This is a genomic window from Bacillus nitratireducens (assembly GCF_036320425.1).
In the GTDB taxonomy this organism is placed as follows: domain Bacteria; phylum Bacillota; class Bacilli; order Bacillales; family Bacillaceae_G; genus Bacillus_A; species Bacillus_A nitratireducens.
On the sequence record NZ_JAUMJO010000003.1, the window covers coordinates 1 to 57,671 of the forward strand.

47 protein-coding genes and 15 tRNA genes (1 of these 62 running past the window's edge) are annotated in these 57,671 nt (G+C 37.0%); 47 read left to right on the forward strand and 15 right to left on the reverse strand.

The genetic code is table 11. The features are described 5' to 3' along the window. The first annotated feature begins 41 nt into the window (after window positions 1-41). The 16 genes from Q3V31_RS11785 (at window position 42) to Q3V31_RS11860 (ending at window position 2,791) form a co-directional block, all read left to right on the forward strand. A tRNA-Pro gene (locus Q3V31_RS11785) sits at window positions 42-115 on the forward strand. Between the two features lie 15 nt (window positions 116-130). After that, window positions 131-203: transfer RNA gene (locus Q3V31_RS11790), tRNA-Ala, on the forward strand. A 20-nt stretch (window positions 204-223) separates the two neighbouring features. Beyond that, window positions 224-300: transfer RNA gene (locus tag Q3V31_RS11795), tRNA-Met, on the forward strand. Between the two features lie 4 nt (window positions 301-304). Next, window positions 305-381: transfer RNA gene (locus tag Q3V31_RS11800), tRNA-Ile, on the forward strand. A gap of 17 nt (window positions 382-398) precedes the next feature. Further along, window positions 399-491, forward strand: a tRNA-Ser gene (locus tag Q3V31_RS11805). Window positions 492-518: 27 nt separating this feature from the next. Next, window positions 519-595: transfer RNA gene (locus Q3V31_RS11810), tRNA-Met, on the forward strand. Window positions 596-598: 3 nt separating this feature from the next. After that, a tRNA-Asp gene (locus tag Q3V31_RS11815) sits at window positions 599-674 on the forward strand. Window positions 675-689: 15 nt separating this feature from the next. Further along, window positions 690-765 (forward strand) — tRNA-Phe (locus tag Q3V31_RS11820). Between the two features lie 14 nt (window positions 766-779). Next, window positions 780-855, forward strand: a tRNA-Thr gene (locus Q3V31_RS11825). A gap of 10 nt (window positions 856-865) precedes the next feature. After that, window positions 866-941 (forward strand) — tRNA-Lys (locus Q3V31_RS11830). Between the two features lie 13 nt (window positions 942-954). Further along, window positions 955-1,025, forward strand: a tRNA-Gly gene (locus Q3V31_RS11835). 10 nt (window positions 1,026-1,035) lie between these two features. Next, window positions 1,036-1,112, forward strand: a tRNA-Ile gene (locus Q3V31_RS11840). Window positions 1,113-1,119: 7 nt separating this feature from the next. Next, window positions 1,120-1,194, forward strand: a tRNA-Asn gene (locus Q3V31_RS11845). Between the two features lie 6 nt (window positions 1,195-1,200). Next, window positions 1,201-1,291: transfer RNA gene (locus tag Q3V31_RS11850), tRNA-Ser, on the forward strand. 5 nt (window positions 1,292-1,296) lie between these two features. Further along, window positions 1,297-1,368 (forward strand) — tRNA-Glu (locus Q3V31_RS11855). Window positions 1,369-1,846: 478 nt separating this feature from the next. Further along, on the forward strand, window positions 1,847-2,791 hold the full coding sequence (locus tag Q3V31_RS11860; protein WP_044737443.1) for an L-lactate dehydrogenase: 945 nt from the start codon (window positions 1,847-1,849) through the stop codon (window positions 2,789-2,791). A 328-nt stretch (window positions 2,792-3,119) separates the two neighbouring features. Here the strand turns inward: Q3V31_RS11860 and Q3V31_RS11865 are convergent, their stop codons facing one another. Then, a complete protein-coding gene (locus tag Q3V31_RS11865) occupies window positions 3,120-7,343 on the reverse strand; it encodes a S8 family serine peptidase (protein ID WP_329765204.1) in 4,224 nt (1,407 codons plus the stop codon). Between the two features lie 47 nt (window positions 7,344-7,390). Next, entirely contained in the window at window positions 7,391-7,996 is a 606-nt protein-coding gene (locus tag Q3V31_RS11870; protein ID WP_329765205.1) for a CalY family protein, read from the reverse strand. Between the two features lie 471 nt (window positions 7,997-8,467). Here Q3V31_RS11870 and glgB point away from each other — a divergent pair, with 471 nt between their 5' ends. The 5 genes from glgB (at window position 8,468) to glgP (ending at window position 16,531) form a co-directional block, all read left to right on the forward strand. After that, window positions 8,468-10,405, forward strand: coding sequence for a 1,4-alpha-glucan branching protein GlgB (gene glgB / locus Q3V31_RS11875; RefSeq protein ID WP_000382599.1), 1,938 nt, complete (start codon window positions 8,468-8,470; stop codon window positions 10,403-10,405). Then, complete coding sequence (gene glgC / locus Q3V31_RS11880; RefSeq protein WP_000057600.1) at window positions 10,353-11,483, forward strand: glucose-1-phosphate adenylyltransferase; 1,131 nt, start codon at window positions 10,353-10,355, stop codon at window positions 11,481-11,483. Before glgB ends, glgC begins: the two co-directional genes overlap by 53 nt. Window positions 11,484-11,501: 18 nt before the next feature. Beyond that, on the forward strand, window positions 11,502-12,536 hold the full coding sequence (gene glgD, locus Q3V31_RS11885) for a glucose-1-phosphate adenylyltransferase subunit GlgD (protein ID WP_000504135.1): 1,035 nt from the start codon (window positions 11,502-11,504) through the stop codon (window positions 12,534-12,536). A gap of 137 nt (window positions 12,537-12,673) precedes the next feature. Beyond that, complete coding sequence (glgA, locus tag Q3V31_RS11890) at window positions 12,674-14,104, forward strand: glycogen synthase GlgA (RefSeq protein ID WP_033656798.1); 1,431 nt, start codon at window positions 12,674-12,676, stop codon at window positions 14,102-14,104. A gap of 18 nt (window positions 14,105-14,122) precedes the next feature. Continuing rightward, window positions 14,123-16,531: a glycogen phosphorylase gene (gene glgP, locus Q3V31_RS11895; protein WP_000494065.1), complete on the forward strand. Its 2,409-nt coding sequence runs from the start codon at window positions 14,123-14,125 to the stop codon at window positions 16,529-16,531. Between the two features lie 324 nt (window positions 16,532-16,855). On the opposite strand, the gene Q3V31_RS11900 is transcribed toward glgP, so the two are convergent. Next, a complete protein-coding gene (locus tag Q3V31_RS11900; protein WP_001260108.1) occupies window positions 16,856-17,578 on the reverse strand; it encodes a lipase family protein in 723 nt (240 codons plus the stop codon). A 141-nt stretch (window positions 17,579-17,719) separates the two neighbouring features. Here Q3V31_RS11900 and Q3V31_RS11905 point away from each other — a divergent pair, with 141 nt between their 5' ends. After that, window positions 17,720-18,490, forward strand: a complete 771-nt coding sequence (locus Q3V31_RS11905; RefSeq protein ID WP_090814113.1) for a MerR family transcriptional regulator — start codon at window positions 17,720-17,722, stop codon at window positions 18,488-18,490. Between the two features lie 182 nt (window positions 18,491-18,672). Here Q3V31_RS11905 and Q3V31_RS11910 read toward each other — a convergent pair whose 3' ends face one another. After that, entirely contained in the window at window positions 18,673-18,822 is a 150-nt protein-coding gene (locus tag Q3V31_RS11910) for a hypothetical protein (protein ID WP_000521653.1), read from the reverse strand. A gap of 415 nt (window positions 18,823-19,237) precedes the next feature. Beyond that, entirely contained in the window at window positions 19,238-20,020 is a 783-nt protein-coding gene (locus Q3V31_RS11915) for a TIGR00266 family protein (RefSeq protein ID WP_000643602.1), read from the reverse strand. 327 nt (window positions 20,021-20,347) lie between these two features. Here Q3V31_RS11915 and cspD point away from each other — a divergent pair, with 327 nt between their 5' ends. Continuing rightward, window positions 20,348-20,548 (forward strand): cold-shock protein CspD, encoded by a 201-nt coding sequence (gene cspD / locus Q3V31_RS11920; RefSeq protein ID WP_001193052.1) that lies wholly within the window; start codon window positions 20,348-20,350, stop codon window positions 20,546-20,548. A gap of 43 nt (window positions 20,549-20,591) precedes the next feature. Here cspD and Q3V31_RS11925 read toward each other — a convergent pair whose 3' ends face one another. Together Q3V31_RS11925 and Q3V31_RS11930 are read right to left on the reverse strand one after the other, a co-directional pair. Further along, window positions 20,592-21,323, reverse strand: coding sequence for a yteA family sporulation protein (locus Q3V31_RS11925; RefSeq protein WP_000957359.1), 732 nt, complete (start codon window positions 21,321-21,323; stop codon window positions 20,592-20,594). A gap of 279 nt (window positions 21,324-21,602) precedes the next feature. Then, window positions 21,603-22,556: a 1,4-dihydroxy-2-naphthoate polyprenyltransferase gene (locus Q3V31_RS11930; protein WP_000425742.1), complete on the reverse strand. Its 954-nt coding sequence runs from the start codon at window positions 22,554-22,556 to the stop codon at window positions 21,603-21,605. Window positions 22,557-22,750: 194 nt separating this feature from the next. Here Q3V31_RS11930 and Q3V31_RS11935 point away from each other — a divergent pair, with 194 nt between their 5' ends. The 16 genes from Q3V31_RS11935 to Q3V31_RS12010 all read left to right on the forward strand — a co-directional run bounded on the left by Q3V31_RS11935 (window position 22,751) and on the right by Q3V31_RS12010 (window position 39,794). Beyond that, entirely contained in the window at window positions 22,751-24,145 is a 1,395-nt protein-coding gene (locus Q3V31_RS11935; protein WP_090814114.1) for an isochorismate synthase, read from the forward strand. Further along, window positions 24,142-25,896, forward strand: a complete 1,755-nt coding sequence (menD, locus tag Q3V31_RS11940) for a 2-succinyl-5-enolpyruvyl-6-hydroxy-3-cyclohexene-1-carboxylic-acid synthase (RefSeq protein WP_090814115.1) — start codon at window positions 24,142-24,144, stop codon at window positions 25,894-25,896. The genes Q3V31_RS11935 and menD overlap by 4 nt, the downstream gene beginning before the upstream one ends. Beyond that, window positions 25,893-26,705: a 2-succinyl-6-hydroxy-2,4-cyclohexadiene-1-carboxylate synthase gene (gene menH, locus Q3V31_RS11945; protein WP_090814116.1), complete on the forward strand. Its 813-nt coding sequence runs from the start codon at window positions 25,893-25,895 to the stop codon at window positions 26,703-26,705. The genes menD and menH overlap by 4 nt, the downstream gene beginning before the upstream one ends. A 68-nt stretch (window positions 26,706-26,773) precedes the next feature. Beyond that, window positions 26,774-27,592, forward strand: a complete 819-nt coding sequence (gene menB, locus Q3V31_RS11950) for a 1,4-dihydroxy-2-naphthoyl-CoA synthase (protein ID WP_000963888.1) — start codon at window positions 26,774-26,776, stop codon at window positions 27,590-27,592. Window positions 27,593-27,762: 170 nt separating this feature from the next. Further along, the gene (locus Q3V31_RS11955) at window positions 27,763-29,208 is read left to right on the forward strand and encodes an o-succinylbenzoate--CoA ligase (RefSeq protein WP_000449595.1); all 1,446 of its coding nucleotides are present in this window, start codon (window positions 27,763-27,765) and stop codon (window positions 29,206-29,208) included. Further along, window positions 29,209-30,315, forward strand: a complete 1,107-nt coding sequence (gene menC, locus Q3V31_RS11960) for an o-succinylbenzoate synthase (RefSeq protein ID WP_090814117.1) — start codon at window positions 29,209-29,211, stop codon at window positions 30,313-30,315. A gap of 53 nt (window positions 30,316-30,368) precedes the next feature. Then, window positions 30,369-31,067, forward strand: coding sequence for a response regulator transcription factor (locus Q3V31_RS11965; protein ID WP_016130418.1), 699 nt, complete (start codon window positions 30,369-30,371; stop codon window positions 31,065-31,067). Further along, window positions 31,060-32,166 carry a HAMP domain-containing sensor histidine kinase gene (locus Q3V31_RS11970; protein ID WP_016079136.1) on the forward strand — a complete coding sequence of 369 codons (1,107 nt, stop codon included), beginning with the start codon at window positions 31,060-31,062 and terminating at the stop codon, window positions 32,164-32,166. Before Q3V31_RS11965 ends, Q3V31_RS11970 begins: the two co-directional genes overlap by 8 nt. An 82-nt stretch (window positions 32,167-32,248) precedes the next feature. Further along, complete coding sequence (locus Q3V31_RS11975; RefSeq protein WP_329765208.1) at window positions 32,249-33,109, forward strand: M15 family metallopeptidase; 861 nt, start codon at window positions 32,249-32,251, stop codon at window positions 33,107-33,109. A gap of 200 nt (window positions 33,110-33,309) precedes the next feature. Further along, a complete protein-coding gene (locus tag Q3V31_RS11980; protein WP_000139968.1) occupies window positions 33,310-34,410 on the forward strand; it encodes an amidohydrolase/deacetylase family metallohydrolase in 1,101 nt (366 codons plus the stop codon). Next, window positions 34,388-35,491 carry a DgaE family pyridoxal phosphate-dependent ammonia lyase gene (locus tag Q3V31_RS11985; protein ID WP_016130416.1) on the forward strand — a complete coding sequence of 368 codons (1,104 nt, stop codon included), beginning with the start codon at window positions 34,388-34,390 and terminating at the stop codon, window positions 35,489-35,491. Before Q3V31_RS11980 ends, Q3V31_RS11985 begins: the two co-directional genes overlap by 23 nt. A gap of 1 nt (window position 35,492) precedes the next feature. Continuing rightward, entirely contained in the window at window positions 35,493-36,248 is a 756-nt protein-coding gene (gene dagF, locus Q3V31_RS11990) for a 2-dehydro-3-deoxy-phosphogluconate aldolase (protein WP_090814119.1), read from the forward strand. Continuing rightward, on the forward strand, window positions 36,241-37,257 hold the full coding sequence (locus tag Q3V31_RS11995) for a sugar kinase (protein WP_001227491.1): 1,017 nt from the start codon (window positions 36,241-36,243) through the stop codon (window positions 37,255-37,257). The genes dagF and Q3V31_RS11995 overlap by 8 nt, the downstream gene beginning before the upstream one ends. Further along, a complete protein-coding gene (locus Q3V31_RS12000) occupies window positions 37,257-37,982 on the forward strand; it encodes a GntR family transcriptional regulator (RefSeq protein WP_090814120.1) in 726 nt (241 codons plus the stop codon). The genes Q3V31_RS11995 and Q3V31_RS12000 overlap by 1 nt, the downstream gene beginning before the upstream one ends. Window positions 37,983-38,094: 112 nt before the next feature. Beyond that, complete coding sequence (gene gntP / locus Q3V31_RS12005; RefSeq protein ID WP_090814121.1) at window positions 38,095-39,420, forward strand: gluconate permease GntP; 1,326 nt, start codon at window positions 38,095-38,097, stop codon at window positions 39,418-39,420. A 179-nt stretch (window positions 39,421-39,599) separates the two neighbouring features. Next, window positions 39,600-39,794, forward strand: a complete 195-nt coding sequence (locus Q3V31_RS12010; RefSeq protein ID WP_001290403.1) for a YjcZ family sporulation protein — start codon at window positions 39,600-39,602, stop codon at window positions 39,792-39,794. Between the two features lie 54 nt (window positions 39,795-39,848). Here Q3V31_RS12010 and Q3V31_RS12015 read toward each other — a convergent pair whose 3' ends face one another. The 6 genes from Q3V31_RS12015 to Q3V31_RS12040 all read right to left on the reverse strand — a co-directional run bounded on the left by Q3V31_RS12015 (window position 39,849) and on the right by Q3V31_RS12040 (window position 48,429). Then, on the reverse strand, window positions 39,849-41,828 hold the full coding sequence (locus tag Q3V31_RS12015) for an FtsX-like permease family protein (RefSeq protein ID WP_090814122.1): 1,980 nt from the start codon (window positions 41,826-41,828) through the stop codon (window positions 39,849-39,851). Beyond that, window positions 41,825-42,577, reverse strand: a complete 753-nt coding sequence (locus Q3V31_RS12020) for an ABC transporter ATP-binding protein (RefSeq protein ID WP_000393253.1) — start codon at window positions 42,575-42,577, stop codon at window positions 41,825-41,827. The genes Q3V31_RS12015 and Q3V31_RS12020 overlap by 4 nt, the downstream gene beginning before the upstream one ends. Window positions 42,578-42,596: 19 nt before the next feature. Beyond that, the gene (locus tag Q3V31_RS12025; protein ID WP_000145018.1) at window positions 42,597-44,555 is read right to left on the reverse strand and encodes an FtsX-like permease family protein; all 1,959 of its coding nucleotides are present in this window, start codon (window positions 44,553-44,555) and stop codon (window positions 42,597-42,599) included. Between the two features lie 88 nt (window positions 44,556-44,643). Next, window positions 44,644-46,614: an FtsX-like permease family protein gene (locus Q3V31_RS12030; protein WP_016130414.1), complete on the reverse strand. Its 1,971-nt coding sequence runs from the start codon at window positions 46,612-46,614 to the stop codon at window positions 44,644-44,646. A 94-nt stretch (window positions 46,615-46,708) separates the two neighbouring features. Next, window positions 46,709-47,731 (reverse strand): sensor histidine kinase, encoded by a 1,023-nt coding sequence (locus Q3V31_RS12035; RefSeq protein WP_000765335.1) that lies wholly within the window; start codon window positions 47,729-47,731, stop codon window positions 46,709-46,711. A gap of 2 nt (window positions 47,732-47,733) precedes the next feature. After that, a complete protein-coding gene (locus tag Q3V31_RS12040; RefSeq protein WP_000276736.1) occupies window positions 47,734-48,429 on the reverse strand; it encodes a response regulator transcription factor in 696 nt (231 codons plus the stop codon). Window positions 48,430-48,637: 208 nt separating this feature from the next. On the opposite strand from Q3V31_RS12040, the gene Q3V31_RS12045 reads away from it, so the two are divergent. The 4 genes from Q3V31_RS12045 (at window position 48,638) to Q3V31_RS12060 (ending at window position 51,983) form a co-directional block, all read left to right on the forward strand. Beyond that, entirely contained in the window at window positions 48,638-48,910 is a 273-nt protein-coding gene (locus tag Q3V31_RS12045) for an autorepressor SdpR family transcription factor (protein WP_001070536.1), read from the forward strand. Further along, complete coding sequence (locus tag Q3V31_RS12050) at window positions 48,907-49,542, forward strand: SdpI family protein (protein WP_090814124.1); 636 nt, start codon at window positions 48,907-48,909, stop codon at window positions 49,540-49,542. Before Q3V31_RS12045 ends, Q3V31_RS12050 begins: the two co-directional genes overlap by 4 nt. A gap of 160 nt (window positions 49,543-49,702) precedes the next feature. Beyond that, a complete protein-coding gene (locus Q3V31_RS12055) occupies window positions 49,703-50,419 on the forward strand; it encodes an ABC transporter ATP-binding protein (protein WP_002089208.1) in 717 nt (238 codons plus the stop codon). Next, window positions 50,409-51,983: a permease gene (locus tag Q3V31_RS12060; RefSeq protein WP_329765209.1), complete on the forward strand. Its 1,575-nt coding sequence runs from the start codon at window positions 50,409-50,411 to the stop codon at window positions 51,981-51,983. Before Q3V31_RS12055 ends, Q3V31_RS12060 begins: the two co-directional genes overlap by 11 nt. Window positions 51,984-52,048: 65 nt before the next feature. Here Q3V31_RS12060 and Q3V31_RS12065 read toward each other — a convergent pair whose 3' ends face one another. Continuing rightward, a complete protein-coding gene (locus Q3V31_RS12065; protein ID WP_016130412.1) occupies window positions 52,049-52,921 on the reverse strand; it encodes an AraC family transcriptional regulator in 873 nt (290 codons plus the stop codon). A 306-nt stretch (window positions 52,922-53,227) separates the two neighbouring features. Between Q3V31_RS12065 and Q3V31_RS12070 the strand changes: the two genes are divergently transcribed. The 4 genes from Q3V31_RS12070 to Q3V31_RS12085 all read left to right on the forward strand — a co-directional run bounded on the left by Q3V31_RS12070 (window position 53,228) and on the right by Q3V31_RS12085 (window position 57,255). Beyond that, the gene (locus Q3V31_RS12070; protein WP_000859658.1) at window positions 53,228-53,998 is read left to right on the forward strand and encodes an ABC transporter ATP-binding protein; all 771 of its coding nucleotides are present in this window, start codon (window positions 53,228-53,230) and stop codon (window positions 53,996-53,998) included. Further along, a complete protein-coding gene (locus Q3V31_RS12075; protein WP_000176176.1) occupies window positions 53,985-55,934 on the forward strand; it encodes an ABC transporter permease in 1,950 nt (649 codons plus the stop codon). The genes Q3V31_RS12070 and Q3V31_RS12075 overlap by 14 nt, the downstream gene beginning before the upstream one ends. 143 nt (window positions 55,935-56,077) lie before the next feature. Next, window positions 56,078-56,656: a class I SAM-dependent methyltransferase gene (locus Q3V31_RS12080; RefSeq protein ID WP_001176085.1), complete on the forward strand. Its 579-nt coding sequence runs from the start codon at window positions 56,078-56,080 to the stop codon at window positions 56,654-56,656. Beyond that, window positions 56,656-57,255 (forward strand): DedA family protein, encoded by a 600-nt coding sequence (locus tag Q3V31_RS12085; RefSeq protein ID WP_000418897.1) that lies wholly within the window; start codon window positions 56,656-56,658, stop codon window positions 57,253-57,255. Before Q3V31_RS12080 ends, Q3V31_RS12085 begins: the two co-directional genes overlap by 1 nt. Before the next feature lie 71 nt (window positions 57,256-57,326). On the opposite strand, the gene Q3V31_RS12090 is transcribed toward Q3V31_RS12085, so the two are convergent. Then, a protein-coding gene (locus tag Q3V31_RS12090; protein ID WP_088009709.1) for a hypothetical protein crosses the window boundary here: on the reverse strand, window positions 57,327-57,671 show its 3' portion. Its footprint extends 39 nt past the window's final position; the window shows 345 of its 384 coding nt (coding positions 40-384); its start codon lies off the right edge, out of view; it ends in the stop codon at window positions 57,327-57,329.

Sequence of the window (57,671 nt, forward strand, 5' to 3'; positions counted from 1 at the left end):
GAGGTTAGGGGTTCGACTCCTCTCGGGCGCGCTTTTATTAACGGGAAGTGGCTCAGCTTGGTAGAGCACCTGGTTTGGGACCAGGGGGTCGCAGGTTCAAATCCTGTCTTCCCGATTTTCCCAAAAACACGGGGCCTTAGCTCAGCTGGGAGAGCGCCTGCCTTGCACGCAGGAGGTCAGCGGTTCGATCCCGCTAGGCTCCACTTATTTGAATATTATTTATGGCGGTGTAGCTCAGCTGGCTAGAGCGTACGGTTCATACCCGTGAGGTCGGGGGTTCGATCCCCTCCGCCGCTACCATAAAGGACCTTTAGCTCAGCTGGTTAGAGCAGACGGCTCATAACCGTCCGGTCGTAGGTTCGAGTCCTACAAGGTCCACCATTGGAAGTTTATATCTCGGAGGTATACCCAAGTTCGGCTGAAGGGATCGGTCTTGAAAACCGACAGGCGGCGAGAGTCGCGCGGGGGTTCGAATCCCTCTACCTCCTCCATTTTTTCTAAATTAAATATTATATCATCGCGGGGTGGAGCAGTACGGTAGCTCGTCGGGCTCATAACCCGAAGGTCGCAGGTTCAAATCCTGTCCCCGCAACCAAATGGTCCCGTGGTGTAGTGGTTAACATGCCTGCCTGTCACGCAGGAGATCGCCGGTTCGACCCCGGTCGGGACCGCCATTTTTTTTACATAAAGGCTCGGTAGCTCAGTCGGTAGAGCAGAGGACTGAAAATCCTCGTGTCGGCGGTTCGATTCCGTCCCGAGCCACCATTTTGAAGTCGCAAGCCGGCTTAGCTCAATTGGTAGAGCAACTGACTTGTAATCAGTAGGTTGGGGGTTCAAGTCCTCTAGCCGGCACCACTTTCAAAATGAGCCATTAGCTCAGTTGGTAGAGCATCTGACTTTTAATCAGAGGGTCGAAGGTTCGAATCCTTCATGGCTCACCATTTTCAATTTAATGCGGGTGTAGTTTAGTGGTAAAACAAGAGCCTTCCAAGCTCTGGTCGAGAGTTCGATTCTCTTCACCCGCTTTTCAATTATGGGCCTATAGCTCAGCTGGTTAGAGCGCACGCCTGATAAGCGTGAGGTCGATGGTTCGAGTCCATTTAGGCCCACCATAATTATTCCGCAGTAGCTCAGTGGTAGAGCTATCGGCTGTTAACCGATCGGTCGTAGGTTCGAGTCCTACCTGCGGAGCCATATTATAGAGAAGTACCCAAGTGGCTCAAGGGGCTCCCCTGCTAAGGGAGTAGATCGCGAACGCGGTGCGAGGGTTCGAATCCCTTCTTCTCTGCCAGAACTGGCCCGTTGGTCAAGTGGTTAAGACACCGCCCTTTCACGGCGGTAACACGGGTTCGAATCCCGTACGGGTCATACTAAAAGAGATAGCATAATCTGCTATCTCTTTTTTGTTGTGTAAAAGTGGACTTTGGATAGTCTGCTTTTTTTTTATGGATTTCTTGTATACTTTTTTCTATTTGAATCGTCTAACTAATAGAAAGGAGAGAGCGATGGAGTGTGAAAAGGTCATCGAATCGTTGATATATTTTGAGTTACGGTGGATATATTCCAAAAATCGTCTATATAATTTCATTTACCGATAAAAACGGAACTATCCACGTTCACAATCTAAACAAAACCCCTAAATTGGTATGGATTCCACACCTAATCCAATAACTTTACACTCTATGTGAAAAAGTTCACAATTAGGTCATAATTTGTGAAGTAATTCACAATAATCCATGCTACAATATGAATGTAAAGAAGTTAAACAACATTAAATTAGTATTTTAATTAATTACTTAAACAATAATAAAAAAATAGATGTAAACAATTGAAAGGGGAAATTAACATGAAAAAAGGTATCAATCGCGTAGTATTAGTAGGAACAGGAGCTGTAGGTTGTAGTTATGCTTACTCAATGATTAACCAAGGTGTAGCTGAAGAATTCGTATTAGTAGATGTTAATGAAGCAAAAGCAGAAGGAGAAGCAATGGACTTAAGCCATGCGGTACCATTCTCTCCAGCAGCAACAAAAGTTTGGAGCGGTAGCTATGCAGATTGTAAAGATGCAGATCTAGTTGTTATCACTGCTGGATTACCACAAAAGCCAGGCGAAACTCGTTTAGACTTAGTTGAGAAAAATACAAAGATCTTTAAACAAATCGTTCGCGGTATTATGGATAGCGGATTCGATGGAATCTTCTTAATCGCAACTAACCCAGTTGATATTTTAACTTACGTAACTTGGAAAGAATCTGGTTTACCGAAAGAGCGCGTAATCGGTTCTGGTACTACTTTAGACTCTGCTCGTTTCCGTTACATGTTAGGTGACTACTTAGATGTAGATCCACGTAACGTTCATGCTTACATCGTTGGTGAGCACGGTGACACTGAACTTCCAGTATGGAGCCACGCTACTGTAGGTGTACAAAAACTAGAAACAATCTTAGCGAACAACGAACAATACAACCAAGAAGATTTAGATAAAATCTTTGAAAATGTACGTGATGCAGCTTACCATATCATTGAGCGTAAAGGTGCAACTTACTACGGAATCGGTATGTCACTACTTCGTGTAACTAAAGCAATCTTAAGCAACGAGAACAGCGTGTTAACTGTATCTGCATACCTTGAAGGCCAATATGGTGAGAAAGATGCTTACGTAGGTGTTCCAGCTGTTATTAACCGCCAAGGTGTACGTGAAATCGTAGAACTTGAATTAAACGAAGAAGAAAAAGTGAAGTTCGCTCATTCTGTAAAAGTATTAAAAGAAACAATGGCACCAGTACTATAATAATTGCTAAATAATTCAGAGGCGGGAAACTGCTTCCTACCTCTGAGTTTTTATATAATTTAATATAAATTCCTTTTCCGGTTTCCCTTGTATATCCCCAATATACCCCTTTTGCTGGATCAGGGTCGTTTATAGAAAAGAGCACTCTATTTTATATAGAGTGCTCTTTATTATCCCGCTATTTGCCGGGCAGTAAGACCCCCACCTCAAAATGCAGCGAAAGCAAAGAAGTTAGGTGGGGGATCAACTGCCCGTAAAAGCCCGATTGGTGAAGGCTAATAATCAGTGGGGGATGAACAAAACCCCCACTGATTAAAGTTTCACTTTATCATTTTTTAGGCGCTAATCCTAATTTCTTTAAAATGTCTGCAAGTGTACCGCTTTTTGATTTTTCAACAGGTGTTTGTGATTTAGATGCATCTGGACCTTTTTTCAAGAAGTTCTTTTCAACGAAACGAATATCTTTTTCGTCGACAATACCATCTTTGTTAAGGTCACCGTCTTTTACAGATACTCCCTTTTTACCATAGTTGCTAGCGATAATTTCAGCATCTTTAATATCAATGACTTTATCTCCATTTACATCACCTGCAAGGTTTTCATCAGGTCGTGCATAATAATATTGGCCAAGCAGCTTACCATCTTTTTCAGTGCCTAATTTCGTTGTTAGGCGGCTTGTTAAATGCCCTGGGACTTCTACGAATAAGTTATAGTCACGTTTATTAACAGGAAGTCCATTTAATTTGAAGTATCCGTATTTATCTAGTGAGCCTTCAAATTTATGACGGTAAGAATCAGTTGCATATACTTTTACGCCAAGTTTCGTATAATCGAACTTTTCATCTAAATATCCACGTTCATTTACGAATGCACCAGGTTTAATATTTCCTTCTACTAGTGAGTTTAAAGACATAACTGAGAATGTTTGATCTTGCAGTACACGCATTCTGTTTGGCTCTGATTCACCTTGTTTCCAGTAAACGAATACTGGTAAATCTAATTGAGCATTTGCTTCATAAAATTCATCATTTTCTACTTTGAAAGTTACATCAATGAATGGGAAATCACCGTCTAATCCAGCGAAGTTTTTATCATCAATAGCTCCGCCTACTGTAACAGAACCTTCTTCTAGTTTTGGTTCATTTACTTTTGCCGTTACCCCTTTTTCAGAAAGGAGTTTTTCAAAAGCAGGATTCAATTTCGCATTTGCAAATTTGAAGTTCTTCTCTAGGAATTTTACGTTAAATTCTCCAGCAACAAATTGTTTTACGTGTTTAGCATCTAGTGTCACAGTGAATTCATCATTTTTATATAATTCTTTTTTATTATAATTAGCTTTTGCATATTGAGTACCTTGCGGGATAAACCAATAGTTATTTACACCGCTTGGATAGTCAGGGCCTGCAGTTGCATAATCGAAAATATACACGCCTGTGTTCATTGTGCCTTCCGTTCTGAAGGAGTCAGGTGTAATACCAACTTTAAAGTCACCATTTTCAGTAATCGGTAAAAACTTATGCAAGTATGGAGAATAGTCATAGTACATAACTCCGTTAGCCTCTTGCGTAATGTTTAATCCTTTTCCTTTTAAGTAGTCAACGTTTGAATCATATACATTTCCTTTAATCCATAGTGCTTTTTTACCGTCTTCTACTGTATAGTTTTCTTCATTTAGTTCATAAATACCAGGCTGTAATCCAGTTAATTTCACTTCTGGCGGTGTATTATCAATTACGACATAATCACCTTTCACACGTGCTTTCCCGGCTTTATCATAGCCAACAAATTCAATTGTGTAATCTCCTTCTGGTAAGTCGATTTTCTCATCACCAATTGGTTTTGCAGGATCATTTGTAAAAGGATACACTCTGCCGTTAAAGAATGAATCTAAGTAGTAATACACATCCGTTTTTAGTTCACTCGTGTTTAATGTTCCAATGAAGCCGAGCGCTTTATTTGTTTTTGAGTCTTTCACAATAAGATCTAACGTTTCAAGTTCGCTGTTTAATTGGAATGCCCCGTGAACATATGATTCACGGTATGGATTGAATGTAGATGTATCAGTTGAGATTGTTTTTCTTGATAATAGTGCATTTTCAATACCAGGCTCTGATACACGAATAGAGAACGGAATTTGATACGTTTCTTCTTTATTTTTCGTGTTTGTAATATGAATATATCCTTCATATCGGCCTTGTTTTGCACCAGCTGGAATATTAATTTTTGCCTCAATTTCATCTGATTTACCAGCATCAATCGTAAGTATTTCAGAAGTAGAAACTTTTACACCGTTTGCGGTAGCATCGTTAATAGCAGAAGATGCTGGTGTATAAGAAATTTCTGTTTTAAATTCTTTCTTCTCTTGTTTATTGCGATTTTCAATTTTAATTTTTCGTTTTTGTTCAATAGATTCCCCGTCTTTTTGATAGTACTTCCCGAATGCAATGGATCCAGTTTCTTCTGGTACTTCAATCACTTCATCATTTACAACTGTTTTTGTCGTATCTAACACTTTAAAACTTGTTTCAGTGTGAACAGAGTTATAAGCATCTACTCGTCCAGCTCCAACTTCATATACGGAATACTTTTCTTTTAAATCATCAGCTGTGTTCATAAGAGATGCCTTTACATCGAATGGAGAGTATTCTGGGTGTTCTTGCAAAATAAGAGCAGCAACGCCAGCGATATGTGGAGACGCCATGGATGTTCCTTGCATACGCTCATAGGAAACATCATAGTTTTCACCCTCTTGTGGGTCGTTAATATATTCAGGTACTGTTGAAAGTACCGCAACACCAGGCGCTGTAATATCAGGTTTAATATCATCATTCGATGTAACAGGGCCACGTGAGCTAAAGTCTGCAAGGTGATCACCTTCTGTTTGAATGTAATTGATTTCATCGAAAGTTAAGGATGTGCTGCCTTGTTCAATTTGAGCTTTTAGTTTTTCGCCATCTTCTTTCGTTAGGCGGAAGGCTGGAATGTATTTTGTGCTTTCACCAATGTAGAAAGGAATTTCTCCGTCCACATTGTTATAAATAATAACGGCTTTTGCACCAGCTTGTTTCGCATTAACGATTTTTTCATCAAATGAGAGTGTGCCACGTGCAACGAGTGCGATTTTTCCTTTTACATCCTTTTTACTAAACTCGTCAGGAGTACCGATTCCTACAGATTCAATAGGGAGAGATTGTCCTTTGAAATCTTCTATTTTATCAGTGAAGTTTTTGCCGAATAAAATTAGGTTAGGGAATTGTAATTGTCCAGCATGACCTGATAGTTTCGGTAAGGAAATAGAGCTATCGCTTGCCCCAACTGTAATAGCAAATGGAGAAGCACCTGGTGATCCGAGTGTCGCTGGATTTGGACCAGAGTTACCAGCAGCAACGACTGTAACAACACCGGAAAGCATTGCGTTATTAACAGCGATAGATGTTGGATCAAGCGGATTGTTACTATCGTCACCTAACGATAAGTTAATGACATTCATACCGTCAGAAATAGATTTATCGATTGCAGCAATAATACCAGAACTATCTCCGCTTCCATAAGGACCCAGTACACGATAGTTATACAGTTCAATGTCAGGTGCAACACCTTTTACTGCTGAATCTGATTTATTTTTCTTTTGAGCAGAAACGATACCTGCTACGTGAGTACCGTGTGCTGTGTAGAAGGAAGAACCACGATTATCAAATTCAGGAGCGCCAGATTGTTGCCACTCTGTATAAGTTGTTTCCATCGGATCTGCATCGTTATTAATAAAGTCCCAACCTTTTACAGAGTTTGGGTCTACCTTACTAGAATCTTCACCCGGTTTTGCGCGATAGCCTTTATACACATCTTTTAAGTCAGGGTGATTGTAATCAATACCTGTATCTAATACTCCGACTTTAATTCCTTTTCCGGTAATGCCCTCGCTATGTAACTTATCTACCCCAATTTGCGGAATGCTATCAGTTAGTTTTTGAGGTGCTTTTTGCTCAGCTTGTTTCGGTAAATTTAATTTTACTTCGTAATCTTTCCAAATACGTTTTACGACGCCAATTCGCAACAGTTCTTCAACTGTATTAGCTGGTAATGTCATCGCCACGCCGTTCATCGCATGTTTATAAGAGCGTTTAATTTGTACAGACTGGAAATTTCCTGATTTCACTGATGGGCTGAATTGGTGAAGGTGTTTTAATCCTTCTTGGAATTCTTCATGCTCTTGATCAATACGTGCCTTTATATTTTCAGGAGCAGCCTGCAATCCTTTTGCTTTTTGTTTCAATTCATTAATTTTTACTGGTGCAGTTTGAAACTCTACAATGATATTTACTGGTTCAGAACTACTTGTATTAATATCTGGTGAAATAGTAAAGCCAGGATTGGCATCCAATGTTTGTAATGCCAGGCGCTCTCCTTTGGAAAGTTTTGATAGTAAAGAATGAGCATTTGATAAGTCAATTTGGTTAATAGGGCTTTTAGCAAGAACATTGAAAGGAAGAGCTGTTGAAAATAGAACGCCAGCCGTTACAATTCCCGTAACAAAACGATTTTTCTTTTTCATGTATAAGCCTCCGATAATTTGTGTTTTTTAATAGAGAAAAAATAAGATTATTTCTCTTCACCTTTTGTTTGTTCTGCATTGAATGTCCAGTTTAGTTGTAAAGAATCACCTTGAAACTTATTTTGATCTTGGTCATTATCTTCAAATGAGAATAGAACGTGTAAGTAATCCGTTTTATCAGATTTAATACCATCTATTAAGTTATGACGTTCTAGAGAAGTAGCTACATCCTCAGGCTTCATAGTTTTTAGTTCTGATAGTTTTGTTTCCCATAAAACCTCGTGATCATCATTTGGATTAGATGGCTTACCATCGTTAACTAGAAACTTTACGACGATATGTTCACCTAAATCTTCACCAGCATTGTTTTGCTTTGCATCTGTAACTTCATAGGATGTTTCGAGTGATACTTTTGCAATATCCAATGTTCCTTTGTTTTCAAGCTTGAAATTTCTTTCAATAAAATCACCAGGCTTTAAATCTTTCACATCAACGATTACACTTGGATTAAGAGAAAGGTCTAGTGTTCCAGCTTGAAATGAATTATTCGATGTTTCAGAATCACTGAAATAGGCGAATACACCACCGAATGTAAGGGATAAGCCAAGTGTGGCTGTGACAAATCCCATTCCTACTTTTTGTTTTAATGACATAAGAAAGCCCCCTAGTTTAAATTTTCATCAAACGTTCGCATGGAATATGAATAGAGTAAACATAGCATTTCAGTATGAATTATATTGGCGAAGGATTGATGTTCTTTATTGAGAACAAGTATATGCTTATGAATTTTCCATTTCAAGAAAATTGTGACAAATAATGTTGAGAAACATTTTTTTATGACAGATTATTTTGTTACGATTTTAAGTGATAAATAGCGAGTAAAATAGGATAAATCTAATGAAATAAAGGTTGAGAAATAAATAATAGGATGAAAGACTAGTAGGGAATGAAGCGTTTGCAATGAATATTCGTCAAAATTCGATATTTTACACAGTAAATTTGAATATTTTAAGCGAAATTAAAGAAAAAAACGAATATTTTTTAAAAAATAACAAGGATATTTCAGTTTTTCGCAGAAATGATAAAGAGTAAAAAATTTCTGTCATCTTAGTGAGGTGAACATATTGGATGTAATAAATTGTGAAGAAGTGAAACGAGATGAGTTTCATACAGAAAAGTACTATGACAGTTATAACATCTTTGGGGCACATATTGTGACGGAAGATGGGATGCGAGGTGTACGATTTACAGTATGGGCTCCTCATGCGAAAGCAATGAGTGTTGTTGGAGATTTTAATGAATGGGATTATGAGCAACATAAGATGCTACAAGTGACAGAAGAGGGGATTTGGTCCTTGTTTGTACCGCATATTGCAGAGAATGAGATATACAAGTATGCGATTGAAACGATGGACGGTTCCGTTATTTTAAAAGCAGATCCTTACGCAGTATATGCAGAAGTAAGACCAAATACGGCATCTGTAGTTTTTGATATAGAGGGATATGAATGGAATGATAAAAACTGGATTCGTAAGAGAAAGAAAAAATCGATTTATAAAGAAGCGATGACAGTTTATGAATTACATTTCGGTTCTTGGAAAAAGAAAGAAGATGGCGCTCTGTATTCTTACAGAGAAATGGCCGAGGAGCTCATTCCGTATGTGGTGGAACATCAATTTACACATATTGAAATTATGCCGCTTGTTGAGCATCCATATGATCGTTCTTGGGGATATCAAGGAACAGGGTATTATGCAGCAACAAGTAGATTCGGCACGCCACATGATTTGATGTATTTTGTCGATGAATGTCATAAATATGGAATCGGTGTCATTTTAGATTGGGTGCCGGGGCATTTTTGTAAAGATGCTCACGGTTTATATTTGTTTGATGGGACACCGACTTATGAATATAAAGATATAGATGTACAAGAAAACCTGATATGGGGAACTGTTAATTTTGATTTAGGGAAGAGAGAAGTACGTAATTTCTTAATTTCAAATGCATTATTTTGGATGAGGTATTTCCATATTGATGGTTTCAGGGTAGATGCAGTTGCGAATATGCTGTACTGGAATAAAGAAGGAAAAGAGCAAAGTAATGAACACGCTGTTTCTTTCTTAAGAGAGTTAAATGAAGCTGTGTTTGCAGAAGATGAAGAGTTTCTTATGACAGCAGAAGATTCAACAGCTTGGCCGCTTGTAACAGCTCCAACGTATGAGGGTGGACTTGGATTCAATTATAAATGGAATATGGGTTGGATGAATGACGTGCTGAAATATATGGAATGTGCACCAGAGTACCGGAAATACATTCATGAGAAAATGACATTCTCTTTACTATATGCTCACTCTGAAAACTTCATATTGCCACTTTCTCATGATGAAGTCGTTCATGGGAAAAAGTCGTTATTAAATAAAATGCCAGGAGAGTACTGGGATAAGTTCGCCCAACTTCGTTTATTATATGGATATTTCTTTACTCATCCAGGTAAGAAATTACTCTTTATGGGTGGAGAATTTGGCCAATTTGATGAGTGGAAAGATCTTGAAGATTTAGATTGGAATTTACATGATTTTGAAATGCATCGTAATATGCATGATTACTTTAAAGAGCTCATAGCATTGTATAAGCGTTCAAAACCACTTTGGCAGTTAGATCACTCGCCTGAAGGGTTTCAGTGGATTGATGCTAATAATAATGAGCAAAGTATTTTCTCGTTTATTCGCCAAGGGGATAAGCAAGAAGATGCGTTAGTTGTCGTATGTAATTTTACGAAAGCTACATATGAAAACTATAAAGTAGGTGTACCAGATTTCGAGTATTATAACGAAATTTTAAACAGTGATGCTGAGCAATATGGCGGATCGGGGCAAGTGAATAAGAAACGTCTCAAGGCAGTTCTAGAACCGTATCATAATCAAGCGGCACATGTAGAAATTACAATTCCACCATTTGGCGTATCCATATTACGACCAGTGAAGACGAGAAAGGGGAGCAAAAAACAAGATGGCTCAAAAACAAAAGTGCGTAGCAATGTTACTAGCAGGGGGAAAAGGTAGTCGTTTAAGTGCATTAACAAAAAATTTAGCTAAGCCAGCTGTTCCATTTGGTGGTAAATATCGCATTATTGATTTTACGTTAAGTAACTGCGCAAACTCCGGTATTGAAACGGTGGGGATTTTAACACAATATCAACCGCTAGAACTTCATAATTATATTGGAATCGGAAATGCTTGGGATCTTGATCGTGTAAACGGTGGAGTCACTGTGTTACCTCCCTATGCGGAGTCTTCAGGGGTGAAGTGGTATACAGGTACGGCAAGTGCTATTTATCAAAACTTAAACTATTTAAGTCAGTACGAACCAGAATATGTCCTTATTTTATCAGGCGATCATATTTATAAAATGGATTACAGTAAAATGCTAGATTACCATATTGAGAAAGAAGCAGATGTTTCAATTTCTGTTATTGAAGTGCCTTGGGATGAAGCAAGTCGCTTTGGCATCATGAATACAAATGAAGAGATGGAAGTTGTTGAATTTGAGGAGAAACCGCAATTTCCAAGAAGTAACCTTGCATCAATGGGAATTTATATTTTTAACTGGGCTATTTTAAAAGAATATTTAGAGATGGATGCAAGAAATCCTGAATCTAGTAATGACTTCGGAAAAGATGTACTTCCACTTCTATTAGATGAAGGGAAGAAGTTGATGGCGTATCCGTTTGAAGGATATTGGAAAGATGTTGGAACGGTGAAAAGCTTATGGGAAGCGAATATGGATTTACTTCGTGATGAAACATCGTTGAACTTGAACGATCGTAATTGGCGCATTTATTCTGTGAATCCAAACGAGCCGCCTCAATATATTGCAGAACAGGCAAAAGTAGAAGAATCACTTATTAATGAAGGATGCGTCATTGAAGGGGACGTGAAGCATTCTGTTTTATTCCAAGGAGTAACGGTAGAAGAAGGTAGTATGGTAATCGATTCTGTCGTTATGCCTGGGGCAAAGATTGGTAAAAACGTTGTGATTGAAAGAGCGATTGTTGGATCAGAAATGGTTATTGAAGATGGGACAATAATTCGCCCAGAAAAAAATGTTGACGATGTAGTACTAATTGCTGAAGGAAAATAGAAAAGGGGGATGAAATGAATGGGAGAAAAAATGTTAGGAATTATTAATGCAACGGGAAGTTTTCCTTCCTTAAAGAAAGTAACAGGGCATCGTTCATTAGCGGCGTTACCGTTTGGAGGCCGTTACCGACTCATTGATTTCATGCTTTCAAATATGGTGAATTCTAATATTCATAGCGTGGCGGTTTTTACAAGTCATAAAAATCGTTCTTTAATGGATCATGTCGGTTCAGGAAAACAGTGGGATTTAGATAGAAAGCGTGATGGCCTGTTTTTATTCCCACCGAATTGCCAATGTGATCATGACGAATTTGGATCTTTTGCACATTTTAGAAGACATATTGATTATTTTCTAAGAAGCAGAGAAGAGTATGTTGTTATTACGAATAGCCATCTTGTAACAGCGTTAAATTTTCAAGCGGTGCTAAAGCGACATATACATACGTCTGCAGATATTACTGAAGTTTGTCATGAAGGGGTTTCGCTTCAAACATATGTGTTAAAGAAACAATTATTGCTAGATTTATTTGAGACATATAAAGATGTGGAGCAATATAGTTTATTTGATGTAGTGAGAGAAAAGCGCGGAAAATCACTGCATATTGCTACGTATGAGCATACAGGATATGTAGCAATTATTGATTCGATTGAAAGTTACTATAAACATAGCTTAGAAATTTTGCAGCCTTCTATTTGGAAGCAATTATTTAAGAAAGAAGCACCGATCTTTACGAAAGTAAAAGATGAACCACCAACTCGTTACCTGAAGGGTGCAGCCGTGAAAAATACAATGATTGCAAACGGCAGTATTATTGAAGGAGAAGTAGAAAATAGTGTTATCTCCCGTTCTGTTAAAATTGGAAAAGGTTCAATTGTTCGTAATAGCATTATTATGCAAAAGAGTAAAATTGGAGATAATTGTATAATAGACGGTGTTATTATTGATAAAGACGTGAAACTTGGCGACGGCGTAGTGTTAAAAGGAAGTGCTGATGAGCCATATGTTGTAGAAAAAGGTAGTGTACAAAATAGTACAATCAATAGTTATTCGTAAATAGCAGGTACATAATTAGTGGGGGATTTAGAAAACCCCCACTAATTATGGTTTTACTCTACATGAAAACTCGAAGGGAGGAAGCTGTAAGAAGAGCGATTTGTGATGTATACGCTTTTCGTGCAGTGGAACAACAGGTGAATATTTTATTTGCAGTATCAGAATGTGTACCGTTTATTAAATCCGGAGGTCTAGCTGATGTAGCAGGAGCGCTCCCAAAAGAATTAAAAAAATTAGGAGTGAATGTTCGCATTATACTTCCGAACTACAGTCTTATCCCGAAAGAGCTAAGAGAAGGATGTACGCTTCATAAAGTAATTAACGTTCCTCTTGGATGGAGAAACCAATATTGCGGGATTTTAAAAGGTGAGCAGGATGGGATTACGTATTACTTAATAGATAATGAATATTATTTTAAGAGAGATTCTCTATATGGTCATTATGATGATGGGGAGCGTTTTTCTTATTTTTCAAAAGCAGTTTTAGAGTGTATTCCGCATCTTGATTTCGAAGTAGATGTTCTTCATAGCCATGATTGGCACACAGCTATGGTTAATTTCTTGCTTCGTGAAAAGTATCAAGATAACCCGTTATATGAGCATATTAAAACAGTATATACGATTCATAACTTGCAGTTCCAAGGTGTATTTCCTCCTGAAGTGATGTACGACTTACTGGAGCTTGGTCATGAATATTTTCATAGTGAACAGCTTGAGTTTTATGGAAACGTGAACTTTATGAAAGGCGGTATTATCGCATCTGACCAAATTACAGCGGTTAGCCCGACATATAAAGAAGAGATTCAATATGAGTTTTTCGGTGAGAAGCTAGATGGATTGTTACGAAAGAATAACAATAAGCTTAGTGGCATTGTAAATGGAATTGATACGAGCGTATATAATCCAGAAACAGATTCGTATATTACTGCTCAGTATAGTGCAGAGTCATTAGATGGAAAGAATGAAAATAAACGTGCATTGCAGCGTTATTTTGGTTTGCCAGAAAAAGAAGATACGCCAGTTATTTCGATGGTAACACGATTAACGAAGCAAAAGGGGCTTGATCTAGTACGTACTGTATTCCGTGAAATAATGGAAGAAGATGTACAATGTATTATTTTGGGATCAGGCGATTCTGAATACGAGCAGTTCTTTGAATGGATGGCATACGAGTATCCAGAAAAGGTAAAAGTATATATCGGATTTAATGAAGAGTTAGCGCACCAAGTATATGCGGGAAGCGATTTGTTTTTAATGCCATCGCTGTTTGAACCGTGTGGCCTTGGACAACTTATTGCACTAGCATATGGTACGATTCCAATTGTAAGAGAAACAGGCGGATTAAATGATACTGTACATTCTTACGATGAAGAAACTGGAATTGGAAATGGCTTTAGCTTTACGAACTTTAATGCACATGACATGTTACATACAGTTCTTCGTGCAATTGAGTTTTATCAAGATAAACCGGTATGGGATAGGCTTGTAAAGCAAGCGATGACTGAAGATTATAGCTGGGGGAAATCGGCTCTTGCGTACAAGAAATTGTATAAAAGTCTCATGGAATAACATTGAGGTGGTGAATAAATGTTTACTCATGTTGAAAGTTTCAAATCCGCTTTTCTAGAAAAATTAGAAACGATGTATGGGAAAAGTTTCAAAGATTCTACAACTCGTGATCAGTATAATACGCTTGGTCATATGGTACGTGAGTATATGAATAGTCAATGGATTGCAACGAATGAAAGTTATCGGTCTGGAGACCAAAAGCAAATGTATTACTTATCCATTGAATTTTTACTCGGGCGTTTGCTTGGAAGCAACATATTAAACTTAGGTATCAGGGATGTATGTGAAAAGGGGCTTTCTGAACTTGGAATTTCTTTGCACGAGTTAGAAGAAGTTGAAGCAGATGCAGGACTTGGAAATGGTGGGCTTGGACGATTAGCAGCCTGTTTTCTCGACTCGCTTGCTTCTTTAAACTTACCAGGACATGGCTGTGGTATTCGTTATAAGCATGGCCTGTTTGATCAAAAAATTGTTGATGGCTATCAAGTAGAATTTCCAGAACAGTGGCTTCTTCATGAAAATGTTTGGGAAGTAAGAAGGTATGATCAAGCTGTAGAAGTAAGTTATTTCGGAAACGTTGAACCGCTAGAAATTGATGGGCGTTTAGAGTTCAGGCATACAAATGCAGAAGTTATTATGGCAGTACCATATGATGTACCAGTTATAGGGTATGAAACAAGTACTGTAAACACGCTCAGACTTTGGAATGCGGAGCCAGTTCCATTCCCGCAAAATTGTAAAGATATTTTGAAATATAAGCGTGAAACAGAGGCTGTATCGGAGTTTTTATATCCAGATGATACGCATGATGAGGGGAAAATACTTCGTTTGAAACAACAATATTTCCTCGTATCAGCAAGTTTGCAAAATATCGTTCGTATGCACAGGGAGAGACACGGTAGTCTTCGTCAGTTACATGAAAAAATCGCGATTCATATAAACGATACACATCCGGTTCTAGCAATTCCAGAACTTATGCGTATTTTATTAGACGAAGAAAAATTGACATGGGAAGAAGCTTGGCACATAACAACGCAGACGATTTCCTATACGAATCATACGACGTTATCAGAAGCGCTTGAGAAATGGCCAATTCACATTTTTAAACCGTTATTACCGAGAATTTATATGATTATTGAAGAAATTAATGAACGTTTCTGTCATGAGCTTTGGGACCGTTATACGTACGATTGGAAGCGTATTGAGGACATGGCCATTATTGCGCATGACCTTGTGAAAATGGCTCATTTAGCGATTGTCGGTAGCCATAGCGTTAATGGTGTAGCGAAAATCCACACAGAAATTTTAAAGCAGCGTGAAATGAGATTGTTCTATGAATTTTATCCAGATAAGTTTAATAATAAAACGAATGGAATTGCTCATAGGCGCTGGCTAATGAAGGCGAATCCGCAGCTGACGAATCTTATTTCGGAAGCGATTGGAACAGAGTGGAAGAAAGAACCGATTAAGCTTCAAGCTCTGCAAACATTTCAACACGATGTTAGTTTCCAAGAAATGCTTGCAGGGGTAAAACAAGAGCGTAAGATTATTTTAGCGGAGCGCATTCATAATAAAATGGGGATCACGATTGATCCAAATTCTATTTTTGATGTGCAAGTGAAAAGACTACATGCCTATAAACGACAATTATTAAATGTTCTTCATATTTTATACTTGTATAACCGTTTAAAAGAGGATACTAGTTTTTCATTTTACCCGCGTACTTTTATTTTTGGAGCGAAAGCATCACCTGGCTATTATTATGCGAAGAAAATTATTAAATTAATAAATGAGCTTGCAAGAAAAGTAAATAATGATCCGTACGTAAGTCAGTTTATGAAAGTTATCTTTCTAGAAAACTACCGAGTTTCTTTAGCTGAAGATATATTCCCGGCGGCAGATGTAAGTGAACAAATTTCAACTGCGAGTAAAGAAGCATCGGGAACAGGTAACATGAAATTCATGATGAATGGTGCAATCACACTCGGAACGTTAGATGGGGCTAATATTGAAATAAAAGACAGGGTCGGTGATGATGCCTGCTTCATTTTTGGCTTAACGGCAGATGAGGTTCTTCATTACTATCAAAATGGTGGATATCGTGCAAGTGATTATTATCACCATAATATGCATATTAAAAAAGTAGTAGATCAGTTAACGAATGGTTTCTTTGCACAGTCGGGAGCTGAATTTGAAGCGATTTATGATTCTCTCGTTATTCAAAACGATGAATACTTCGTTCTTCGGGATTTTAGCCCATATGCTGAAAGACAAGAAGCTGTCGGAAGGGCCTATGAAAATAGGCAGAAATGGCTGGAAATGTCGATTTTGAACATTGCACAATCTGGGCATTTTGCGAGTGATCGAACAATTTTGCAGTACAGTAATGAAATTTGGGGAATTGGTAATACTGTTAAACTGTTTTAGATAAAAGCCCCTTTTGAAGGGGCTTTTATTTATTCACCTTTAAATCAAGAATACGATTGCTTAGAAAAATAAAACGAGCTTAATGAGATTAAGCTCGTTTTACTTATTTTGCTTAAGAAAGAAATGGGATAGTGGTATATATTATACCTGTTCCACCATATTCCCCTGTCGCAAAGTATGAAAATGTAAAGAAACCTGTAAACGAAAAAATTATTATAAGAAAAAGTGCAAAGAAAAATTTTAGCATGTAAGGTCCCCTCATCCGAAAGTCATTTCATAGATTTATTATAGTATATAAATATTCAATTTCCAATTGTTTACTGGTTAAAAATGAGAAGTCAGACATGTTTTGTATGTTGTAATGGAATGATTATTTATAATGGATTTTGTATTTTTCGTAAATGTCATGTTGTGATGAACGTGTGCATATTCCCAATCACGATCATTAAAATTTATGTTTCGGGGAGGGAGAAGTGGAACGACATCGAATAAGTTGACGAAACGAAAGCTACTAGCTACTTGCAGTTTATAATAATTTCGAAAGGCGATATCTCCAACTTTTGGAGAGGCAAATGTATAAAGACCGTACTGTGAGAAGGCAGTATTTATACGTGCATCTAGTATGTGTAATGTAGCGAGTGCCCCTCCTAAGCTATGACCTGTTGCAAGAAGTTTCTTATGGGCTGGCAATGATACGAGCATATCCATAATAGAATCTCGGCAAGATTCATAAATAGAAAGGAAGCCGTTATGGACATTTCCACTATTTAAAGCATATGGGTATGGTCTTTGGTTGACGAGTGAATCGATAATCCAGTCTGTATCTGTTTGTGTACCCCTAAAAGCTACAATAATCGTATCTTCAGATTCTAATATGAACCCAAACCATTCCATCGTTTGAATCGCTTTCCCTTGAAAGCCTTGTACATATTGGAATCCATCAGGTATTTCAAAAATCCCATTTTGTTTATATTGTTCATACGTTAGATCGCAGCAAGATGCTAATAATATGGCAGTATCTTTATCAAAGGATAAAGGAGTACGCATCAAGAAAGCCCTCCTTAAGAAAAGGTATAGTTCAATATATGCAGTGAGGAACTTGATTCATTCTTTTTGAAAAAAGGCTTGAACCTACAGTTACGTGAGGGAGTATGATTTTTGTAAACATATTGTTAGGAGGAGTGTAGGATGAGCAAAAAGGAAGGCTATTCAATTGGTGAGTTTTCAAAGAGAACAGGCACATCAATACGGACACTACAATATTACGATGAAATTGGATTGCTTAAACCTGAAAAAAATATAAGTTCAGGACACCGTGTATATAAAGATAAAGATATATTAGCGCTCCAAAAAATAGTGAGTCTTAAAGTATTAGGATATAGTTTAGAAGAAATTCGTGGCATGCTCAATGTGAAAAGTTTGAATATAAGCTTAAAAGAAACATTACAAAATCAAAGGGTAGCTTTTGAAGAGAAGAAAAAACAACTTGAAGTTTCGATAAAGGCGATTGAACGAACAATGGTATGCCTTAAGGAAGATGAAGAGGTAGATAGTAACATATTAATGAGCTTAATTAATAGTATCCAAAAAGAAAACGAACAACGTGTATGGCTTGAAGAATATGTATCAAAAGAAGTGGCTGATGGATTATATAATAAGCCGGAAGAAGAGGGCATAGCACTTGATAAAGAGTTTGTTCGTTTAGCAAAAGAAGTGAAAAGGTTATTTGGAAGACAAATTGAGGATTCAGAAGTGCAAAAATTGGTTGATGAACATATGAAAGCGACTCTTAAGTATGTCGGCGAAGAGACAATGTATTCTCTAGGTAAATTAGAGAATGTAGAAGAACAATATAATAATGTGATGCCCTCTCCTTATACAGAGGAAGAAGAGTTATGGCTTAATGAAGCGATGGAATGTTATATGGTTAAAAATGGTTTGTATAGTCCACCTAAATAAAAAATCGATTTCAATCTCAAGGAATCGACTTTTTTATTTATATTTAATGAACTAACGCATGCGTTAGTTCATTAAATAAGAGGTTTGAAAAATAGCCTGTATATATTTGAACGATGAATAACTTACCTATTTTCTTGTATTTGTTTGCACCATATACAGAAAATTAGGGAAAACGTAACATGTTATTTATCAGTTTGTTTTTGCTTCTTTTTCAAATATTCCGCACGCAATTTTTCAAGTTGCTGCTTTTTATCAAATTTGGCAGGCGTCTGTTTTTCATGAAACTTTGCCACAGCTACCTGACTTTTGTAATCCAATTGATATTTTCCCACTTTGTTCACCTACTTTTCTTGTCTTTAAAGAGAATCTATTCAACCAATATAATATACCTTATTTTACTGAAGTAAACCTTATTAATTTTTTACTTATATCTATTGTAATCCAAATATTACCTTATTAAACTAACCTGCCCCGTAGGCTTAAGGCAGATTTTATCTAAATAATGCGGGGTGAACCAAAATGGAGAAAAAACGAGGACAGCATTATGTCTGGAGATATTATCTAACATCATGGACTGATGATTCGGAAAATTCATTTCGGAATTCTTCACCTAGTATGTGTAACTTCTCAACCAACTTGTTGTTGTTTGTAGGCGAAAATTAAAACACCCTTTCATGTAGTATGAAAGAGTGTTTTAATTTTATTCATTCTCTTAAGTTGATGGCTATGGCCCCAGAAGGACACTATTTATTCTTTCCCATCTAAAAGGCGACCAAGTCCGCCTAAAACGCTGCCTTCACCGCTGCTTTGAGCTGCTGGACTTGTAAGGCGCGCTGCTAAGCGACTAAGTGTTAAAGACTGAATCCAAACAGTTCCAGGACCTTCTAACGTTGCAAAGAATAAACCTTCGCCGCCAAATAGGGCTGTTTTTACTTTTCCAACGAATTCAACATCATAGTTAACGTCTTTTGTCATTGCAACGAGACAACCTGTATCAATGCGAAGTTTTTCACCAGGTTTCAATTCACGTTTATATACAGTTCCACCTGCGTGCATGAAAGCAAGTCCGTCACCTTCAAGTTTCTGCATGATGAAACCTTCACCACCGAAGAAACCAGTTCCAATTTTCTTTGTAAACTCGATTCCGATAGAAACACCTTTTGCGGCACAAAGAAATGCGTCTTTTTGACAAACGACTTTTCCTTGATACTCTGTTAAATCAACAGGAATAATTTTTCCTGGATACGGAGCGGCGAATGATACGTGGCGTTTGCCATGACCTGTATTTGTAAATACAGTCATAAACATGCTTTCACCTGTAACGAGACGTTTACCAGCGCCCATTAATTTTCCAAATAAGCCGCCAGATGGTCCTGAAGCATCGCCGAAGATTGTTTCCATTTCAATATGATCTTCCATCATCATCATTGCGCCAGCTTCAGCGATAACGCTTTCTTCTGGGTCCAATTCAATTTCAACGAACTGCATATCATCGCCATATAATTTATATTCGATTTCATGTGCCTTCATTTTCTTCACCTCAATGTAATAGATAATCATATTGTACAGAATTTAAAGAGATTAGAAAACTACAGTTTTGTTAATTTTCAAATAAAAGTAAAATAGAATAGGAATTTATGGTTATACTAGGATTATAAAAAACGCTGGAGTGAAAGTGTTCTCATTTGACGTTTTGGATTGAGCGTGATATAGTGAAGTCACTATTGAGCTACATAATGTGGTACGGAAATAAAGCACGTTGAATTAAAGGCTGTAAGCTTGTTATACATTCATGTCCTTTATATCCACCTTTTCATGTGGATTCATAGTTTCATTTTTATTTAGGAGGTACATGACATGCAAACAGGTAAAGTTAAATGGTTTAACGGCGAAAAAGGTTTCGGTTTCATCGAAGTTGAAGGCGGAGAAGACGTATTCGTACATTTCTCAGCTATTCAAGGCGACGGATTCAAAACTTTAGAAGAAGGTCAAGAAGTTTCTTTCGAAATCGTTGAAGGCAACCGCGGACCACAAGCAGCTAACGTTACAAAAAACTAATTAGCTAACGATAAAAAGCATTCCGAATTTCGGAATGCTTTTTTTATTCTTTGGAGCTAGATTCATTTGAAGATAATTCACCTTTAAAAGTACGTTCTTCAAAGTCATCAAGCATTTGCTCATATTCTTCATGTTCCTCTGTAGCGAAAACTTGTGGGTTTTTGCCATACATATCCGTACCAATAAAGTTTTCAAAATCCTCAACGAAGCCTACATTCTCTTCACTATTTACGTACATGCCATTATAGTTTTTTGAATCTTGTCTTTCTAAATCAGATGGAGTTTCAGACGTTCCGTAATTTGCGACGTCTTGCCATGCATCTTCAGCATCGTACTCTACAGAATGATCTTCGTCGTGCTTATGAAACGAAGGAGCCAACACCTCTTCTTCAACTGGTCGGGTGTTCATATCCAATTTATTTGTAGTGTGCTGTATACACGTTGTAGCAGTCGGCATTGCTTCTAATCTTTCGAACGGAATTTCCTCACCAGACACTTCGCAAATACCGTACGTACCAGCCTCAATTTTTTGTAGGGCATGTTTCGTATCTTCTAGTTGTTTATGCCAAAATTCGATGAGACCGAAATCTTTCTCACGTTCGTACAATTCTGTAGCCATATCACCTGGATGGTTGTCATAGCTAGACAATTCTCCTACTGAATCACGTTCAGAAGCACGATCTGTATTCTCATGAGTTTGTATTGTTTGTTCAACTTCTTGCTGTTGTTTTTCTAAAATAGATTTAAATTGATTTATTTGTTGTGGAGTTAACATAGTCGTCCACCTTCCTACAATTCAGTTTCTTTACATAGTATGAGCGTTGGAGGTGGGAATTATGAGATGAATTTCAGCTTAGAAGTTGGTATATAAAAAAAGGAGCTGCGTAAGCAGCTCCTTTCTATCCAGCTATTTGCTGGGCAGTAAAACTCCCACCTTAAAATTTGGCTGGAGCAAAGAAGTTAGGTGGGAGCCCTGCTGCCCGTAAACGCCCGATTGGTGAAGGGCTAATAATCAGTGGGGATGAACAAAACCCCCACTGATTAAAGTTTCACTTTATAGGAAGTATCCAAGCAATAATCCGATTCCCATTAGGAAACCGAAAATTGTATTTGTTTTTGCTGTTGAAATCATCGCAGGTACCATTTCCATTGGAATGCTTTTGCCGATAAAGCCTTTCGTCGCTTTAAATGCTTTCGGTGCACTTAAGAATACGATAAGCATCCATGGTGATACGATGTTAACGATGATTAATGCGATTGTCCAAATGTAGGATACGATGAACATAGAGGCAAGTACACCAACTGCTCTTTCGCGTCCAACGAGAATTGCTAACGTTTTACGCCCGTTTTCTTTATCGCCATCCAAGTCACGAATGTTATTAGCTAGTAAGATCGCACCAATTAAAATGGAGCTTGGAATAGATAGTAAAATGACTTCTGATGTTACAGTTCCAGTTTGAATAAAGAATGAAATCCCAATAATAATGACACCCATAAATAATCCGGCTGTTAACTCTCCAAATGGTGTATATGCAATTGGAAGTGGGCCACCTGTATAAAGATAAGCAACGGCCATACAAACAAGACCGATTGCAGCAAGCCACCAGCTAGAATTCATACAAATATAAACACCTAATAGTATTGCGATGCCGAAAAATCCAAATGCTAAGTTAAGCACTGTTTTTGGCTGAATGCCATCGCGAACGATAGCGCCGCCGATGCCAACTGAACCTTCGTGATCGAGCCCTCTTTTATAATCAAAGTATTCATTAAACATGTTCGTTGCTGCTTGAATGAGAAGACAAGCAAGAAGCATTATAAGGAAAAGAGGGAGATGTATTTGATTTATACCTCCGACCTGCATCGCATACGCTGTTCCGATGAAAACAGGAACGAAAGCTGCTGTTAATGTATGGGGACGTAATAAACTCCACCAAATGCGCCAGCCTGTTTGTTTACTTGGCTTTGGCGCCGTAGGAGAGGAATTCGTTTCGACGTTCATTTCCATGTTGAATCCTCCTTAGGTCACATATTGTACACAATTAAGTGTAGAAAAAGCATCATTTAGTGTCAACGTTTATTTTCTAGGAAGAGAAGGTGAATTTCTCAGAAATGCTAAACGTTGACAGGCCTTTCGTTTGAGGTGTATCTTAAAATCAAGCGTAATTATGACTATTTTTCGCCCATAGGGGGGAGACAATTGTGATTCAAACGAAACAAAAAGGCTTACAAGAAGTTTTTGTTGCAGCCATTAAGCGTGTGACTGATGAAAAAATATTAGTTAGTTTTGTAAAACAAATAGATTGGGTGGATCCACTTCTGTTTTATGCAGCAGGAAAAAGGATTGCATTCGAAAATAGATGTTATTTTGCAGACCCAGCTCAGCATGTAATATTTGCTGGAATTGGCTCTGTTTTCACTATAGTAAATTCTTCTCACAAACGCTTTCAAACTGCTCGTGACGAGTGGGATAAAGTAAAAGAGAAAGCATTTGTGCAAAGAGAAGGATATGAATTTGGAACAGGTCCTCTTTTATTTGGTGGATTTTCATTTGACCAAGAAAAAGAAAAAACAGATCTTTGGAAAGAATTTGATGATACCACATTTTCACTACCAGCATTTTTATTAACTGTAAAAAATGAAAAAGCGTGGTTAACCATTAATAAGTTCGTTTCAGCTGAAGATTGCGCAGAAACTCTTTCTAACGAAATTATTTCTTTAGAAGAGAGAATTTTACAAGAAAGTAAATGTGCACTAGAAGGAGACAAACTAACAACTACTTCGAAAGTTGAAGTTGATCCGAAGGGCTGGATGAATGCGATTGGAAAAGTGCAGGATGAAATGAAGCAAGGGAACGTGCAGAAGGTTGTATTAGCAAGGGAGCTAAAATTGACGATGGATCAGCATATTGATTCCGCTCTTGTTTTAGAAGCGCTTCGCATTGGGCAACCGGATTGTTACGTATTTTCTTTTGATTATAAAGGAGCATGCTTCTTAGGGGCGACACCTGAGCGATTGATTCGAAAAGAAGGCGAGAAGTTTACATCGATGTGCCTTGCGGGCTCAATTGGTCATGGTAATTCTATAGAAGAAAGTAAACAAAATGGTGAGACGCTTCTTCATGATGAAAAGAATTTGGCTGAACACGGTTATGTAGTTAATATGATTCGAGGTGTGCTAAGTGGGCATTGTGAATCTGTTAATATTCCAGAGAGCCCAGGCTTATTAACGACGAAAAACTTAATCCATTTATATACACCAGTAGAAGCGAAAGGTGATACAAGTCTTTTAGCGATGGTAGAAGAATTGCATCCAACGCCAGCTCTTGGTGGTACACCTCGTCATGAGGCATTGAAATTAATCCGTGAGGTAGAGCTTTTAGATAGAGGATTGTATGGTGCACCAATTGGCTTTATAGATGATGAAGGAAATGGTGAATTTGCGGTTGCACTTCGCTGCGGATTATTAAATGGCGAGAAAGCATCCTTATTTGCCGGCTGCGGTATCGTAATTGATTCAGTAGCCCAGCTTGAATATGAAGAAACAAGTTTGAAGTTTAGACCGATGCTTGGTGCCTTGGAGGAATTAATGAAATGAACAATCATATAGAAGCATTATCATATTATTTAGGCGCGTTCGTGGATGAACTGACGCGTCTAAATGTATGTGATGTTGTCATTAGTCCTGGCTCACGGTCAACGCCGATTGCCTTACTAATGGAACAACATGAAGGAATGAAAACATATTTACATGTAGACGAAAGATCAGCAGGATTTTTTGCACTTGGTATTGCAAAAGCAAAAAAACGTCCTGTTGCACTATTATGTACGTCAGGAACGGCAGCAGCGAACTATTATCCAGCTGTATGTGAAGCTTTTCATTCACGAGTGCCGCTTATCGTGTTAACGGCAGATAGACCGCATGAATTAAGAGATGTGGGTGCACCACAGGCGATGAATCAGTTTAATTTATACGGTACTTTTGTGAAGCAATTTACAGAGATGGCACTTCCAGAAGCGAGTGAAGCGATGTATCATTACGCTCGCATGACGACGCAGCGTGTGATAGCAAGTGCCTGTTTAGCGCCGCAAGGACCTGTTCATCTTAATTTTCCAGTTCGCGAGCCGCTTATACCGGATTTCTCATTAGAAAGTTTATGGGATAAAGGGCGTGGTGAATATACAGGAGTAGTTCAGCAAGGGAACGTGACGATGCCGAGTGAATATGTAGATTCTCTTGTAGGGCACCTTTCACACATGGAAAAGGGGCTTATTATTTGTGGAGACGACAGTCATCCAGAAATCGCAAAAGTTGTTATGAAAGTAGCTGAGAAAACAGGGTATCCAATTTTAGCAGATCCACTTTCTAATATTCGCAGTGGACATCACGATAAAACGATGGTAATCGACTGTTACGATACATTTTTGCGAAATGAACTGTTAAAGGAAAAGTGGAAACCGGACGTTTTAATTCGCTTTGGTGGAATGCCTGTTTCTAAAGCATTAACGCAGTTCATTAAAAAACAAACGAAAGCAGTTCATATCGTTGTTGATGAATCCGGACAATGGAGAGATCCAGCTCTTGTTGCGACAGAGGTTGTACAAGCAAGTGATGTTGATTTTTGCAGGACATTAATAGAGAAAATGCCAGTTATGAAAACGAATGATTGGTTCGGAATGTGGAAACATATAAACGAGAAAACGAAGGAAGCGCTTCGTGAAATGGAAACATATGAAACTGCATTTGAAGGAAAAGTCATTACGGATATTGTTCGTGTATTACCAGAAGGCGCAACGTTATTTGCAAGTAATAGTATGCCAATTCGCGATACAGATTCATTTTTCTTCACATCGGATAAAAATATTCAAGTGATGGCAAACCGTGGTGTAAATGGTATTGATGGAATCATTTCAACAGCTTTAGGAGCGAGTATTATTTGTGATCCGCTCGTATTAGTGATTGGTGACTTATCATTTTATCACGATTTAAACGGATTATTGGCCGCAAAGTTACATGAGTTAAATATAACGATTGTTGTTGTGAATAATGATGGCGGAGGTATTTTCTCATTCTTACCACAATATGAGAAAAAGGAACATTTCGAATCCTTATTTGGAACACCAATTGGACTTGATTATGAGCATGTTGTCAAAATGTATGGTGGTTCATTTAGCCGTGTAAATGGATGGGAAGACTTCCGAGAAGAAGTACAAACTGGAACGACAGCGAAAGGATTACACGTTGTGGAAATTTGTACGAATCGCGAAGAAAACTTGAAATTACATCGTGAATTATGGGCGAAAACAATGGACGTTATCACTACATCTTTGCAAGGTGAATCAAAATGAACGTAACGTTGCAAGGTGTATCGTATGAATATGAAGTAGTCGGAAGCGGGGAACCACTTCTACTTCTTCATGGTTTTACGGGAAGCATGGAAACGTGGCGTTCCTTCATTCCTTCTTGGAGCGAGCAATTTCAAGTCATTTTAGTAGACATTGTTGGGCACGGAAAAACGGAAAGTCCTGAAGATGTGACTCATTATGATATTCGAAATGTAGCATTGCAAATGAAAGAACTACTAGATTACCTTCATATTGAAAAAGCGCACATACTTGGCTATTCAATGGGCGGTAGACTGGCGATTACGATGGCATGTCTATATCCAGAGTATGTACATTCTCTTTTATTAGAAAATTGTACAGCTGGGCTTGAAAGTGAAGAGGATAGAGAAGAACGTCGTGAAAAAGATGAGCGACTTGCCGATAAAATTGAGCGAGAAGGCATCGAAAGCTTTGTAACAATGTGGGAAAATATCCCTCTGTTTGAAACGCAAAAATGTTTAGCAAAAAACGTACAAGAAGCGGTGCGAAAAGAACGACTTGCTAACAATCCTAAAGGACTTGCAAATAGTCTTCGCGGTATGGGAACAGGGGCTCAGCCTTCATGGTGGAAAGAATTGCAAAATTTAAAAATGCCTGTTCTTCTACTGAACGGAGAGTATGATGAAAAGTTCTTTCGCATATTAAAAAACATCGAAAAATGCATCCCTCATGCGAAATTTGTCAAAATTGATGGTGCTGGCCATGCAATTCATGTGGAACAACCGGAAAAGTTTGATACAATAGTAAAGGGATTTCTAAAAACTATGCAGTGATGCTTTTTTCAGCAAGAAGGAAGTTGCACTTATAGAGGAGATCAGAAATATAAAAGGAGGTAATAGTAATGGCTATTGAATGGGTAAAAGAAGGCAATTACGAAGATATTATTTATTCAACATACAATGGTATCGCAAAGATTTCGATTAACCGCCCTGAAGTACATAACGCATTCCGTCCTAAAACGGTAATGGAGTTAATCAATGCTTTTGCACACGCCCGTGATGATGCAAATGTTGGCGTTATCATTTTAACAGGTGAAGGTGGACGTGCATTCTGTTCTGGCGGCGACCAAAAAGTTCGCGGTCATGGTGGATATGTAGGTGACGACCAAATCCCTCGTTTAAACGTATTAGACTTACAACGTCTAATTCGCGCAATTCCTAAACCAGTTATCGCAATGGTAGCAGGTTATGCAATCGGTGGTGGACACGTACTTCATATCGTATGTGACTTAACAATCGCTGCAGACAACGCTGTATTCGGACAAACTGGTCCTAAAGTAGGAAGCTTTGACGGTGGATACGGAGCTGGTTACTTAGCTCGTATGGTAGGCCACAAGAAAGCTCGCGAAATTTGGTACCTATGCCGTCAATACAGCGCACAAGAAGCGCTTGATATGGGCTTAGTAAACACAGTAGTACCATTAGAAGAGCTTGAAGCAGAAACAGTACAATGGGCACAAGAAATCTTAGCAAACAGCCCAATGGCACTTCGTTTCCTAAAAGCTGCATTCAACGCAGACACAGACGGTCTAGCTGGTATTCAACAACTAGCTGGAGATGCAACGTTATTGTACTATACAACTGACGAAGCAAAAGAAGGTCGCGACGCGTTCAAAGAAAAACGCAGTCCGGACTTCGGTCAATTCCCTCGTTTCCCGTGATCAAAAGCGGAAGCCACCGAACATTCTAGCCGCTGTAGCTGGATGAAATCAAAAGCGGAAGCGGCTCGCACGCAATGTGAGTCGCGACCAAAAGATCAAACCGGAAACAAAACAACTAAGAGACTTGATGTCATATCAAGTCTCTTTCTTTCATGAAAGGAGAATGAGTGATGGAGACGATGCCAAATTGGTTAATGCAACGTACATTTTTAACACCAGATCGCACTGCAATTGAAATAGAGGATGAAAAGGTTACTTTTATGCAGCTGCATGAAAAAGTAGTATCTGTTTGTGAACACCTCACGCATGTAGGAGTGAAGCGTGGGCAAAAGGTGGCTGTTCTGATGAAAAATGGTATGGAGATGATTACAGTTATTCACGCCCTATCTTATGTAGGTGCAGTAGCTGTACTTTTAAATACGCGTCTTTCAAGAGAAGAGCTACTTTGGCAAATGGATGATGCTGAAGTTATGTGCTTAGTGACGGATCAAGATTTTGAAGCTCAGGGTGCTGCCGTCTATTCATTTGCTGAAATGATGAAGGGACCGAAGGCGGAAGCCTATATACAAGAAGAATTCTCTTTAGAAGAAGCGATGACAATTATTTATACGTCAGGGACGACAGGGAAGCCGAAAGGCGTTATTTTAACGTACGGCAATCACTGGGCAAGCGCAGTCGGTTCTTCGCTTAATTTAGGGCTTCGAGATGATGATTGCTGGCTAGCTTGTATGCCGATGTTCCACGTTGGTGGGTTATCTCTTTTAATGAAAAATGTTATGTACGGAATGCGCATTTTACTCGTTCCGAAATATGATGCTGATTTTATTCATAAAGCACTTCAAACGAGAGGTGTTACAATCATTTCTGTCGTTTCTAAAATGTTAACTGATTTATTAGAGAGACTTGGAGGAGAGACATATCCATCTTCTTTACGATGCATGTTACTTGGCGGAGGACCAGCCCCGAAACCCCTACTAGAAACATGTGTAGAAAAAGGAATTCCTGTGTATCAAACGTATGGTATGACAGAAACGTCGTCGCAAATTTGTACGTTATCCGCAGATTACATGTTAACGAAAGTAGGATCAGCCGGGAAACCACTATTTCAGTGCCAACTTCGTATTGAAAAAGATGGCGTAGTAGTACCGCCGTTTGCGGAAGGCGAAATTGTAGTAAAAGGACCAAACGTAACAGGTGGTTACTTTAACCGTGAAGATGCGACGCGCGAAACAATTCAAAATGGATGGCTTCACACTGGCGACCTCGGTTATTTAGATGAAGAAGGATTTTTATACGTATTAGATCGCCGCAGTGATTTAATTATTTCTGGCGGAGAAAATATATATCCGGCTCAAATTGAAGAAGTGTTGCTTTCTCATCCGATGGTGGTGGAAGCCGGTGTTGTCGGTATGACTGACGATAAATGGGGACAAGTACCCGCTGCCTTTGTTGTAAAAAGTGGAGAAATAACAGAAGAAGAAATCCTTCATTTTTGCGAGGAGAAATTAGCGAAATATAAAGTGCCGAAGAAAGCGTGTTTCTTAGAGGAATTACCACGAAATGCTTCGAAAAAATTGTTAAGACGAGAGTTAAGACAATTAGTGGAGGAGATGTAAGTGGAAATAAAAAAAGCGACACTTCATTTAACGGAAATGCCACTCGTAATCCCGTTTACTGCGAGCTACGGGACTTACGAAAAGCGTGAGAGTATCGTCATTGAATTAGAAGATACAGACGGGCACATTGGATTTGGCGAAGTCGTTGCATTCTCTGAGCCGTGGTATACGGAAGAAACAGTGAAGACAGCGCTGCATGTAATACAAGATTTTTTAATACCGGATTTATTAAAGGCGGAGATTTCTCATCCGAATGAAGTGCCAGGTTTGTTCCAGCATATAAAGAGAAACAGAATGGCAAAGGCGGGGATCGAAGGGGCTGTTTGGGATTTATATGCAAAACGTCAAAAGAAGTCATTAGCGACATTACTTGGCGGAACTAGGACTGAAATTGAAGTAGGCGTTGTGATTGGTATCAGTACAATTCCGATTATGTTAAAACAAATCGAGAAGTATGCAGAAGAAGGATATGAGCGTTTTAAAGTGAAAATAAAGCCAGAGCATGATTACGAGTTATTGGAAGAAATTCGTAAAGAGTTCCCAAGTATTCCGTTAATGGCTGATGCAAATTCAGCGTATACATTAGCGGATACAGAGAGGTTGAAACGATTAGATGAATTTCAATTGATGATGATTGAACAACCGTTAGCGGATTATGATTTTCTTGATCATGCACAGTTGCAAAGGAAAATGGAAACACCGATTTGTTTAGATGAAAGTATCCACAGTCTAGAAGATGCACGTGTTGCGATTACGCTTGGCAGTTGCCGCATCGTTAATATTAAACCAGGGCGAGTGGGTGGATTAACAGAATCGGTTCAAATCCATAATTATTGTATGGAGCATAACATACCTGTTTGGTGCGGCGGTATGGTGGAGATGGGAATCTCACGTGCACAAAATGTTGCGCTCGCTTCGTTACCGAACTTTATGATTCCTGGAGATATATCTGCCTCTAATCGACATTGGGAGAGGGATATTATTTCGCCGGAAGTGATGCTTGAGGGCGGAAAAGTGATTGTACCGCAAAGCGTTGAAGCTGAGTATGAAGTAGATCGCGGAAGGCTGGCGGAAATCACGAAGCAGCGGATTATTTTGGAGAGGTGAATCTAATCCTTAATCAGGATGCCCGCAAATAGCGGGATAAAAGGGGGAGTAAAATGAAGAACATTTCAATTTTAATAGCAGATGATGAGGCAGAAATTGCTGATTTAATAGAGATACATTTAGAAAAAGAAGGGTACCACGTTGTGAAAGCAGCTGATGGAGAAGAGGCTGTTCATGTTATTGAAACGCAGAAAATCGACTTAGTAGTTTTAGATATTATGATGCCGAAAATGGATGGTTATGAAGTGACGCGCCAAATTCGCGCCAAACATCATATGCCAATTATTTTCTTAAGTGCGAAAACATCTGATTTTGATAAGGTGACAGGTCTTGTATTAGGCGCAGATGATTATATGACGAAGCCTTTTACACCGATTGAATTAGTTGCCCGCGTAAATGCACAACTACGCCGATTTCTTACGTTAAATCAGCCGAAAATAGAAGAGAGTAAATCCGCTTTGGAAATTGGCGGAATTGTTATTGATCCTGAGCGCCGAACAGTAAATGTGTACGGAGAGCCAATTGAATTAACACCAAAAGAATTTGATATTTTATATGTATTAGCAAGTCACCCGAAGAAAGTGTACAGTGTGGAAAATATATTCCAGCAAGTATGGGCAGATGATTATTATGAAGGCGGAAATACAGTTATGGTACATATCCGTACTTTGCGGAAAAAACTTGGAGAAGATAAAAGAAAGAATAAGTTAATAAAAACAGTGTGGGGAGTAGGGTATACTTTCAATGGCTAAAAAGATGAGAAGCTTTCGCTCGAAGATGGTTATGCTATTTGCATTAAGTATGGTATTAGCAGCTGGTGTAACGTATTTAATTTATGAAGGATTACGGATTTACTATAAATTAGCGGTGCATTATGAGGATCCTTTAGCTCAATTTCGTTCGGTTATAAGAGGGATTGGGGATATTACTTTCTTTTTACTAATATTTATCCCTCTGTCTATTATGTTTTTTTTCTTCCTTACTAGACCATATTTAAAATACTTTGATGAAATTTCAGACGGGATTCATCATCTGGCGAATGGGGATTTTACAAATCAAGTTCGCGTTTTATCAAATGATGAGTTTGGATATATCGCTGGCGAAATTAATGTAGCCAGTGAAAAATTAAAAGAAGCAGTGGAACGAGGAGACTTTGCAGAGAGTAGTAAAGACCAGTTAATTGTTAACTTAGCCCATGATTTAAGAACGCCGCTAACATCTGTGTTAGGATATTTAGATTTAATTCTTAAAGATGAGAATTTAACGAAGGAACAAATTAAACATTTTTCTACGATTGCATATACAAAATCGCAAAGACTGGAAAGTTTAATTGATGAACTATTTGAAATTACACGTATGAATTATGGCATGCTAAAGCTAGATAAAAAGCAAATTGATATAAGTGAATTACTCATACAGTTAGATGAGGAATTATATCCGCTATTAGAGAAACATCATTTAGAAGCTAGGTTGAATGTTGATTCTCATTTACCGATTAATGGTGATGGGAAATTGCTAGCTAGAGTATTTGAAAACTTGTTAACAAATGCTGTTCGATATGGATGCGATGGACAATTTGTTGATATGAATGGGTATATCGATAATGAAGAAGTTGTTGTACAAATTATAAATTACGGAGATAGCATTCCAGAAGAAGATTTACCGTATCTTTTTGATGTGTTTTATACAGGTGATAAATCGAGAACAGAGGACCGTGGAGGAACAGGCCTTGGACTATTTATCGCAAAAAATATTATCGAGCAGCATGATGGTACGATTTCTGCTGAAAGCGATGTTATTAGAACGATATTTGAAGTGAGATTGCCAAAAGAAGAAAGCGAAACAATTTAATAAAAATTTAAACTTTACCCCACTTTTTATTTTAATAGTTTTTTCTATTCTATACGTAAGTTACGTTAAGGAGGAACTAGAAATGAAAAAGTGGGTATTTATTTCTCTATTTATAGTATGTACAGCATGTGTAGGCTTTTATATATCACCATTATTTCAAAAGGAGATCGACGTTAAAATTGCAGAAAAAGATAATAAAGTAAAAGCCGCGAATACTGAAAAGGTAGAAGTGACAAAAGAAGAAATTTATAAAGGTAATCTATTATTAGTTAATAAAGATTATCCGGTTAAAAAAGATAGTGTTAGGTCCGATATTATAAATGTAAATCACAATAGTGAATTAGTAAGAGGCTATGTAATATTTGATAGAAATCTTCGCTTATCAAAGGGTGTTGTAAAAAAGTTTTTGAACGTTGTCGATGCAGCTGGGAAAGATGGAGTAGAGCATTTCTTAATGAGTAGCGGTTACCGAGATTTTCAAGAACAAAGTAAATTATATAAAGAAATGGGATCTGATTATGCACTTCCAGCAGGATATAGTGAACATAATTTAGGGTTATCACTCGACGTTGGGTCTACTCAAAAGAAAATGGAGAAAGCTCCTGAAGGAAAATGGATTGAAGAGAACGTATGGAAGCACGGATTTGTTTTACGTTATCCGAAAAATAAAAGTAATATTACGGGCATTCAATATGAGCCGTGGCACATACGTTATGTCGGCCTACCTCATAGCGCAATTATGCAAAAAAAGAAGATTACGTTAGAGGAATATTTGGACTTCTTAAAAGAGGAAAAAGAAGTTTCAACTGAGGTTGAAGGTAAGAAATATACGGTTTCTCATTATAAAGTTTCAGGTCGTATGAACGTGAATGTTCCAGCGAATAAGCAGTATGAAATTTCGGGGAATAATATGGACGGGGTTATTGTGACGGTTCAGGAATAGAGAAAAAGGCTGGTCCGTTATGGGTCAGTCTTTTGGCATATAAGAAATGGATTGTCTTTTTATTTACCATTAAACATTATAACGTTATATTTACTTTTCGTTTTTTTCGTGATACTCTAAATATGTGAAAGAGATATAAAAAATGAAACTTTAATGTAAGCGTACTCTTATGGCTTCTTATAGAAAAGGGTGGAAATACAATGACAGAACGATTCGTACTACGTAATGTGAAACGTGTGAACGGGGAAGAGATTGACATTGTAATTGAAAATAATAAAATCGCACAGGTGACAAAAGCTGGTGCTGGTGAAGGTGGAAAGGTTCTTGATTACTCAGGTACTTACGTATCGAGTGGCTGGATTGATTTACACGTTCATGCTTTTCCAGAGTTTGATCCGTATGGCGATGAGGTGGATGAAATTGGCGTTAAGCAAGGGGTAACGACAATTGTTGATGCGGGTAGCTGCGGAGCTGATCGTATTGCAGATTTAGTACAAAGTAGAGAGCAGGCGAAAACGAATTTATTTGCCTTTTTAAATATTTCTCGCATCGGTTTGAAACGAATTGATGAATTATCCAATATGGAATGGATAGATAGAGAGAAAGTAATAGAAGCAGTAGAAAAGTATAAAGATGTAATCGTTGGGTTAAAGGCGAGAATGAGTAAAAGTGTCGTTTGTGATAGTGGAATTGAACCGCTTCATGTTGCACGCTCTTTATCTCGTGAAACATCATTACCGATTATGGTACATATCGGTTCAGCGCCTCCTCGCATTGAGGAAGTTGTACCTCTTTTAGAAAAAGATGATGTCATTACACATTACTTAAACGGGAAAGAAAATAATTTATTTGATGAAGAAGGCAAACCGCTACCTGTATTACTAGATGCAGTGAATCGCGGTGTTCATTTAGATGTTGGTCACGGTAATGCTAGTTTTTCTTTTAAAGTAGCAGAAGCGGCGAAGCGTCACGGTATTGCCTTTAATACAATTAGTACAGACATTTACCGGAAGAATCGTATACACGGTCCAGTGTATAGTATGGCTCACGTTCTTTCGAAATTCCTTTACTTAGGTTATCCGCTAGAAGAAGTAATTGATGCGGTTACGAAAAATGCGGCAGAGTGGCTGAAAAAACCAGAGCTTGGCCGTATTCAAGAAGGCGATATTGCAAACTTAACTTTATTTACGGTGAAAGATGAACCGATTACGTTAATTGATTCAGAAGGGGATCAGCGTGTTGCTGAAAGAAGAATTGATACGAAAGGGGTTGTAATCAATGGGTCATTCATTGAATGCTAAGTACGGATTAAAAAGAGTGATTAATGCGAGCGGTAGAATGAGTATTTTAGGTGTATCTGCTCCTACAGATACAGTTATGGATGCGATGAAACATGGTGGACAAAATTATGTGGAAATTGCTGATTTAGTAGATAAAGCGGGAGACCATATTGCGAGAATTCTAGATTCAGAGGCAGCAGTTGTTGTAAATTCAGCATCAAGCGGAATTGCGCTTTCTATCGCTGGTATCGTTACAGAAGGAAACCGTCGTAAAAGTGAACGACTTCATCAAGAGGTCATCGTGAAAAACGAAGTGATTATGTTAAAAGGTCATAACGTTCAATACGGTGCTCCTGTTGAAACGATGATTTATTTAGGCGGAGGTAAACTTGTAGAAGTTGGCTATGCAAATGAAGGAAAAGCAGAACATATTGAAGATGCGATTGGTGAAAATACAGCAGCGATTCTATATGTGAAATCCCATCATGCCGTACAAAAAAATATGATTTCTGTTGAAGAAGCATGGGAAGTCGCGCAGCGAAATAACGTACCACTTATCGTCGATGCGGCAGCTGAAGAAGATATTCAAAAGTATGTGAAGTATTCAGATCTTGCCATTTATAGCGGTTCAAAGGCAATTGAAGGACCTACTTCTGGTATTGTCGGCGGGAAACGAAAATATATTGAGTGGCTGAAAGTGCAATTACATTGCATCGGAAGAAGTATGAAAGTTGGGAAAGAAACAACTTTCGGTTTACTTCAAGCGCTTGATGAGTATGGAGTAAAAGAAGATAAGAGTGAACAAGAAAAAGAGTTATTACAAGTACTTATGCCGCTGAAAGAATTAAACGGTGTAAATGTAACGATCGTTCAAGATGAGGCAGGAAGAGCAATCTTTAGAGCACGTATTCATATTAACGAGAACGAGTTAAATAAATCAGCAAAAGACGTCGTAAATGCATTACGCGAAGGGGAAATTGCTATTTACACGCGTGATTACGGAGTAAGACAAGGATTCTTTGATATTGATCCACGTCCACTTCAAGGTGATGATATATATGTGATTGAAGAAAAAATGAGAGAAATTGTAGGGGGAAACTAAAATGACAAACATTCAAAAACGTTTTTATAAAGGCCGCGTAGCATTAAATGTATTAGCGAACAATATCGAAAATGCGAAAGACATTTTTGAAGCAGCAGAAGGTTATGTAGTTGTTGGAGTGTTATCAAAAGACTATCCAACAGTAGAAGAAGCAGTTACAGCGATGAAAGCATATGGAAAAGAAATTGATGACGCTGTATCAATCGGACTAGGAGCAGGAGATAATCGCCAAGCGGCAGTTGTAGCTGAAATTGCGAAGCATTACCCTGGTAGCCATATTAACCAAGTGTTTCCTTCAGTTGGAGCGACACGTGCAAATCTAGGCGGAAAAGATAGCTGGATTAATAGTTTAGTATCACCAACAGGAAAAGTAGGGTACGTAAATATTTCTACTGGTCCAATTAGTGCAGCTGGGGAAGAAAAAGCAATCGTCCCAATTAAAACAGCAATCGCACTTGTACGTGATATGGGCGGAAATTCCTTGAAATACTTCCCGATGAAAGGGCTAGATCATGAAGAAGAATATCGCGCTGTTGCGAAAGCATGTGCGGAAGAAGGATTTGCATTAGAGCCAACGGGCGGAATTGATAAAGAAAACTTTGAAACAATTGTGCGTATTGCGCTAGAGGCAAACGTAGAGCAAGTTATCCCGCACGTGTACTCTTCTATTATTGATAAAGAAACTGGTAATACGAAAACAGAAGATGTTCGTGAGTTATTAGCGGTAGTGAAGAAGCTAGTTGATCAATATGCGTAAGAAAATTGCAGCATTCGGCGAAGTAATGATGCGCCTGCAAGTACCAGGATATGAACTATTGTCGCAAGCAAATACGTTAAATTACTCATTTTCTGGTACAGGTGTGAATGTTGCAGCGGCGCTTTCTCATCTAGGACATGAAGGTTTTCTTATTTCAACTTTACCGGAAAACTCTGTTGGGGATGCTGCGATATCACATATTCAAAAGTTAGGCATTCGGGTGCCGTTTATTTCAAGAGGCGGTAAATATGTCGGCATGTACTTTTTAGAAAACGGATTTGGTGCACGTGCAAGCCGCGTTACATATTCAAATCGATTAGAGAGTAGCTTCAATACGGCATGTGAAGAGATGTACCAATTTGAAAAAATCGCCAAGGAAATTGATATCGTTCATTTTTGCGGGATTACACTTGCGATGAATGATACTGTACGCCATCATATGAAATCTTTAGCGAAAGCAGTTAAAGAAAACGGAGGCACTGTCGTTTTTGATTGTAATTATCGTCCATCGCTTTGGGGAGAAGACGGATATGAGCAAGCGAAACCGCATTATGAAGAAATGCTAGCTCTTGCTGATATCGTTATGATGAACGAAAAAGATGCAATGTTCGTTCTTGGAATGAAAACAGAAGAGACGGAGCGAGAAGCACAACTTGTTGATCTTATTCCAAAAGTGGCTGAGACATATCATATCGCTACAATCGCTGGTACACATCGCTCTATTAATAGCGATAATACACACTCGCTTCGCGGGTTTATATGTAAAGATGGTGCGTTCACTTTTGCAAAAACACTTACGTTTTCTGTATATGATAGAATAGGTGCTGGAGATGCTTATACGAGCGGGATTATTCATGGCGAGATAGAAGAGTTTGCACCAGAGAAAGCTGTTTCATTTGCGTCAGCAGCTGGAATGCTTGCACATACAATCGTCGGTGATACGCCAATGTCATCAGAGAAGGATATACTTCGGGCAATGACGGCATCAGTAGGTGATGTAGAAAGGTAGTGGGTGTAGCGGTGAACGTAACGAGAAAAAAAGGACCATTATATTTACAAATAAAAAATATTATTCGTGATCGAATATTGCATGGTGTATATGCGATTCATACGAATATTCCTTCCGAACCGCAGTTAGAAGAAGAGTTCAAGGTGAGTAAAATTACAGTGCGTAACGCCATTAAAGAACTCGCTCAAGAAGGATATTTGGAAAAGAAGAGTGGTAAAGGAACGAAAGTTATTCGCAATACTTCTGCGACAAAACTGTCAAAGGGTAAGAAATTTACAGAAGTGTTAGTGGAAGAAGGATATAAAGTACAAAAGAAATTGCTAAAAGCAGAAGTCGTTCATAATGAAGAAGGAACAGTGCCTTTTCGATTATTCGGTAAGGAGAGTTTTCGTATTGAACGTTTATATACGTTAAATGATGCGCCGTACATTCATTATACGCACTATTTCTCAGCACGAATGGCAAGTACAGATTTATCGGACTTTGACTTACAATCGCTTTACGATTTAGTTGAAGACCGTGGTATACATTTAGAAAACTTCAGAGATGAATTCGCTGTTGGATTTGCGCCTAGTTTTGTTGCAGAAGCGTTAGGTGAAAAAGAGGGGACAGCGTTATTAAAACGTATGCGCTATTCTTACGATGAAGTTGGCGAAGTAATTGAATATAGCGAAGGCTACTACAATACAGAAATGCAGCATTATGTAGTGAATTATGACGTATAAAAAGAGGGTATTCGCCCTCTTTTTTTATAAAGTGAAACTTTAATTGGATTCATCCCGCACCAATCAGGTGTTACTGTCCACAAATACGGGGTAAAAGTAAGGGGAATGAGAGATGGATATATACTTATTAATCGTCACGTTACTTGCGATTGCAATTGTTATTTTAGGGGTATCATGGTGGAAATGGCATGCATTTATTAGTTTAACAGTTGCTAGTTTATTTTTAGCCGTTATGTCTGGACTGAATTTAACGAAAATAGTGACTGCCTATGAAACTGGTGTTGGTAGTGTACTAGGGCATTTAGTTGGTATTTTGGCTCTCGGAACAATTTTAGGAAAAATGATGTCCGATTCAGGGGCCGGCATGCAAGTAGCAGATTTCTTTATTCGATTTTTCGGTGTGAAGAAACTACCTTGGGCTATGTTATTTGCAGGATTTGTTATAGGGATTCCGGTATTTTTTGAAGTGGGGATTGTCATTTTATTACCACTTGTTATTTCGATTCGAAAAACGACGAAGCAAAATATATTATTAATTGCATTACCTGTTATTGCGGGATTATCTATTGTTCACGGGCTAGTGCCACCACATCCAGGAGCGATGACAGCAATCGGCATTTATAACGCGAACTTAGGAAAGGTGCTTTTATATTCCTTAATTATTGCGTTACCAACAGCCATTATCGCAGGACCGATATTTGCAAAGTGGGTACATAAGAGGGTTATACCTGAAAATGAACCAGAGCTTGTTCGGGTTAAGACTGTATCAACTGATTTACCGAGTCGTAAAGTTTCATTCTTTATTATTTTATTACCAGTTGTATTGATGATTTTATCAGTAGTTGCACCGTATATTTCATTACCAGAAAAGATGACTGAATTTTTTGTCTTTGTAGGGAGTCCAGTAATTGCTTTACTTATTTCATGTTTCGCAGCATTTTATTTACTTGGAATAAGACAAGGTATTAATAAAAAGGTGATTAAAAAATTAACAGATGAAAGTTTACTACCTGTCGGTTCCATTATTTTAATTATTGGTGCAGGCGGCGGATTTAAACAAATATTAATTGAAAGCGGCGTTGGAACAGCAATTGCACAAATGGCAGAGCATATATCGTTATCACCAATCGTCTTAGCTTTCATGGTAGCTGGATTAATTCGAATTGCAACAGGATCAGCGACAGTAGCATTGACGACGGCAGCTGGAATTGTTTCACCGGTTATTCAGCACATGTCTGGAGTGAATTTAGAGTTGCTCGTTATTGCAACGGGTGCAGGATCATTAATGTTTTCTCATGTAAATGATGCAGGATTCTGGCTTGTAAAAGAGTATTTAGGTTTGACAGTAAAAGAAACGTTTAAAACGTGGACGGTGTTGGAGACATTGTTATCATTTATTGCATTCGGCTTTGCGCTTTTACTTAATATGTTTGCTTAAAAGAAGGGGGTGCCTATTTAAAGGTATCCTCTTTTTGTGTTGGGGCTCTTTTCATGAAACAAGCCCGTTTTTAGGAAGGCCAAGCTTCCGATTTGCCCTGAAAACATAATATAAATGGAATCCCCTCATTTAGAGCAAGACGATCTTGTTATGAATGATACTAAAGGAGGAATAGAGTAATGAGCGAAAAGTGTGAACACAGACATGATGATTGTAACCGCAGACACCATGGTTGCGGCGGCGGTTTTGCGCTTCTAATCGTATTGTTTATTTTATTAATCATCATCGGTGCTAGCTGCTTCGGCGGTGGCGGTTCTTGTGGTTATGGTGGTTACGGCGGTTATGCTGGCGGCTATGGTGGATATTGCTGCTAATTATTTAAAAACTATTGAAAATAGCCTTGTGCATATTGCACAAGGCTATTTTATTCATACTTTAATATGCTGTGATAATTTATTAATGTACAGAGAACGGATTAAGAAGAAGAAAATAATCTCGATAATCCCGAAAAAGGTGAGTACAATCAATAACTCTTTTAGTAAAGAAAAAGCGAACATGCTTTGTAAAAACTTAACCGCAAATAACGTGTGAACACCAGCAACGATGTAAGGAACGAAAAATAAAATTCCTAATTGAATCGTTGCAGAACGAAACATTTCTGATTCTGTTAAGCCAAGTTTTGTAATCGTAATGTACTTTTGTTTTTCATTCGTTAAGTCGTTATACATACGGAAGTATAAAACACTAGCCGCACCGATAAAGAAAATAAAGCCAAGAAATGCCCAAATAAAGAATTGAGCAACTGCATTTTCTTTATTATGGAGTAACTCATCAGTAGCTGTATAAATATTAAAAGGGACGGGAGCAGCATGCTTATCGTCTTTATGTGCCTCATAATATTTTTCGGTGTCATTACTCATACTTTTTAATATATTTTTAGTTGGAACAATTGCATTTTCCCAATTCTCCACGAAATAGTTATAAACCGTAATTGTTTCAATATGAGGAACCATAGTATCGATTGCATAATCTTGCATAATAACTAAATTTGGTAATGCAAATGGTGGTGCTATTCCTTTTTTAATAAATCCCTTTATATAAAACTCCTTTTTATTTGATTCAAGTGTAATTGTATTTTGTTTTACAAATGGATTTGATACAAGGTTTAATAGTTCTGGTGAATAGCGAGAAATAATATAAACTTCTTTTGCATCAAGGGTGATTATAGGTCTCCTTAACTGCTTAGCAATTTCGTTATAATCACTCATTTTCATAATTGCAATCTCTTCTTTTGAAGCATCATCTTTTAAAAGCGTAAATTTGTATTTTTTATATTGAAAATGAGCACTGGAAAGTTCGGATTCAATAGTATTAATGTGCTTTCGTTCAAGGGAATGGTCCCCTTCTAATTTGTATGTGAAGGGAATTGGATATCGTTCTAGTATCGAAGCTTTTGTATTATTATTCGCAGCAAATAGTCCGATAATAATCGTAAATGCAAGTGCAGATAGCATGGAAACGATAAAGAGTACATTAATATTACTACGGGTACGGGCAACTAAGTCTGAAATCCATAACATATTTATTTGTTTCAAATAAAACTTTCTGCGTTTCTTTAAAATATAGATAAAAAGAAGAAATGTTTGTGAAAAGAATAAATATGTCCCGACTACTACGAGCGGTAAAATAGATAACATAATAAAGAAGACAGATCCATTTTGTACATTATTTTCAGTTACGTAGCCTTGCGGGTAACCGGCAATATAATAGCATAGCCCTAAACAAATTAAAGCGAATAAAGAGATGAGTATAGACGGCCTTTTTTCGGCTGTCACTTTCTTGTTCCCTTTAATAAGATGGACTGTTTTACGAGTACGAATAAACATCGGTGTAAACGTAGAAACGATTAAAAATAAAATGATAAATGTTACGGTTGTAACGATTATCGCTTCTGTTGGCCAATATAAATAGAGACCTTTTGAACTTGTTAATTTCGAAGTAACTAATAAGAAAAAGTTAGAAAATACAAGGCCACCTTGTATCCCGATAAAGATAGATAATATCCCGATTATCATGTTTTCAGTAAATAACAGTCTTTTTAATTGTCTCTGTGAGATACCGAGAATCGTGAGTATCCCGAATTGCTGCTTCCGTACATTTAAAAATGTTCCAATTGAGTATAAGAGAAAGAAGAACGAGAACATAACGATAACAAGCTGTGCTGTACTAGCTAAGTTCGTTAGAGGGTCACGTTCTTGAAAGCTTTGTACACTTTGTAAGCGCGGATGATACGCGTATACAGTAAATGAAAAGAAAACCATTATAGAAAACGCGCTACTTACAAAATAAGCGAAATATGCTTTAGAATTACGTGAGACATTCTTAAATGCAAATTGCCAAAACGTCATCCACGTCTTCCTCCTAATAATGCTAAAACATCTAAAATTTCTTGATAAAATTTCTCGCGATATAGTCCGCGGTGTAATTCATTGTAAAGCCCACCATCTTTAATGAAAATAACGCGGTTACAATAACTTGCTGCAAACGGATCGTGAGTAACCATTAAAATTGTGGCATCCTCTTCTTTATTTAATTTCGTAAATAATTCCATTACATCAATTGCTGCTTTCGAATCTAAGTTTCCTGTCGGTTCATCGGCAAGTAGAAGTGATGGATGATGAATAACAGCACGCGCTACTGCGGTACGCTGTGCTTGTCCTCCAGAAACTTCAAAAATACGTTTGTCCAAAATATGATCAATTCCAAGCTTTTTTGAAATGTTCTCAAGTTTTTCGTCCATTTCTTTTAATGGAACATTATCTAAAGTTAAAGGTAGTACGATATTTTCACCGATTGTCAGTGTATCCAGTAGGTTAAAGTTTTGGAAAACAAACCCTAACTCTTGGCGGCGGAAAATAGCTAACTTCTCTCTACGAAATGTGTGCGGTTTTTTTCCGTTAATAACGACATCACCAGAAGTAGGGGAATCAATTGTAGAGATAACGTTTAAAAATGTAGATTTACCGCTCCCAGACGGCCCCATAATCGCAACGAATTCGCCTTTATCTACATGTAAATTTATATTTTTTAAAGCGGTATGAGGGACTTTTCCTTCATATACTTTTGAGACGTTTTTTATGTGTAAAACTTCTTCCATAGTAATCACCTTTCTATTTTTAAAACTTAATATGTTGTGATAATTTTTGCATATAAAAGGAACGAATTAAAAGGAAAAAGATAATTTCAACCGTTCCAAAGATTACAAGTACAACTGTAATTTCAGCGAATAATGATAGATTTAATATCTCTTGCAACATTTTTGTCGCAAACATTGTATGGATCGATGCCATAATGTAAGGAACAAAGAAAAGAATCGCAAGTTGAATTGTAGCGGATTGCTTCATTTCGACTTCTGTTAAACCGATTTTTGTAATCGTTATATACTTTTCTTGCTCATTTGTTAAATCTGTATACATCCGGAAGTAAAGAACACTGCCAGCTCCGATAAAGAAAATAACACCTAGGAAAGTACCAATTAAGAAAAACGAAGCAACATTTAATTTTGTTTTGTATAGAGAGTCGCTTGCTTCACTTGCATGAAACGGTGGATGTTCTGCCTGAATAGCTGCATTGTCATTATCAATTTTTGTTATAAATGCTGAACCGATATTATGTGCCTTTTCCCAATCTGGAACTTTGAAGCTATATACACTCATCTGTTTTGAAGTGGTTGATAAAGCTTCTACATTTTCATCAGATAATACGAGAAGTTGTGATATTAAGTTATTCGGGAAAGGGCTATAACTTTTATATTCTTTCACTTGTAGCTGTAAAGAGTTTTGAGTAAGTGTCAGAGTATTTCTCTTTTCTTGATCAAAAACTGTTCCGATGAATTGATCATCTATGTCTTTAATAAGGATATAAGACTCATTATTACTTACGGTGAGCGTTTCCCAATTTAATGCTTTAGCAAGTATATTATAGTCACTTTGTTTAATTGCATAATAGAGCTGTGCATTATCTTCTGCCGAAGACACTTCATATATATTCGTTTTAAATTTCTTATAAGTAAACTGCTCTTCGTTAAATTTTTGTTCTAACCAATTTAAATGTTCATCAGCTAACGTATTTTCAGTATGTGATAAATAAGTAAACGGGAAAGGGTTTTTCCTTATTTCATCAAACTTTGTGAATTTCCCAAATCCATATAAGAATGTAATCATTGTGAAAGCGAGTGTCGATAACATCGTCACGATAAAGAGCATGTTAATATTTGTCCGAATCCGAGTTGCTAAATCAGAAACCCAAAGCATATTAATACGTTTCATATAAAATTTTCTTCTCGTCTTTAATATGCGAATGAGTAAGAAGCTAATTTGTGAGAAGAAAAAATATGTCCCAGCTGCAGCAAGTGATGGGATGACAAATATACAGGAGGCAGCGTACAAAAGCCCAGCGATATCTCCTAGTGACATAAAATATAGTGGGTTTGCTGCTAAAACATATCCAGATATTAAACACATCGCACCAAAGAGAGAGATGAGTACAGATGCTTTTCTTTCTTTTTGTTTTGTTCCTTCTTTTAAAAGACGTACAGCTTTTCTCGTACGGATTAGCATCGGTGTAAAAGATGATACGAGAATGAAGAGTCCAAGAAAGATAATTATAGTTAAAACGATAGCACCTGTAGGCCACCAATATAAATATAAACCAGGCACATGCGTAATTTTGGCGGTAACTAATAAAAAGAACTGTGAAAAGACAAGGCCAAATTGAATGCCGAAAAATATGGATAGGCCACCAATTAGCATGTTTTCTAGAAATACGAGCCTCTTTAATTGCTTTGGAGATATGCCAAGTACTGTTAAAATTCCGAACTGTTTTTTTCGTACTTTTAAGAAAGTACCGATTGAATATAGTAAAAAGAAAAATGAAAAGAATACAATGACAACTTCTGAGATTGTCATTAATATGTTCAGAGCAGCATTCACGCCTGTCATATGCAATTTAGGATGAAATAAATAAACTGCAAACGAGAAGAAAATTGCAATGGAAAACGCACTGCTTACAAAATAGGCGAAATAAGCTCTGGCGTTCCGCGTCACGTTTTTAAATGCAAACTGCCAAAATGTCATGCGCCTAGACCTCCTAATAGAGTTAATGTGAAAGGAGTATGGGGGATTTTTCCGCATACTCTTTTCATAAAGCTCACCTTTTTCTTATTTAAAACTTAATATGTTGCGATAATTTTTGCATATAAAGTGAACGAATTAATAGGAAAAAGATAATCTCAACCGTTCCAAAAATCACAAGTACAACCGTAATTTCAGCGAACAATGATAAGTTAATAATATCTTGCAACATCTTTGTCGCAAACATCGTATGAATAGAAGCCATAATGTATGGAACGAAAAATAAGATTCCAAGTTGAATGGTCGCTGAACGCTTCATTTCTGATTCTGTTAAGCCAATCTTCGTAATCGTTGCATATTTTTCTTGCTCGTTTGTTAAATCTGTATACATACGGAAGTACAGTACACTACCAGCTCCAATAAAGAAAATAATCCCAAGGAATGTACCAATGAGGAAGTAGGAAGCACTTCCGGATTTGATTCTGTATAAAGAGTTGCCTGATTCAAAAATACGAACGAGAGATCCTTCGTGCTTGATACTCGCGCGGTCTTTATCTGCTCGTTTTACAAACTCATCAGCAATAGCATATGTATTCTCCCAGTTTTCTACGTTGTAATTATAGACTGTCACATGTTTAGTGTTAGTTGGCAAATTGTTAACGACAGAATCAGATAATACTAATGTTTCATAAGCAAAAGTAGACGGGAGGGTATTATCTATTTTGATCCCTTTTATTTGTAGCTTATAATTTGTATTAGCGAGTGTAATATGTGTTCTATTGTAATTTGGATCGAGTGAAGTAAATAGTGGGACATATGCTGCTCCAGATAATACATATGTTTCATTCTCATTTATAAATAGCTTTTGTAATTGTAATGACGTAGCGAGCTTATTATAGTCACTTTGCTTTATGGCATATGTGTCATAATAAATTTCTGTATTATTTTTCGCTTCTACAGGCGTAGCGTATAAATCTACTTTAATTTTGTCGTAAGAGAATTGCCCATCTTCTAATTGTTTTTCTAACCAATTTAAGTGCTGGGAAGTAAATGGATTCTCATCAAATGAGAAATATGAAAATGCGAATGGTGAATTTCGTTCAACATCAAGTTTCATAAATTTCCCGAACCCATATAAAAATGTAATCATCGTAAAAGCAATTGTAGATAGCATTGCCACAACGAAAAGCATATTAATATTTGATCGAATGCGGCTAGCTAAATCAGAAATCCAGAGCATATTAATACGCTTCATATAAAAATTCCGTCTCTTTTTCAACAGGTGAATGAGCAAGAAACTAATTTGCGAAAAGAAGAAATATGTTCCGATTGAAACGAGTGCCGGAATGACGAAAATACTTGAAAGCATATAAACCATTGCTATTTGTGGGCTTATTGATACGAAATATATTGGTTTGCTCGCTAAAGCGTAGCCACCTATTAAACATATAGCACCAAATAGAGAAATGAGTATGGATGGCTTTCGTTCTTTTTGTTTTCCACCATTTGCTTTTAAGAGATGTACTGATTTTTTCGTTCGAATGAGCATCGGTGTAAATGTAGACACAACGATAAAAAGGCCAAGAAAAACAATTGTTGTTAAAATGAAAGCATTCGTAGGGGGATATAAATATATCCCTGGTAGGTGTGTGATTTTCGCTGTAACTAATAAGAAAAACTGTGAAAATACAAAACCAAACTGCATGCCGAAAAAGATAGATAAAATACCGATTAACATATTTTCCATAAAAACGAGACGGTGTAATTGTTTTCTTGATATTCCTAAAACGGTCAAAACACCGAATTGTTTTTTACGTACTTTTAAAAACGATCCGATTGAATATAGTAAAAAGAAAAAAGAGAACAAGACAATGACAACTTCTGAAAATATCATTAACCCTGAAACTTCAGAGATCATATTGGAGTTTTGTAATTTCGGATGAAATAAATAAACAGCAAACGAAAAGAAAACAGCAATGGAAAAGGAACTGCTTACGAAATAAGCGAAATAAGCTCTGGAATTACGTGTTACATTTTTAAAGGCAAACTGCCAAAATGTCATAATATGTACCTCCCGCTAGAAGGCAAATATGTAGTTTTATTGCAAAAAATGTATGAGAGTAAGTTCTCATACATTTTGCTAGCATATGTTCCGATCATGCTTCAGTCACCTTCTCCGTATGCTCTTCTTGATTATTTGCAGCGTTGTGGAAGATGATTTTAATCGTCGTTCCTTTACCAACTTCAGAGTCTAGTTTCACGGAATGACCTAAATAATCACAAATTTTACTTACAATATAAAGTCCCATACCAGTAGATTCCCCGAATGTACGACCATTTTTTCCAGTGTAAAATGGTTCAAACACTCTTCGAACATCTTCTTGCGGAATACCGACACCTTCGTCACGAACTTCCAAAATAATATCTTTTCCATTTCGGTAAGCTGATAAGAAAACTTTCTTTCCGCGTTCACCAGAATAGCGAACGGCATTTGTCATTAACTGATAAATGATGAACTTTAGCCATTTCGCATCAGAAGCAACTTTTAAATCTGAATGAACTTCTAAAACTGGGAAGACTCCATTTCGAATGAATAGTTCTTTTAATCCGTTAATATTTTTTGTTACAGTATCTTTTAATGAAATCGTCTCAACATGGAAGTCCTCATGGAAGTTATTTAATCTTGCCATGTATAAAGCCATATCGAGCCCTTGATTTAATCGCTCTAGCTCTTTTTTGAATTTCGGGATTAAATGTTCATCTTCCATTTCAAGCACCATAAGCTGCATAACAGAAACAGGCGTTTTCATTTGATGTACCCAATGGTTAATAAATAATTGGTGTTCTTGCTGTTTTACTTCGAATGTTTGTAAGTCTTTTTGGAATAGGCGATATTGCGTACGAACGAGCTCGTTTACACTGTGGGGCATAGGAGCAGTCGCTCTTTCAATAAATGCATCTTCCATTTTCTCTGGTGGTTCACTTAATCTGTGATACATTCTACGGTTACGAACGTAACGATAAGCGAGGAAACAGATGAATAAGTATAAGCTTAAAACGATGAAGTAAAACTTATTATTTTGAAATCCGTCTACTGCATCATAAAGAACGAAAATGATTCCGAAGTTTAATACATATAGTAGGAAAAATGCAAAATGATCACGTAAAAATAGCTTCATGCTTATTCACTCCAAGTTGCGTTAAAACGATACCCAAGTCCACGTACTGTTTCAATAGCATTTTCAATACCAAGCTCATTGAACTTTTTACGAAGACGCGTAATGTTTACGTTTAATGTATTTTCTTCAACGAAGCTCTCATCATCCCATAAAGCAGCTAATAAATCTTCACGGCTCGCTGTACGAGGGAATTTAGATAATAACATTTCTGCTAAAATCGCCTCTTTCTTTGTTAAAAGAACTTGCTCAGCGCCGAAATGAATTTCTGGGCGTTCTGGGAATAGTTTTAAACCTTCTACTTCAACGATACGTTCAGAAATATTTGGTGCATAATCACCGTAAATACGACGTAATTGACCTTTAATTTTCGCCATTACAACGTCATAGTGGAACGGTTTTGTAATATAATCATCCGCACCGCTTTCAATCGCCATAATTTGTTCCATCTCACCAGCACGCGCTGAAATGAAAATAATTGGGCAAGTAGATTCATGGCGAATTTGACGGCACCAGTAGAAACCATCGAATTTCGGTAAGTTTACATCAAGTAAAACAAGATGTGGTTTCACAGCGTTAAACGATTCCATAATATCATCGAAGTTCTCTGCAACAACAGCTTCATAGCCATATTTTTGAATGTGAGATTGTAGTAATGATGAAATATTTGGATCGTCTTCAACGATTAAAATTTTATACATATGTATATTCCTCCTAAAAAAACAATTGTAGCTATAGTGTATCATGTGTTTCAAGTCTTTTCATTATGTTGAAATGGAAGCTAATAAACAGTATAGGTCAAAAGTGTGAAAAGTAAAAAGGGCTATGGATACAATTGACAATTATTGGTTTTTAATTTAATATTTAGATAAATATCTAAATGTCTAATTAGTGAAAGGAAGAAAGACATTGAATCAAGCATTTAAAGCATTAGCAGACCCAACAAGGCGAAAAATTTTAGACTTATTAAAAGAAGGTGATCTAACTGCTGGTGAGATTGCTGAACAGTTCAATATGACAAAGCCAAGTATTTCACACCACTTAAATGCACTTAAAAATGCTGAACTTATTCAAGATGAAAAAAAAGGGCAATTCGTTGTGTATTCGTTGAACACAACTGTATTTCAAGATTTATTGACCTGGGTGTTTACGTTTACGAATAAGGGGGAAGAGGGGAAATGAAAAAACATCTTTTTGCAATTATATTAATTCTTATAACTTGTATCGCATGGGCGTTTGCTTGGCCACATTTACCGGATACAATCGCGACACATTGGAGTGGTGGTAAGGTAGATGGTTATTCTTCTAAACTTTACGGAATGATTTCTATGGTTGGAATTATGATTGCGTTATATGTATTTCTAAATGTGATACCAAAGATTGATCCAAGGAAAGCAAATTACGAGAAATTTTCTAAAGCTTTTATGATGATGAATAACGGGATACTCCTGTTACTATTTGTAGGAAATATAGATATTATTACAAGTGGATTAGGATATAATTTATTCATTAACCGAGTCCCAGAATTATTAGTTGGCGTTTTATTTTTAGTGATGGGTAATTATTTACCGCAGTGTAAGCCTAACTTTTTCGTTGGGATGCGTAATCCTTGGACGTTAAGTAATGAAGAAGTATGGCGGAAAACACATCGATTTAGTGGAAAAGTATTTGTAGCTTTAGGACTCGTTATGATTATAAGCGTTTTCGCTCCAGCTGATTGGAGATCTTATATGATGCTAGGGATTATAGTAGTTGCTGTCTTCATAACAAATTTATATTCTTACGTTTTATATAAAAAAGAAATGCAATTGTGAGCAATAAGGGATTGAACTGTACTAGTCAAATTTTATATTTATAGTTTCTATGTGTTAAGAGATTTTAATACTCAGTGGGGATAACGAAAAAGCTCGCTGAGTAAATTTTTTGCTTTTAGGTCTGAAAATTCAGTTAAAAAGATAGTTTGGGGGAAATCACATGTTAGAAATTATAAATTTTAGCAAGACATACAAAGGTGGCAAAAAAGCAGTAGATCAGTTAAATATTACTGTTCAAGCAGGAGATATCTTTGGATTTATTGGGCATAACGGTGCGGGGAAAAGTACAACAATTAAGTCGTTAGTTGGAGTTATAGATTTTGAAGAGGGTGAAATTTTTGTTGATGGATATTCAGTAAAAAAGGATCCGATTGCATGCAAGAGAGTAATGGCGTATATTCCCGATAATCCAGATTTATATGAGCAATTAACAGGAATTCAATATTTAAATTTTGTTGCGGATGTGTTTAAGGTGTCTGCAAAAGATCGGGAAAAGGAGATACAAAAGTACGGAGATGCTTTTGAGATTACACCGTACCTAGGTGATTTAATATCTTCTTATTCACATGGTATGAAACAAAAAGTGGCGATTATATCAGCGGTTTTGCATAAACCGAAATTATTAGTTTTAGATGAACCTTTCGTTGGTCTTGATCCAAAGGCTGCTGTAGTATTGAAAGGTATTATGAAGGAGCTTTGTGAAAAGGGAAGTGCGATTTTCTTTTCTACGCACGTTTTAGATGTGGCGGAGAAGTTATGTAATAAAATAGCGATGATTAATAGAGGGAAATTAGCACTTTCAGGGGAAGTGAATTCTTTAATAAAGGAAGGCTCATTGGAAGAGCTCTTTATGAAGGAGCTTGCTAATGAATATTAGTAGTCTAGGTCTTTTAAAAATACGCTTGATAACACAGCTTGGTTTAAATACTTTTAAATACGAAAAAGATAAGAAAAAGAAGCAGAATAAAATTTTACTTTCAGCATCTATTGTCTTAGTTGGTGTCATGTTAATGCTATATTGTGGTGCCTCAGCATATGGGTTGGTGAAACTAGGAATAAGTGAAATTATCCCAGTTTATGCACTAGTTATTAGCAGTGTATTGACGTTGTTTTTCACTATATTTAAGGCAAATGGAGAGATTTTTGCTTTTAAGGATTACGATCTTTTAATGTCATTACCGATTCGTGTAAGTACTGTTATTACAAGTAGGTTTTTGTATTTATATATGCTGAATACACTCTTTTCAATCATAATCATGCTACCAATGGGAGTTGTTTATGGCATACATGAGAAGCCATCAGTTTCTTTTTACTTTATGTGGTTCGTCAGTATGTTTATAGCATCTTTAATTCCAACAACAATAGCCGCGATCTTTGGAGCTGCTATTACGGCAATCGCTTCTAAATTTAAAAATACGAATAAAATAACTACGACTTTAAGTTTTATAGTAATTATTACATTCGGTTTCTTTATGCTAAAAAGCGGAAATGCTCAATATAGCCTTAATGATATGAATGGAATGGGTGCAATTGTTTCAGAGCAATTAACTAAAGTTTACCCATTAGCTAATATGTTTCAAAAAGCAATTGTTAATGTTGATATTGTGGCTTTCATCCTGTTTGTTGGGATATCAGTTATTTGGTATTATATTTTTGTAAAAATACTTTCACTAAAATATAAGCAAATAAACACAGGGATTACTACTTATCATATGCTTTCAAATTATGAGATTCATAGTATGAGAAAAGAAAGTGTATTGGCCGCATTGTATAAAAAAGAGATGAAGCGTTTCTTTTCTTCTACAGTGTATGTCATAAATAGTGGAATGGGAGTCGTGATGGCGCTAGCTTTCGCGCTAGCTATTGTTGTAGTAGGACCAAGTCAATTAATAGAGTACCCTGGAATTGAGACCCTGTTGCAGAAGGTTGCGCCATTTGCTATTGCAGCAGCTATTTCGATGACGTGTACAACATGTGTGTCATTGTCATTAGAAGGAAAAAATGTATGGATTATCAAGTCGTTGCCTATAGCGCCAAAGATGATCTATGACAGTAAAATTCTTGTGAATCTTTCATTAAGTATACCTGCATCAATTATTAGTGCCGTATTATTGATAATAGGATTAAAACTAGATGTTTGGAGTTCCCTTTTAATCGTAATAACACCGATAGCATATTCATTTTTTTCGGCAGTATGGGGGATTTTTATTAATAATCGATTTGGTTATTATGATTGGATATCAGAAACTCAAATAGTAAAACAAAGTGTAGGCTCGTTTGTCGGTATGTTTGGTGGCTTAATTACTGCTGTTATACCTGCCTTGTTAATCGGTACTGCTACGATCTCGAACTACAGAGTATTTACTTTTGTAGTTGTTATAGTGCTTGCGATTATTACTATTTTCTTGTATAAGAACGAGTCGAGAAGAAGTATAAAATAAAAAGCTGCTTTTCCTTTAAAGAGGAAGAGCAGCTTCTTTATTTTGAAAAATTTTAGACCTTTATATTACTTTTTTAAAACAGGTACCCATATCTCGCTTCTGAAATTCGGCGACGATATATCTTTCTGTTCATTCCACAATATTTCCGGTCCTTCCGCTAGTTCATAGTTCGAAGAAGGGAACCATTCGGAATAAATACGTCCCCACACATTTTGTAATGCATCAGGAAATGGACCGATAGCTTCAAATATAGCCCACGTTGAAGCTGCGACTTCAAGTTGTTTGAATTGCTCTGGACAAGTTTTTGTTGTGGCTACCCCAATATAATGATCGAGTTCTCCTTTTTCCTCCATTCTTCCTTCAGAAAAGTTAGTAGAGGCACTAATAATTCCAGTAGGTTCAATATTTGAAAGGGACTTTAATGTTTGGATAGCCCCCGGATCTAAACTTTTCCACATAGAAGCAATTTCTTCGTTTACACCATTAAAAACAATCGGTACTCGTTTTTGTATACCAATGATTTGAAATGGCTCTTTTTCTTCAATTCGATAGTTCATTTCATTTCCTCCTTGAATAGATAGTTGGAAGGTCATTGGTGAATAAGCTTTCAAAGAACGACTAGTACTTCGAGCTTCGGAAGGTGTTATTCCGTGCAAATTTTGAAATGCACGTGTAAATGAATCTGGTGAGTTGTATCCATATTTTATAGCGACATCAATGACTTTTGCATCGCTATCTTTTAGTTCAAAGGCAGCAAGAGTAAGACGTCTACAGCGAATATATTCTGATAGTGATATGCCAGCTAAAAAAGAAAACATTCTTTTGAAATGATATTCGGAGCAGAAAGCTATTTTTGCCACTTCTTTAAAATCAATTTCGTGTGTAAGGTTGTCTTCAATATACTGCATTGCAGCATTCATGTTTTTAAGTGAATCCATACTATGACCTCCTTCGTATATAGAATAGCAAGAATGAAATAGCTCCATCCGACATTTCATGCACAACTTTGTAGGGGGCATTTTTAACCTTACAAAATTGTAATGTTCCTGTAAGGAGAATGAATGGATGGTATGATATCCCAATGTTATAGTAACAAAGTACTTTAGCTCATTAGGTTAAATTTTGATTTCTCCGCTTATGTGCCTTACATAACTGTCATGTTTGTGTAAGAAACATCGATAGTGGCAAGAGTAGAGAGTGTATATAGTTGAAAATAGAGAATAGAAGAAATGAGGGATGTCGAGATGAAAACAGTGTTAGAAGCAAAAAATATTGAAAAAGTATATGACACAGGTGGGAATAAATTTGCAGCTTTAAAAGGTATTAACTTACAAGTAAAAGAAGGGGAGTTCGTTGGAATTATGGGACCTTCTGGTTCGGGTAAGACGACTCTTTTAAATGTTCTTTCTACAATTGATAATGCGACGAACGGTGAAATTTTAATTGATGGAAAAGATATCGTGAAGATGAACGATGATAAGCTGGCGTTATTCCGCCGTGATCATTTAGGTTTCATTTTCCAAGATTATAACTTATTAGATACGTTAACGGTGAAAGAGAATATTGCGTTACCTCTTGCGTTATCAAAGGTGAAAGCGAGTGAGATTGATCGCCGCGTTCTTGAAATCTCAAAGAAATTCGGTATTGATCATATTTTAAGTCAGTTCCCATATCAAGTATCTGGTGGACAGAAGCAGCGCTGCGCAGCATCGCGCGCGATCGTTACAAGTCCTAGTATGATATTTGGGGACGAGCCGACTGGAGCACTTGATTCTAAATCAGCGACAGATTTATTAGAAAGTATGAAGTCGTTAAATGAATATGATAACTCTACAATTTTAATGGTAACACACGATGCATTTGCGGCGAGTTATTGTAAACGAGTTATTTTCATTAAAGATGGTGAGTTATATAAAGAATTACACCGCGGTGAATTAACGCGTAAACAATTCTTCCAAAAAGTCGTTGACGTAATGTCTTCTATTTCTGGAGGTATGGCTGATGACCTTATCTAGCATTGCCCTCCGCAACATACAGCGGAACTTTAAAGACTACTTTGTATATTTTGCATCTATGATATTTAGCATCGTCATTTATTTTACATTTAAGGCGTTGCAGTACAATTCACAAATGGAAAAAGCTGCGGAAGGTTCTAAAAAAATTAGCGGTGCGTTTCAAGTTTCAAGTGTCATGCTAATTATATTCGTAGCGGTGTTCATTATATATTCGAACGGCTTCTTTACACGAAAGCGTAAAAAAGAAGTTGGACTATATTCGTTACTTGGTATTCGTAAAAGACAGATCGGTAAAATGCTCTTTTATGAAAACATGTTAATGGGATTAATGTCTTTAATTATAGGGATTGCGATTGGTAGCGTCCTTTCGAAACTATTCCTTGAATTATTAGTAAGCATGATGGGATTAAACTTAAATGTACATTTTGAAGTACCGATGGCTGCAATTGTTGATACAGCAATTATTTTCTTTGTGATTATATTGTATACATCACTTCAAGGATATCGTTTAATTTATCGATTCAAGCTAATTGAACTTTTCCGCGCTGAACGTGAAGGAGAAGCAATGCCAAAAGGGTCAGTAATTATGGCATTAATTTCAGTTTTCTTAATCGGTTCAGGTTATTTCTTAGCATTAATGTATATGAAAGCACTTAAGTATGCCGACTTTATGGTAGTCGCACTTTACATTTTACTGGCGACAGTATTAGGTACGTACTTACTATTTATGTTCTTTACAGTATTCGTATTAAAACGTGCAAAAAATAATAAATCATCGTTTTATAACGGTATGAATATGGTAACGACGTCACAGTTACTATATCGTATTAAAGGAAATGCAAAGTCACTGGCGACAATTTCTATTTTAAGTGCAGTAACATTAACAGCGGTTGGTACGTCAGTTACGATGTATTACAATACATTTACACAATCAAAAGTAGCTGCGCCGTACAGTTATTCTTATGAGAAAAAAGATGAAGAGCTAGATAAGAAAGTAAATGCGATCCTTGCTGAAGAGAAGGCGAATCACCCTGTCAAAGATCAATTTGAAATTGAGACGGTTCCTGTAAAAGGGAAGTTTGAAGGGGATAAAGTGGACTTCATTCTTAATCTAAACTACACGATTTCAGAGAAATATCAGTTTATGTCTCAGTCCGAATTTAATAAACTTGCTAAAAAAATCGATGCAGAAACAGTGAATGTAGCTACTGGTGAAGCATTTATATATGACAGTTCTTATATTGAAGGGTATGAGTTTAGTCCTCAATATAAAGGAAGTAAAGCAGTATTCCAAATTGGCAATGAAACGAAGACATTAACGATTCAAGGTGCAAATAATACAGCAATTACGAACTTAGGTGAATTAGTGATTGTCGTTTCAGATGAAATGTATGAACAGGCGAAGCAAGCATTTGGAACACGTACTGTAAAAAATATTGATGTAAAAGATGAAAGAAACAGTAAAGTAGTAACAGAAAAGTTAGCAAAAGTGATGCCAGTTGGTGAATCAGAAATGGTACCATCATTTAGAGATTTCTATACTGGTTTCCAAATGGGGCTTGAAGGAACGGGACTTATGATGTTCATCGGAATGTTCTTAGGACTTGTATTCTTACTGGCAACAGGCTCTATTATTTACTTTAAGCAATTAACTGAAGCAAATGCAGATCGTGAGCGTTACGTTGTACTTCGTAAAGTTGGTGTAACGAAACAAGAAATGAAAAAAGCTATTGCAAAACAAGTAAGCTTTATCTTTGCGATTCCGTTAGTAATCGGAATTCTGCATAGCTTATTTGCACTAAAAGGCTTAGCAAATTTATTACCATTTGAAATTATGATTCCGCTTCTAATTAGTATCGGAGTATATGGCGTCATTTATATTGGATATTACTTCTTAACAGTTCGCTCTTATTATAAGATTGTGAGCGCGAAGTAATAAATGAGCAGCTATCGCTATAGGCGGTGGCTGTTTTTTAATTCTTCATAAAATCTTAAGAAATCTCCTCAATTTTTATTAAGAAACGATAGTTATACTTAGAAACAAGTTAAAAACTATTGAACGAATGGGGAGAGGTTTATGTGCAGCTCATAACATTCTTACATGAATTTATTAAACATCCGAAACATACTGGTGCAGTTGCGCCAAGTTCAAAAATATTAGCAAAGAAAATGGTAAATATTATTGATTTTAATAGAGCGAAATGTATCGTAGAGTTAGGGCCTGGTACAGGTGTTTTTACGAAAGAAATTATGAAGAGAAAGAAGAAGGAGACAATATTTCTTCTTATTGAAATTAATGAAGTGTTTTGCAAAGAGTTAACGAGAAAGTTTAAAAATGAGCAGAACGTCATTGTTATACACGGTTCAGCGGAAAATATAAAGAAGTATATGAAAGAGTTAAATATAGACTACATCGATTATGTCTTATCAGGATTGCCTTTTACTTCTTTACCAGAAGAAGTTTCAAAGCGCATTTTAAACAATGTAATGGAGGCGATACATGAGAACGGTGAATTTATTACATTTCAATATTCACTTGTGAAAAAAGGATTTATACAGCATTTCTTTCCTGAAATTACACTCGAAAAAGTGTGGCTCAATTTCCCGCCAGCTTACGTCTTTAGCTGTAAAAAAGGGCTAAGGAGAGCGTATGCATAATGGAATTGCACGAATTATTATCTTATATTGAGCAGTACGGTTATGGGGCATTATTTTTCTGCTTATGGTTAGGTATTATCGGTATGCCAATTCCAGATGAAATGATTGTAATGAGTGGTGGTTTTGTATCTTCACTAGGGATATTAAGTGTCATTCCAGCGTTTTTATTAACATATTTAGGTGTCGTATCTGGGCTATCATTAGGTTATATATTAGGGAAAATATTTGGTACAAAAGTACTTGATAAGCTAATGAAAAAGAAAAAGGCGAAATATCTTTTGAAATCTCAACAAATGGTAGAGAAGTATGGCCATTATGCGTTAGTCACAAGTTACTTCATACCAGTTGTAAGACATATTGTACCGTATTTAGTTGGAATGAATAACATGTCATTTAAGATGTATGCCTTGTATTCCTATACAACAGGGTTTGTTTGGACACTCGTTTACTTTGTGCTCGGTTCATTATTTGGACAACACATTAACAAGATTGTAGCGATTGCGATAGAGTATGGCGTGTATTTTGGTGGGCTTGTTTTTGTTGTTGCGAGTGGTGCTTATTTGTATAAGCAAAGAAGAAGTACAGTGATGAGTAAGTAAATAGAATAAAGGTTTATGGTTATGGAGAGTAGTATAAAAGGGAGAGTTATTTTGTAAAATAACTCTCCCTTTTAATGTAATAACTCCTTATTACTTACATTAGGCATTGTCTGAAATACAATTATATAAATTGTTAATATGATTGTATTGATCAGATTGGCTAATATAGTCATAAAATCACTTGATGGAGTGATAAGAACAAAGATTGAAAGTGCGGCAGATGCAAGTGGAATGAACTTTTGTAGCGTAGTTAACTTTCCATCTTTATGAAGCTTCGAAGATTGAAAGAAGCAAAGTAAGAAAATAAAGGATGTAAATAATAATCCTAAATATCCCCATCCATCTTCAATATACCAAGGTAAAAAGCTCATTCTCGATGTGAAAATAAACAAATTGAATACTAAGGTGCTAATGAT

Bases quoted from the DNA above. Each gene is read 5' to 3' on its own strand.
- Q3V31_RS12065 (WP_016130412.1), bottom strand. From the start codon at position 52,921: ATGGATTCACTTAAAAACATGAATGCTGCAATGCAGTATATTGAAGAC.
- Q3V31_RS11985 (WP_016130416.1), top strand. From the start codon at position 34,388: ATGGGTCATTCATTGAATGCTAAGTACGGATTAAAAAGAGTGATTAAT.
- Q3V31_RS11870 (WP_329765205.1), bottom strand. From the start codon at position 7,996: ATGTCATTAAAACAAAAAGTAGGAATGGGATTTGTCACAGCCACACTT.
- menD (WP_090814115.1), top strand. From the start codon at position 24,142: ATGAACAATCATATAGAAGCATTATCATATTATTTAGGCGCGTTCGTG.
- Q3V31_RS11980 (WP_000139968.1), top strand. From the start codon at position 33,310: ATGACAGAACGATTCGTACTACGTAATGTGAAACGTGTGAACGGGGAA.
- Q3V31_RS12025 (WP_000145018.1), bottom strand. From the start codon at position 44,555: ATGACATTTTGGCAGTTTGCATTTAAAAACGTGACGCGGAACGCCAGA.
- Q3V31_RS11975 (WP_329765208.1), top strand. From the start codon at position 32,249: ATGAAAAAGTGGGTATTTATTTCTCTATTTATAGTATGTACAGCATGT.
- Q3V31_RS12015 (WP_090814122.1), bottom strand. From the start codon at position 41,828: ATGACGTTTTGGCAATTTGCATTTAAGAATGTCTCACGTAATTCTAAA.
- glgP (WP_000494065.1), top strand. From the start codon at position 14,123: ATGTTTACTCATGTTGAAAGTTTCAAATCCGCTTTTCTAGAAAAATTA.
- Q3V31_RS12060 (WP_329765209.1), top strand. From the start codon at position 50,409: ATGAATATTAGTAGTCTAGGTCTTTTAAAAATACGCTTGATAACACAG.
- Q3V31_RS12040 (WP_000276736.1), bottom strand. From the start codon at position 48,429: ATGTATAAAATTTTAATCGTTGAAGACGATCCAAATATTTCATCATTA.
- Q3V31_RS11860 (WP_044737443.1), top strand. From the start codon at position 1,847: ATGAAAAAAGGTATCAATCGCGTAGTATTAGTAGGAACAGGAGCTGTA.
- menB (WP_000963888.1), top strand. From the start codon at position 26,774: ATGGCTATTGAATGGGTAAAAGAAGGCAATTACGAAGATATTATTTAT.
- dagF (WP_090814119.1), top strand. From the start codon at position 35,493: ATGACAAACATTCAAAAACGTTTTTATAAAGGCCGCGTAGCATTAAAT.
- gntP (WP_090814121.1), top strand. From the start codon at position 38,095: ATGGATATATACTTATTAATCGTCACGTTACTTGCGATTGCAATTGTT.
- Q3V31_RS12035 (WP_000765335.1), bottom strand. From the start codon at position 47,731: ATGAAGCTATTTTTACGTGATCATTTTGCATTTTTCCTACTATATGTA.
- Q3V31_RS12085 (WP_000418897.1), top strand. From the start codon at position 56,656: ATGGAATTGCACGAATTATTATCTTATATTGAGCAGTACGGTTATGGG.
- Q3V31_RS11965 (WP_016130418.1), top strand. From the start codon at position 30,369: ATGAAGAACATTTCAATTTTAATAGCAGATGATGAGGCAGAAATTGCT.
- Q3V31_RS11925 (WP_000957359.1), bottom strand. From the start codon at position 21,323: ATGTTAACTCCACAACAAATAAATCAATTTAAATCTATTTTAGAAAAA.
- Q3V31_RS12075 (WP_000176176.1), top strand. From the start codon at position 53,985: ATGACCTTATCTAGCATTGCCCTCCGCAACATACAGCGGAACTTTAAA.
- cspD (WP_001193052.1), top strand. From the start codon at position 20,348: ATGCAAACAGGTAAAGTTAAATGGTTTAACGGCGAAAAAGGTTTCGGT.
- Q3V31_RS12010 (WP_001290403.1), top strand. From the start codon at position 39,600: ATGAGCGAAAAGTGTGAACACAGACATGATGATTGTAACCGCAGACAC.
- glgC (WP_000057600.1), top strand. From the start codon at position 10,353: ATGGCTCAAAAACAAAAGTGCGTAGCAATGTTACTAGCAGGGGGAAAA.
- Q3V31_RS11900 (WP_001260108.1), bottom strand. From the start codon at position 17,578: ATGCGTACTCCTTTATCCTTTGATAAAGATACTGCCATATTATTAGCA.
- Q3V31_RS11970 (WP_016079136.1), top strand. From the start codon at position 31,060: ATGGCTAAAAAGATGAGAAGCTTTCGCTCGAAGATGGTTATGCTATTT.
- Q3V31_RS12070 (WP_000859658.1), top strand. From the start codon at position 53,228: ATGAAAACAGTGTTAGAAGCAAAAAATATTGAAAAAGTATATGACACA.
- Q3V31_RS12030 (WP_016130414.1), bottom strand. From the start codon at position 46,614: ATGACATTTTGGCAGTTTGCCTTTAAAAATGTAACACGTAATTCCAGA.
- Q3V31_RS11905 (WP_090814113.1), top strand. From the start codon at position 17,720: ATGAGCAAAAAGGAAGGCTATTCAATTGGTGAGTTTTCAAAGAGAACA.
- Q3V31_RS11995 (WP_001227491.1), top strand. From the start codon at position 36,241: ATGCGTAAGAAAATTGCAGCATTCGGCGAAGTAATGATGCGCCTGCAA.
- Q3V31_RS12055 (WP_002089208.1), top strand. From the start codon at position 49,703: ATGTTAGAAATTATAAATTTTAGCAAGACATACAAAGGTGGCAAAAAA.
- Q3V31_RS11865 (WP_329765204.1), bottom strand. From the start codon at position 7,343: ATGAAAAAGAAAAATCGTTTTGTTACGGGAATTGTAACGGCTGGCGTT.
- Q3V31_RS11915 (WP_000643602.1), bottom strand. From the start codon at position 20,020: ATGAAGGCACATGAAATCGAATATAAATTATATGGCGATGATATGCAG.
- Q3V31_RS12020 (WP_000393253.1), bottom strand. From the start codon at position 42,577: ATGGAAGAAGTTTTACACATAAAAAACGTCTCAAAAGTATATGAAGGA.
- Q3V31_RS12050 (WP_090814124.1), top strand. From the start codon at position 48,907: ATGAAAAAACATCTTTTTGCAATTATATTAATTCTTATAACTTGTATC.
- Q3V31_RS11930 (WP_000425742.1), bottom strand. From the start codon at position 22,556: ATGGAAATGAACGTCGAAACGAATTCCTCTCCTACGGCGCCAAAGCCA.
- menH (WP_090814116.1), top strand. From the start codon at position 25,893: ATGAACGTAACGTTGCAAGGTGTATCGTATGAATATGAAGTAGTCGGA.
- glgD (WP_000504135.1), top strand. From the start codon at position 11,502: ATGGGAGAAAAAATGTTAGGAATTATTAATGCAACGGGAAGTTTTCCT.
- Q3V31_RS11955 (WP_000449595.1), top strand. From the start codon at position 27,763: ATGGAGACGATGCCAAATTGGTTAATGCAACGTACATTTTTAACACCA.